The sequence below is a fragment of the Candidatus Hydrogenedens sp. genome (genome assembly GCA_035361075.1).
Classification (GTDB): domain Bacteria; phylum Hydrogenedentota; class Hydrogenedentia; order Hydrogenedentales; family Hydrogenedentaceae; genus Hydrogenedens.
Genome location: DAOSBX010000011.1, coordinates 1 through 57,671 on the forward strand (window position 1 = coordinate 1; position 57,671 = coordinate 57,671).

Genomic DNA, 57,671 nt, shown 5'->3' on the forward strand with positions numbered 1-57,671 from the left:
CTCCATTGACAAAATAGCCATTCGCGTCCAACCCTGTAACTTCTTTCGTCAATGTTACTAATGCTTGGACATTCATAGAGAGCATCATTACTGTCATAACACAAACAGCAAGATAAGTCCCTCTGATTACCGTTGCTTTACTCAAATTATTCATCGTACCTACCTCCATTGTTAGAGTTTTATTTTAAAATTTATATTTCCTTCCATAAAAAGAAAAAACATTCATTTCCTGTAATATTACACAATTTTATCTTAAATGTCAAATAAATTTTCTACCATCAAAATTTATATGATTTTTCCATAATATACAATTTGATTTTAAGAAGTCAAATAAAAAAATAATACATAAAAAAATTTAACTTTTTATAAAGGAGCACATCATGAATAAAGAAATACCTTCAAAAAATAAACCTTGTCGTCGCGATTTCATAAAGGTAATAACTACAACTGCTTTAACCTCATCAATTATGGCTAAAACGGTCTCAGCTCAGGATTCAACTCCCAAACAAGGTCGTATTAAGCAGTCTGTTTCGCGTTGGTGTTATGGGAAAATTCCCATGCCTGAATTTTGCAAAGCAGTAAAAGAGATGGGCTTGGTTGGTATTGATTTACTTGACCCGAACGAATGGGCAATTGTCAAAGAGCATGGGCTTATCTGCACTATGGCAAATGGTCCTGGGGGAATCGAAAAAGGCTGGAACGACCCCGCCAATCATAAACGCCTCATTGAAAATGCGGAGAAAAGACTCCATGAGGTAGCCTCTGCAGGTTTGACAAACATGATTGTTTTCTCCGGTAATCGCGGTAAAATTGATGACAAAGAAGGACTGGAAAACTGTGCTAAAGGTTTAAAAGAAATCATCCCATTAGCAGAACAATTAGGTGTCAATGTCATTATGGAACTGCTCAACAGCAAACGCGACCATAAAAATTATATGTGCGACCATACTATTTGGGGTGTGGAATTAGTTAAACGTATCGGTTCACCACGTTTTAAACTTCTTTACGACATTTACCACATGCAAATTATGGAAGGCGATATTATCCAAACAATCACAGATAATATCCAATATATTGGACATATCCATACCGGTGGTGTTCCGGGTAGAAACGACATTGATGAAACACAAGAATTAAATTACCGTAGAATTTGTGAGGTCCTGGCAGAACTTAATTACGATGGCTTCGTTGCTCACGAATTCGTCCCTAAAAATCCAGACCCACTTCAATCTCTAAAACGCGCCTTCGAAATCTGCAATGTATAAGGTCTGTTTTTAGTATATATTCATCTCAAAATTGATAATAAGAATACAGATGATTCTAAATTAACATCTGTCTGAATCTCTTAATCTTTCCCTTTATAATTGTACAGATGATATTTTTGCCATGTTAAATTCGTTAAAAAAATGACGTGAAATATAAATACAGGTTTATACAAATCTCTGTCTTTACACGTTGTATTATTTAGAGCCTGAATTATTTTTTCACCAAGCATAAAGAAAGGGACAGATATTAACTATCTGCCCCTTGATATTTAGACAACGTTTTAGAACCTATCCATAATTTCTTCGCTTTGTAAAACAGCCATTGTGCGGTTCACAGGCCATTTGTCAGGGAATCGAATAAATTCAACATGACCATCCATATATAGGAAGTTACAACCACCAGGCACATGGTTAAACTCTTGACCGACATCGGTACTAACCCAATCACCACATACAGGAATTTCACTCTGGGCTTTGGCACTTGCTGCAGGATTATTGATATCTGTTATCATGAACCTTTCAATTCCTTCTCTCAGACGATACATGGTAAGGTTCTGGGTGCCATCAAAGAATGAAAAATCTTCATCATTTTTCGTTGGGTCTCCCAAACGAGGGTAAAGCTCACCTAACATAATTACTACCTGCGGATTATTTGCTAACAACCAGTCTATCATTACATCTACATCAGGATTTTCCGGTGGGTCGGGTCGGTCAATAATTCCCGGGAACCATGTATTCCATGCCAAATACAAATAAGAACAACTACTATCATCTACTTCGCATGGATAAAATTCAGTATTAGGAACACCGGCTGTAGGAACTAAATTTCCGGCACGGTCACCAATAACCTGGGCTCGATTATCCGCCTTATTAAATACTTTCTCTGGGTCATTTCCTGTTGTTGCGGAAGGACATAATAACACAGCAGGGTCATTTAAGTATTCCGGATATACCGCCATACAGTCTATTACAAATTCACCACTTAATCCCGTGCAATTGTAAAGTTTTGAAGGTGGAAACCTTTCTCCCTTGGCTTCATTTGCATACATTTTACATGTAAGCCCAATTTGCTTTAGATTATTCTGGCAACTGGAACGACGTGCCGCTTCACGTGCACGAGCAAGTGCTGGCAAAAGTATTGCCGCAAGAATACCAATAATGGCAATAACGACAAGAAGTTCGATGAGAGTAAAACCTGACTTTTTCATACTGTTCTCCTCAATATTAAAAATTAATTTGATAAATATGATAATAAATATTATCCATACTTATTATTTTAATCCATTTTTTTTCAGAAGTCAAGATATTCTTAACAATATTAATAAAACACACGCCCTAACCTTAAAATGTTAGGGCGTGTTCTAATAATTTACCTTTTAATATTTATTTTGGCAATATCGCAGTTTTTAGTTTCGGTTCAAATGGAGAACCATCAGTTTTGCGGATACGTGCACAGAATTCCCATTGTCCACTACCTTGCCGTATTTTGGCAAGTATGTGGTTCCATCCTTGTTGTAAATGTATTGCAATGGTATCATCATCGGGGACACAAGGACGGTTTGTATTTTTCCCAAACACCTTCGTCCCATTAACCCAGATACGAGCACCATCATCGCTACCAATTAACAAATTTACATCCTGTTCTGCATCGCTCCATACATAAGTACTTAGGTAAGCGACACGGTTTTCTCCTCCTAATATTTTATGAAGTTCAACAACCATAGGCTTATTAGGATTTGAACCCGTAGAGACAGGCTTCCATAATACTTTCTCGGCTTCTTCCGGTTTTTCGGGGGCAAACACGAATTCATAAAGCATGTTAGGATTAATCTCATCGTTAACATAGGGACCCGAAACCATCCACGTAGTAATAAAATCCTCAAACTTGGGAATTATCTCCAGAGTTTTCTGTGCCTCTTGTTTAATGAGTTCCATCTGTCCTTGAGCAATAACTTTTTCGAGAGCAGGTACAACTGAATCAGGAGCAATACCGATAAGAGTTTTAGAAAGTTTTACAACAGCAACTTCTGCTTCATTTTTTACCTGTTCGTTATCAAGGTATTGTAAGACAATAGATAACGCTTCTGGATAAGATGTATTTTGTAACGCACCAATAACACCCTTTAAAACTTCTGGCTTTGTACTAATCGTAATAACGTCTTTGAAGAGTTGTGTTCGTTGTTCGGATGGCATATTCCAGATATTGTCCGACAATTGGATAACACCAGCAAGTGCTTGCCTACGAAGTGAGTCGTTCTCTGTTGTACGTGCAAGTTCTAATAAAGCATTCATAGGTTCCGCATTCCTCCAATTGGATAGAGAGCGAATCAACGTTTCTTTAACAGAATCCTCAGATTCATTAAGATATTTAAGTAGTAGTGGTAACGAACTGTCTACCTTTCGCTGGGCTATTTTCTCTAATGCGGTTTTCTTTATTGTTGCGGAAGGGTTCAATTCCAATATTGAAGCAATTCTTTGAACAACTTCTTCGTCAGAAGCTTTCGTTTTTTGTGCCAGATTTAAACATGTTTCGAGTAAAGTATCTCTCTGTGCAAAATCAGGATTGGCACGAGCAAACTCGAATAAGACTGAAACAGGTGTATCATCAGGCCATTCGTTCAGGGCTTGTATCACAACGCCTAATTTATCCGCTGGTGTATTCGGATTTATTAACGTACTTAGTTTTTCCCATCCTTTGGCATGACCAGACCTTGCAAGTACACGAAGTAAAGTGGTCTGTACAGGTAATGCAGGATTGGAATCTAACGACGTTGAAATTTTTACTAATTGCTTTTCCGTTTCGTCGGGATTAAGCAATACAATTTTTAAAATTAGTTCTTCAAATAGTCCTTGTTCTTCATTAGAATTGGCCCCTGGTAATATTTGCAGAACAGTGTCGAGCATCTCTACATTAGGTTGTTCAATCAGACTTTTTATGGCAGAAATTCTACATTCCGGATCAGCATCCCCAGCAGACTGGAGTATTACAGGTTCGCTACCGGGAACTTTTCGATTCGCAACTAACGGGAGAAGAAGTTTTTTTAGAACGGGGTCTATGTCAGGTTTCTTTAATATCTCCAACATACCTTTACCCACATCTTCTCTGGGCATAGAAGCAAGGCTTGCCTTGGCTAATTCTGCTTCATCCCCTTCACCGAGTGCTTTGGGTATAAGTAACTCTACTTCAGATTTACCCCCAATGACACCAAGTGCTTTTATGCTGGCTTCTCGGATAGCCGGGTTCTCACTACTAAGGCTGTTTACTACATAAGGAAGTATATCTTTCCTTTTTTGTGAGGCAAACAAATTAATAAACTGTACTTGATTGTCTGGTGATGAAAATGCCATCTCCTTACAAACAACATTTAATAAAATTTTTGTATTCTTTATTAAGGGTGTCGCACTTATTACCAGACGAACAAATTCTGCATCTGGATCACCCATTGCTTTTACTAACGCCTTTGCACCTTCTTCCTCAGAATATTTTACTAAACTTCGTAGCGACGCTATTCGCAGAGAAGGGGTAAGCGAATTGTCTGCTGACAAATTACGTATTATTGCAATAGCATCGGGTGATTTTTTCTTTGCTAAAATTTTATCGGCACAGGCAAATACATGTTGTGTTAATTTCAAACGGGCTGTTTCGGTGGCTTGTGAACGTGCAGTCCATAATGCGGAAAGAGCACTTTCTTCTTCCATCATGGATAGAGCAGAACCTGCAGAAATTACAGTATCAAGGTCGCTGTTGTTCAAAAATATTGCAATAGAGGGGATAGATTTAACATCTTTTCGCAAACCAAGAGAGGTAATAATCCCGATACGATTCTTACCTTCCGCCGTTTGTAGTGCATTTCTCAATGAGAGAGCCGAAGCTTCTCCAGGAATTTTTTCAAGGGCAAAACGTGCAGAGTCAAATAGTTCCGGAACCTGTAACAAATCAGCCAGTACTGGAACAGATTCTTGAGAGCCTAATTCCCCTAATTTTGAGCATACATATTTCTTGGCGTCCGTTGTCGCATCAGAGAGAAGAAATTTAATCATCTCTTTTTCTACATTTGCTAAAGACCTTTTATCAGAGGTCATAATGCGAAGATATTCATTAATTTGAGTTATCGTAGCACGACTATCTAACGCTTTAAATCCCTTTATTCGTTCTAATAATTCTGCAAATGGAATATACCTATTTTCTTCCCAAATACGTACTTCATAAGGACCCGGAAAATCTTCCGGTATAGGTTGAGTCACTTTGCCCGTGGCGCACCATTCCGCACCACGCAAAAATGTAGTAAGAAAGCCTGCACATTGTAATGCAACGGGTGTATCCTCCTGAGGGTGCCCTAAAGCGGTTTGAAAAACTCTTCCCTTTCCATATTGAATTGTAAAGAGAATGGGTTCATGCTCTCCAGTTCCTTTTTCATCAGGACTGGAATAAGCAGTTGCAAGAACGGTTAGATTTTCTGCAGGACCACGCAGACGGTCATACAACTCATCTTTTGCATGAAGCCATATCGGAGGAAGTCCCTTGGTAATGGGATGATTACGGTCACGGATAACCACCTGGAATGCATGTTGTGTCCCGTGGCTACCACCGGGTCCCGGTGTATTATCTTTTACTACCTTACCATCACGCCAACGGACATACGGACCCCAACGTTCATCTCTGTTCCCCCAACCACCAAGGCCAATAATTTTATTAAATTCTGGCCACTCAGGGAAAGCATTATTTGCAGCGTGATAAACAACAACACCGCCACCATTTTCCACATACGAGACAAAAGATTGCTTTACATTTTCAGGCCAAGGGTCACCATTATAATCCAATACAACTACTTGATAATTTTGGAACTCTGGCTGAAAAGATGAAAAATCACCACCTTGAGGAGGTGCTTGAAGCACATCCACTTGAAATAGACCTGTCTTTTCTAAAGCATCCTTTAAAATGGGTGAACTGATGTCCCAGCGGTGATTATTCTGTCCCGTAATTAGCAATGCTTTAATAGTTGGTTCTGCAAAAAGATTTGTGGGAAAACAGGCAAATATAATTGCAACAAAGGCTATTCCCAAAATCATTTGTTTTGTTCTGTAACTCATATTATTTCTCCTTTATAAACAAAGAGTTCATTAATCTTTATATATTAAGATGCCATGGCTCTCGCATCGGCCTACATAGCATACGATTTGCTTCTGTATCATTTAAGAACGTTTCTGTTTCGGGGTCAAACTTCAGCGGTCTCCCTAATTTCAAGGCAATGAGCCCTAAATGCCCAATCATAATGGAATGATGTGCGACTTCTGCAGGAGTAATCGTTTTTTTACGTGTACGGACACATTCTAAAAAGTTTCCAATATGATTTGAAGAACGGTATAAATGTAATTCGTGAGGCTTAATTTCTGTCTGAACTAAAGACCTCGGATAAGCATCAAACGCACCTCGGTCAACATGTATCCATCCTTCTGAACCTTTGAATAATACGCCGCCCTTTTGTCTCGCAGTTACTAACATGTCGAAGCCTTCTTTAAATTTGCACAGGAATTCATAATCTTCTACGGTATCAAAGAGTCCGTCTTCCGCTTTGGGCCAATGTCCACCTCTTGGGATAATTTCAACGGGTCCTGTGAGTTCAGTTCCCATTCCCCATTGGGCTATATCACAATGGTGTCCTGCCCAGTCAGTTAATTGTCCACCAGCATAATCACTAATCCAACGGAAATTCCAATGACAGCGTGCTTCACAATACGGTGCATACGGAGCTGGTCCTAACCACATATCATAGTCAAACCATGGAGGTGGGTCTGATGGTGTAGTACTACCCTTATTTATCGAATTCTTCGCTGGTAAACCTACAACAACATACTTCACTTCACCAATGTAGCCATTACGAACAAGTTCGCAGGCTTGGCGGAAATGTTCCTGTGACCTCTGCCAACTACCCGTCTGCCAAATCCTACCATATTGTTCCACTGCATCTACAATAGCTCTCCCTTCCTTAATAGAACCTGCTAATGGCTTCTCACCATAAACATCTTTCCCCGCTTTTATCGCCATGATTGCAGGGATTGCATGCCATTGGTCTGGGAGGGCTAATGATACTGCATCAATATCATCACGGGCAATCACTTCTCGAAAATCTTTATAGCCTGCACAATCCTGGTTGCCATAACGGTCATTCACCTTTTTCATTGCTGATTCAAGATGTTTTCCATCTACATCACATACCGCCACAACCTGTGCTGATGGCTGGTCAAGGAAACCTTCCATGTTGGACGTCCCCATACCACCAACTCCGATACAACCAATTGTAATCCGTTCGCTGGGAGGCACTACTCCATCAAGTCCCAATGCTCTACTGGGAATAATATACGGGAATGCAACTGTTGCTAACGAGGCAAGCCCCGTTCTTTTCAGGAATTCCCTTCGATTTAGGGATTCCTTTTTATGTTTTTTCCGTTTCATAATAAATTTACCTCCATAAATTGGGTTTCATTGCTTGAATAGAAAGATTTTTTTATCATATCAGACTATACAAATAAAAAACGAGTTTTGATTATAAAATAAAAAGTAATTGTCACACCTTTCCAATAGCATCCATTCTAATCCACTCTTTATTTGTTGACTACGGTTATATTGGACTTTCCTTTATTTCCTCCTCTCTTCTTATACACAAAGTTCAAAAATATTTTCTGATAGTAAGACATTTTCAAAATCTTTGTTATAATAGTGAGGTTTTATTTTGACTTATTTATCATTAAACTTTTTTATCAAAGACAACAGGATATGAAGACAATAGGTATTTTTGCTGGTTCGAGTGATTTATCCATTCCAAATTTCCGAAAAGATATAGAGCATCTGGCAGATTTGCTGGCTCAACACCGATATCGAATCGTATATGGAGCTGGACGAGTAGGTCTGATGGGCGTACTATCTAAAAGAATGTATAAACATGGCGGATTTTTAATTGGCGTGGTTCCTAAATATCTAAACCGACCTGAACTCGTGTTTGAGCAATGCACAGAACTAATTATTACTGAAGACCTTCATGAACGGAAAGAGGTTATGGAACGGCTCTCGGATGTTTTTATTGTCCTACCAGGCGGGATAGGCACAATAGATGAGTTCTTCAATGTGCTTGCTTCAAAACAGTTAAAATATCATAGAAAACCTATCTTCCTGTTCAATATTAATAATTATTTCAAACCTATTGATGATTTAATAAAAGAGATGTATAAATACCATTTTATTGGGGTTGAACACACTCAACTTTATCAAAGCATAAATACTGGCGATGAAATTGTGGAAAAGATAGAACGGCACTTTTTAAATATTGGATTATAGAATAACCTTTGCTTAAGGGTCGTATATGGAACCAAACAGGCGATTAGTCTTTATTTTCAGGTTATGCCTGTATCTTTGTTTTTTCCTGTCCGGTGGTAGTGCATTGATGTATCAGATAATCTGGACACGTAAATGTATGCTATTGCTTGGAACTACCACTTATGCAGTTAGCGCAGTATTAAGTATTTTTTTCTTAGGCCTTGGTGTGGGTAGTTTCATTGGCGGACGTATCGCTGAGCGAACATTAAACCCCATACGATGGTATGCGATGGTGGAATTATTAATTGGACTCTGGGCATGGGTAATTATCGAAATGGCAACGGATTGGAGCGGTTTTATTCTTTTCCTAATTAAATCAATGCCAGAAAACGCAACTGTTTTCTTTGTCTTACGGGTCATAATTGCTGTTGTTTGGTTTACCCTGCCATCTATCGGGATGGGTATGACATTCCCATTGCTATCTAAATACGACTATATGAGGGGAACATCGACTGAAAGACATATTTCCATGCTTTATCTCACAAACACATTTGGAGCTACAATAGGCGTTATACTTGCAGGATTTATATTAATTCCAAATGTTGGTTATATATATACAACTGGTTTGGCAGTTATAGTTAATATTGTCGCAGGCATTATTGCCTTAATAATCTCCAACAGTCCTATTTCTTTTATAAAGGCGGAGACAAACATAATTGAAGAAGAGTTCCCAAACAATGAAATAGGCATCGATAAAATAGATATTTTACTATTGGCGGGGGTTTTTATTTCAGGGTTAATTTGTCTTGCGTTAGAAGTGTTGTGGACAAGATTATTAATTATGGTTTTTTTAGGGACAACTTATGCATACACCTCTGTACTTGTCTCTGTATTGGTGGGTATAGCTTTAGGTGCTCTTATTAGCTCCGTTCTCATAAAAAAAATTAAAAACAAATCTGGAATTTTAGGGTTGGGTTATGGAATTACAGGAACAGGAATTTTATTAACATTGTTTTTTATTTCCAGACTACCAGAATGGATAAAACAATTTGACTTAGAAGTCACAACCAATTTTTATTATGGCATATTCGGAAAATTCTTTTTTGCCTTTCTAATCCTAATTCTTCCGATGATTGGTTTTGGATTTACATTTCCATTTGCATTGACCCTAATTCGTAGATTAAAAACGAACTCCTACTCTAAAGTGGGTCTTGCTTATGGTATAAACACAATTGGCGGAATTGTTGGTTCCATAGTTGGTGGTTTCTTCATAATTCCAGTAATGGGGTGTGAGAAAGGAATATATTATTTGGGATTGCTATTATTTGCTGTCGGTATCATCTTTGCCCTCATTGACAAACAATACCGTGCTATCAATGTTTCCATTATTTTTGCATCATTCGCACTATCTTATTCCATTTGTCCATCACTACTCATGGAAAAAATAAATCGTTTTTATCTTCCAGAAAAACATAAGATTTTATTTTTTAAAGAAGGCATAGAAGGTACCGTGGCCGTAAGTGCCCCAGAGAAAATAAATCCTAATGACGAAAGGGTTTTGTGGATTAATCGAGTACAGGCGACCACAGCGGTTGAGCGTGGTGTACGAATGAATCGTTTTCAAGGGATTATCCCCCGCATGTTTAATCGTGACCCGCAACAGGTTTTATTTATGTGTTTCGGCTCGGGTATTACATGTGGGACATTAGGAATCGGAGGTTTTAAAGAAATAGATGCAGTAGAAATCTCACCAGAGGTACTTCAGGCAAGCACGTTATTCGCTGATAAAAATTTTAATGTCCTTGATATGAATCATCTAAATATTCATATTGACGATGCAAGAAACTTCCTTATCCGTGCTGGAAAAGGATATGACTTTATTACAACGGAGCCTATGCCCTTAGCCCTTGCAGGTGTTTCTATGTTCTATACTCGAGAATTTTATCAGTTCTGTTTGCAACATCTTAATGATGGAGGTATGGTTTCCCAGTGGGTTCCATTTCACAGCTCCAGTGAAAAGATTGTTCAGTCGGTTGTGCATACATTTGCAAATGTTTTTCCATATTGTGCAGGATTGTTTGTAAATGCTGACCTATTCCTTGTTGGTTCAAATCAACCTCTATTATTAGACCCATCAAGGTTGGAAAAAATTTTAGAGCAAAACTTTGTATTGAAGGAGGCAATGATACAAGCGGGTTTCCCAGATATAGAAGAGATTATGGCATGTTTTGTAATGAATAAAGAAAGCCTTATTCACTTTTCCAAAGAAGGAATATTTATAACAGATACATTTCCATGGGTTGAATTTGACGCCCCAAAATATATATACAATCGCAAAAGTGTCCCTCAAAATTTAAACCGCTTAAAACAATGCTTTTCAAAGATAGAAAATAATTTAACGTATGAGGGTTTGTCTAAAGAAAAAAGAGAACAAATAATAAAAAGGCAACAATCACATCAACAAGATTTAGATGGATTAATCTTATATTATGATGGCCTCTTAGTAGGTGACGAGGTACGCCAACGTTTCATTAATTCATTAGGAATTGATAAAAATAATAAACAAGCCCAATATTATCTACGAACAATTGCTATGGCACAAATTGAACAATATATCCGCTGGGATGAAACAGACAAGGCATGGGCTGTAATTTCCGAGGTCTCACCATACCTCGAAAATGATGTAATATGGCAAGAATGGTTTCAAAATCTGAACCTAAAATAGTTGTAATATTAGTAATAATAAGATAATTCCGCATCTACCAAATTTATTTACTTTTCTTCTTCATCTTCTTCATGAGTTACAATATTCTTACTTTTAAAAACCCTGTAAAAACAATAGATATTCAATCCAGTAATAACAGCCCAAACAGTAAACATATATACATACGAATACCACGTCATCATAAGGCTAATCCCTCTTTCGAAGGTGATGGAATATTTTGAGGATTTGCTTCCTCATCATCTTCAAAGAATTTGGGGTGTGTCTGCCATGCATACCAGACACCCCACATAAGGAACGATGTCGTCATGATAATCATCACTCGAGCAAGCCAAATATAGGGGACATCTGCCTCTGGGACATTTTTCATGGTAATTTTTTCAAGTAATCCATCATAGCAGAACCATACTACAAGACCTACTGCAAAAACAGGGGTGATATATTTCATAATGTAGTAATAAATTCTTGGGATTCTTAATTCTGCTCCCAGGTGTAATTCCTCCCAGCCTTTATCAATACCAAATATCCATGAAAATACAACGGTTTCTATTGCAACGAATAAAACCAAGCCAAAGGTGCCCATCCAATAGTCTAACTCATCAAGAACCTTATGATGATTAAATAAAATAACAGGTTGCATCATCATAAACGCAAAAAATGCTACAAGTAGTACCCCAACTCGTCGGTCTATTTGCAATTCATCTTCTAAGAAAACAAGCAGTGGCGTAAACATTGCCATACTGGATGTAAGCCCAGCAAGGAAAAGTAAGAAAAACCACATGACACCAAACATTTCACCATAAGGAATCTGTTCAAATATAAGGGGCAGGGCATAAAAACCAATGGCAAACGTTCCATCTGTGGCTACAATTTCTCGGGCTCTTTCGACACCAAAGAAAATTACTGCCGCAGGGATAACTATCGAACCACCTAAAACGACTTCAACAAATTCGTTGGTCACACATGCAGTAAGTCCATTTAAAGTCAGGTCGTGTTTCTTTTTGAGGTAACTGGCATACGTGTGAACCATTCCTAAACCTACACTAAGAGTGAAGAATATTTGCCCTGTTGCCGCAATCCATATATGGGGACGCATTAAGGTTTGAAAATCCTGTGGACTTAATCGCCAGATTTGAGCCAATCCATGGCTCACGGTCTGATGTTCTCCTCGTGGTGGCAAAGTCAGAACACGAACCGCCAGTATCATCCCTAAGACTATTAAAACAGGCATGCAATACTTCGCAACAATCTCTATCCCCTTTGCAATTCCTCGTCCTAAAACAAAAATATTTATCAGAAATGCAATCAGGAAAAAGGTATATGAAACACTACTGAAACTAATTAAACCTGCATTTGTAGTCCCCACATACGATCCAAAAGACATTTTCATCTCTTCGTATGTATGCTTTCCACGAAGCATTCCAGTTGCCATCTGCCATGCGTAACCCAATGCCCATGATTCGATATAAATATAGTAAATCCCGACCATTGCTGGGAGAAGTATCCCAAAAATACCAAGATATTTAGAAATAGGATGTTTCCAGAGCCTATAAAACATCCCTGGCGTCGTCCCATGCTTATATGCACCACCTCTTCTACCTATACTCCATTCTATCCACGCTAATGGGATACCTATTAACAAAAGGGCCAGAAAATAGGGGACCATAAAAGCACCACCATAGGGTGCTGCTTGTCCTGGAAAACGGAGAAAATTGCCCAAACCCACAGCATTTCCCGCCATCGCCATAATTAAACCGAAACGACTACCCCAACCTAACTCTTTTACAGGACCACGACGCATTTTTAACTTCCCTAAGTGTGTTGTGTAATATGAATAATGAATTATACACTACTAAATAAATAACTTTGCAAAACTACTGTAAAAAAATAAAGTGTTATGAATAAAAAACATTCTATAGGTTTATTTATTTTCCGAAGGGATTTAAGAATAATAGACAATTCCGCATTCATATATGGGTCAAAGATATGCCAACAAATTATTCCTTGCTTCATCTTTGACCCACGCCAGATAGAAAACAATCCTTATCGAGGCGATTTTGCTGTCCGATTTATGGTGGAAAGTATCCAAGATTTACAGGAAAACTTAATAATCGAAGGAGCAACATTATATTTATTTTATGGAAAACCTGAGGAGGTATTGCTGAATATTTTTGAAACCGTTCGTTTTGATGCAGTATTTCTTAACAGAGATTATACCCCCTTTTCAAAAGAACGTGATAAGGATATAGGCACATTTTGCAAGAAACATAACATTACGTTGTATTCATTGGACGATGTCTTATTAGTCAAACCTGAAGACACCCTTAGCGACAATAATATACCAATAACTGTTTTCTCACGCTTCTATAAAAAGGTAATGACCATACCTGTTAGCAAACCACAGAAAGTAACTGATACTCAATATTATCAGAAACATATCTCAGGCGAAATTCAAGAACTTACTTCCTTACAGTTTTTACCCAATAAAAATGAAAAAGCCCGGTTAAAAGGGGGTCGAAATGAAGGGTTGAAGATACTGAAAAGAGCATGTATGTTACAGGATTATAGAAACCAGAAAGATATGTTAGAAAAAGAAATAAATACCTTTTTATCCCCGTATCTTAAATTTGGATGTTTATCTCCAAGGGAAGTATTTTATGCGATACAAAGCAACAATCCTGACCCAGAACCTATACTTTGTCAATTATACTGGAGAGACTTTTTTACTATAATCGCTTTTTATTTCCCCTATGTATTTGGGAAAGCTTTTAATAGTTCCTTTCAGGATGTATGGTGGAACAGAGATGAAAATGCCTTCACGTTGTGGACAGAAGGAATGACAGGATTTCCAATTGTAGATGCGGGGATGCGAGAATTAAAAACAACAGGTTGGCTTCATAATCGGGCTCGTCTAATTGTAGGTTCTTTTTTGACAAAAGATCTACATATTGACTGGTTATGGGGCGAGAAATATTTTGCAACAAAACTAATTGACTACGACCCATCTGTAAATAATGGGAATTGGCAATGGGTAGCAGGAACAGGCTGTGATGCTCAACCTTATTTCCGAATTTTCAACCCATGGCTACAGTCAAAAAAATTTGACCCTGACTCAAAATACATAAAAAAGTGGGTGCCCGAATTAATAAATGTTCCTTCTGACCATATCCATCAATGGCATATATTTTACAAGGATTATCCACGGATTGATTATCCTGCCCCAATAGTGAATCATCATGATGAAGCAGAACGGGCTAAGTTCTTGTTTAAAAGAACAACATATAAAACAAACAAATCCTGATACCGCTAAAAATAAAATCTACTTCCAGTTAAAGTAGGTGATTGTCAATTGTAAAATTGTGGCAAAACTCACCCATAGAAGATAGGGAATCTGAAAAAATGCAATCCACTTACTATAGGGATATATAAAAATGATTGTAGCAATTATAGTCATTAACACAAACAGAATATCTATACTGGCGAGTAAATTGTTCCTCAACCCAAACTGAATCGGTGTGAATAGGAAGTTAAATATTAGATTTAAAACAAAAGGAATCAACACATAGGCTGGGATTTTTTTAGTAATAACCATCCAAAATGTTATCCCATAGGAAAGAAATATTATCATGTACAACACAGACCACACAGGACCAAATACCCATGCAGGTGGCGACCACGAGGGCTTAATTAACTGCTGATAATATTCATTCATAACTTCACCTCTTACATTTGCAAATTTCTAACTTCCAATTAAACAAGTAATGTTTCGAACAAAATTCCTACAATTATCTATTTTATAAAATTAACAAATAAGCATGATGGGACAATCCCTTATACAATACAAAAGATAAACTAAAAAGTTGTTGGAATAAACAAGGGGTGTTAAATAGAAGGATAAATAAAACAATCAAAGTGTATGAGTGAGATACTGGGATAAGTACTCATATACATTATTAGAGATATTGACAATACTTTTTAGCCACAAATACCATGCCTGTTTTTAAAATTTTTTAATTTGTTCTAAACTTGCAATTTTATGGGTTGTATTTTAAAAAGTAGGGGCGGTTTATAACCGCCCCTACAAATTACTTGCAAAATCTTTTATAAATTATGCAGGTCCTCCCGAACCAGGACAATAGCCATCTTCTCCTCCTTCACATGGATAGTAACCATTCAGGTTGAAGAGCTGAATCAGTCTCAATAACTCAGGTAAGCTAATCGTCCAATCTTGCGGGTTATAGTCTGATGCGTGCGGTGTACATGTCTTGTCTCCGTCAAGTCCGGGGGCATAACCATCTTCACCCGATGGGTCGCAATGGTAACCACCCAAATTAAAGAATTGGATTACACGAAGCAATTCCGATAAGCTTATTTTCCAATCACCATCTTGGTCGGCACTATGCGGTGGAGTAGGAGGTTCACCTTCGACTACACCTTCAGGGGTGCCTTCCGGGGTCCCTTCTGGAGTACCTTCAACTACACCTTCGGGGGTCCCTTCGACTACTCCTTCAGGGGTGCCTTCCGGGGTCCCTTCTGGAGTACCTTCAACTACACCTTCGGGGGTCCCTTCGACTACTCCTTCAGGGGTGCCTTCCGGGGTCCCTTCGACTACACCTTCAGGAGCGCCTTCCGGTGTCCCTTCACCTTCAGGGGGCAATTCACCGGGTCTATCTTCAGTAATAAGAAGTTGATAACCATTCTTCAATGGAACAGGACCAACAAGGAATATTGTATATACACCACCAGGCAAGAATTGAACTTCTGACTGCATCGCAATCACCTCTTCAGGCAAACCCGCCTTAGATATAACGATATCTAATGTATCAGGAGCAGATATCCCATAATAAGGTGTTGAACTGAGTGCAGAAATATTGGAGAACAATGGTGTCAGTTCTGGTGGCCAACCTGCGAATATAAAGTCTACAGCATATCCATCTTTTACTGCATTTACAAATCGTATATTGGCAAATCCTGATGCGGGAGCACGGTTATCGTCTTCTAATGTGAACATTTCAAGGCTATCAACCCAACCTGTCGCAACTACAGTTATACTGCTATCGCCGAATATATCTAAATTAGTGGAAATAATTGGTGCATTTAAACAGGTGTCATAACCACCTGTGCCGGGGATTATTCTGAAATTGTATTCATTAGACAAAACTGGCCTATATGAAGTAGCAGATGGATATTCTACTAATACAAATGTTGGTATTCCATTCATGCATACATCTAAGGTTTGTGAATCAAAACTTGCATTTACAATTCTTACATTCCCTTCACAGTCCAGTTGTGCTCTTAATTCACCATCCGGATATCCACTACTTGTTAATAAAACATAAACATCTTTTCCGGCTATAAGCTGAGCCTCTTCAGGCGTTAATACTCTCACCACAGGTGATGCAGGACCACCTAAATCTAAAATTAGGTTTCCATTTTCTCCGATACCACCTTCATAAAGCCCGACAGAAATTGGCCCTGTATTTCCCTCAATATAGTTAACTGTAATTTTATACGAAATTTCCTGTGTATCGAGATATAAAATAGTATCCACATCAACAGTTCCGCTTGAAATAGGAGGAACAGGAGGAACTACTCTGTCATTTTTGAGTTCAATATGACAGCCACTTACCATAGTACAATACTGTGGCCTAAAATCAGAACTTAATGCAGCATCTACATAACGAATTACTTCTTTTTGCTTTAAACTTTTTGCTCCTGATGAGAATATCTGGGAACAATATTGTTTAAGGTCAGCACCAATTTCACCATGGTCAGTAATACCAGGTTGATTACTTGTGCAAATAATCAAATGTGGATTTTCCGCAGAAGGCATAGCTTCTAATTCTGCCTGTGTAATTCGATGTTTATATGGAGATGTATTAAAGGGTCCTGGAAAATCGTAAATTAATGGTGTTTCGTTATTCATACCATCAAAAATGCCAATTTGTGTTATTTTACTTAGTGTTACTGCGGGAGTAATTTCAACATCCATATAGACTTCTTCTGCCTCAGGGTCATGCCATAGTCTAAAAACGAAACTGCCCTTTTTCTTACTTAGACTTCCTGTATCAACGCCATCTTTTGTAATTACTTGACTCCCAGAACATTTAGCAACAAGTTCTCTGCAATACTCTTTATCAAACCATTCATACTCACAACGATTACTTGCACCATCACCGTCTGCATCTGCCTCAGGGAGCAAATCGTCTAACCCAATATAATTCTCTTTGTTTAAATAAGGATTATCAAATCCCATTTCTGTCCCAAATTGTTCAAGGGTAACTTTTCTTAATTGTTCGTCAAGAAGTGCAATCAATCCTGCAATAATACCGAAAGAACCTTCACCTTCTGCCAGAATGGAACGGGGTTCTAAATCACCAAGTCGAACGGCTATTTCACCATCTGGATATGCAATCGTTTTGGCTATGATATAGAAATTGTTCCAATAATCATCATTTGGGAATATTTTTGTTGTGTCTATCATAGCGAGTTGTTCTGGTGTTACTGTATATTCAATTGACAAGTCTGTTTTCCCAAAATCAATATACCACCAGGTCTCCGATGTTGCTACATTTACCGCAGTTATAGAAGTTATCCCTTCAATATTTGTAATGTCTATATTGAATGTAATTCCTGTGATATTTGTTTCACCCTCATCCAAAGTCTGAGTCATCTTTACAAAGCCTTTAGCAATAGATGGCGTCGGTGGATTAATTACACCGCCATTCATATAACCTTCAAACTGATTGGGAGTCGGTTGGGAATAAATGGTATAGTCCCCATCACCTAAGGTTAGGTATGCAAGAAAGATTTCCTGAATACCTGGAATTATACCGGGTAATATCGCTGAGAGGGTTGGTCCCATATCTGTCTGGAATTGAGTCAAATTATGCGTCCATGCATTATATACCTGTTCATGGGTCAGAATACCATTATCAAAAGTTTCATCATTAGCAATCCTCTGTATTAATCCAAATTCATTGGCAATGTCTAATATTCCATTTCCACTTAAATTACCAATAAACTCTACGGCAGAAATACTATCAATAGGTGTATTTTCTGGACCTTCCCCTGTGGATACACGAAGGCGAACATCACTCCCTGCAATCACGCGTTTATTTGCGGAGGGGTCTGTTCGAATAACTTGACCTGCCGGTACAGTAGGATGAGTTGTATAGAAAGTGGTCACGACATTAAAGCCCCATGCTTTTAAAACCGTGCGGGCTTGCTCTTCTGTTAAACCTGCCACATTTGGTATTGGTATTGTACGCAAATCTGCGTATATCTTACCGTTCAAATCCATACTGTTCGGCTGAAACATATCTAAGAAATATTGAAATTCCCCAAGGTCTACACCTTCCAGCAATGAATTTTCAAGCACCTTTTGAAGACTGTCACAGAAGTCCAAATTAAGGGATTCTGCTTTTGCGAGAGACGGGAACATAATTAGTCCCAAAACGACCACGACCGCTACAAATTTCATTTTTAACATATAACTATCCTCCAGTTAAAGTTCTGTTATTTAACTCTATTCAATTAGTATACCTTTATCAGCCCAAAAAAACAAATCAACCTTTTATTTATTTTATATTATCTTTTATAATAATACCACAAAATTTATCTAAAAATGTTAAATTTTTTTGTCGGTGAAAATATTTAGTTTTGGGAATCTGGAGGTTTTAGATATGATTAATCGCTACTTAACATACAAAAAAACATGTACTACATATCTTTTTACTATCTATTTATGTCTTCTTATGTTCATTTCTACAGATGCTTTTAGTATAGATTCGGGTATAAAATTACGATTTTCTATTCCAGAAGAGAGAGTGTGGCTCGGCCCATATTTTTGGGCAAATCGTTTACAAGATTGGCGGTCCACAAAAGATGGAATACAAAGCGTAACAAAAAGAATTAATTATGATTACAGAACTGTTCATATATTAAGTCATCGTATAGGTAATACAGAAGGTAGTTTTTTGTTTAAGGTTGACATCAAACCTCTTATTATTTCTTCCGATGGGCTTGACACTTTTGCAGGGTTTTTAATAGGGGCGGGCTCTGGTATAGAGTTTCGTGCATCTGCTTTGGTTCATCATAGTCCTGGTGCAAATGGTGGCATTATGGTAGGTATTGACGAACATGGCAGGGCAATTATTAAAGACTTTACGAAAAAAAATGCTCCTGTTATTGCCACTGGGAAAGTTCCAAATCGTTTTGCTTATTCCTATCGTGTTCAAGTTCAAGGAACTCAAAAAGGGGAGTGGATTACCTTATGGCTTTATATATTCGATACAGAAACAAATGAATTGTTATCTGATACGTCTATTGAAAAAATACCGGCACAACAAACAGAAGGAAACATTGCTTTTGTTTCTCATCCGGGGAAAGGTTCGGTTCCGGCTAATTTCTGTTTTCAAAATTTCGAGATGAAAGGGAGTAAACTTGAGGAGATAAGTTCCGAGGAGAAAGAAGTAGGACCTATTATTGGAGCACTTTACACCATTAGTAGAGGAAATCTATATTTATCAGCCCAATTATTCCCATTAGGAAAAGAAGAGGGTAAAGAGGCAAGTCTTGAGGTTCAAAAAAATATGAGATGGATTGAATTAGCAAAAGCAAATGTAGATAGGACTGCATGGGTTGCTCGATTTGAAATACCACATTGGGAACTTAATAAAGATATACCCTATCGTGTCGTGGTTCAAGCCAATGACTTAGAAGGGAACCTTCGTTCTTTTGCTTATTATGGAACTATTCGAAAAGAGCCGAAGGAATCAGACACCTTTGTATGTGCAGGATTCACAGGTTCGAGAATGGTAGGTGGCGATGGTGTAGATACAGGTTCGTATGAATGGACAACTGCAAAGGTGTGGTTTCCTCATGGAGACCTCGTAAGTAAGGTAAAATACCACAACCCAGACTTACTATTTTTCTCTGGTGACCAGATATATGAACATGCCAGTCCTACACGAAGAGAGGTGGATATATTGGATTATTTATATCGATGGTATATGTGGTATTGGTCTTTTCGTCATTTAACCAGAGAACGTCCTACTGTGTGTATCCCTGATGACCACGATGTATATCAAGGGAATCTTTGGGGAGCAGGTGGCAGACCAGCAAAAGTCCAAGATGATGGTGGTTATGTACACCCTCCGGATTTTGTAAATGCAATTCAAAAAACACAAACTGCCCATTTACCTCCACCCTTTGATCCGACTCCTATCGAACAAGGTATTACCGTTTACTATACAGACCTTGTCTACGCCGGGATTAGCATGGCTATTTTAGAGGACCGAAAATTTAAATCTTCACCCAAAGAATTTTTACCGGATAGCCAGTGTGAGAATGGCTGGTTCCAAAATCCAAAATTCGACCCTAAAAAAGAAGCAGATGCTCCGGGTGCTGTCCTATTAGGTGATAGACAAATGAAATTTTTAAATACATGGGTAGAGGACTGGTCGTATGGAGCACAATTCAAAGTAGTGTTATCTCAAACCTTATATGCGAGTGCAAGTACACTACCTGCAAACGAGACGAGGGACAATATTATTCCGAAACTGGAACTTTATCCACCTGAAGAATACCCAGAGTTTTATGCAATTAAAGCGGATGCTGATACTAATGGTTGGCCACCATCTGCAAGGAATGAAGCCCTCCGCCTTTGGAGAAAATGTTTTGCTGTGCACATCTGCGGAGACCAACACTTAGGGATAACACTTCAATATGGAGTGGAACACTGGAATGACTCGTCGTATGCATTTGCGGTTCCAGCTCTGGGGACTCGTTTTCCACGTCGCTGGTTTCCACCTATTCCTGGGAAAAACCGAAAAGAAGGGGCACCACGTTATACAGGCGAATATGAAGATGGTTTCGGTAACAAAATTACTGTGCATGCAGTTGCTAATCCTATGCTATATGGAATAGAACCACAAGAACTTTATAACCCTGCCACAGGCTACGGAATTGTTCGAATTAATAAAAACACACGAACTGTTACCTTTGAATGCTGGCCACGTTGGGAGTCTCCAGTCGTAGAAAATGCAAAACAATTCAACGGCTGGCCTATTACAATCAAACAAACTGATAACTACAACTCAGACATTAAAGGATATTTGCCTATAATAAAAATCAACGGCATAAAACAACCTGTTATCAAAGTTCGGCGAGCAAAAGATAATAGTCTTGTCTATTCATTAAGGCTTAATTCTAATCAATTCCAACCATTCGTTTTTGAAGAGGGCACATATCTTGTTGAAATTCTCGAACCTGAAACGGAAAAAATACAAATAATAAAAGACCTTGAAATTACTTCCGATTCTGAGAAGGACAAAATTATTGAAATAAAATTTTAAAAATACGTACAAAAACAATTTCGCCAACGGGATTACAGTTCTCAAAAATAGTGTTCTTATGCTACAATGATAAAATAATTATTTTAAAAAATAGTTCAACAATAAAGGGTTAACATATGCAGATAAAACAAAATAAATTATGTGCAGGATCTATTATCTTTGTGGGGTTTATCCTAATTTCTTTTTTTGGCTATTCGAAAGAGCAACGTGAAAATATTAAGGAGACACTCCAAACTGCAAAACAAATTGCGGTGTCTATCACGGTTGTTCCTGATGAATTTGTTATAGCAGTATCCCCTGTACGGCAAACATTACAAATCATCCATAGCACTGCACGATTAGCAGGAGCCCTAATATCCGAGGTGCAAAATGAAAACTATCGTAAAGATTTACAAAAAGCTATTGGTGAGATAAAAGTAACCGACTCATATCGAGATGCAATATTAAATGCTCTAAAAAATAAAGTTTCAGGGGAGATTATAGAAGTTCCACCATTAGGCTCAACGGCAAAATATAAGACTGACCGAGAAGCAGTGCAAGAGCGATTAAAACAACTGCGAGCCAAAAACTTTGATGTGTTAATTGATATGAAAATTACGTGTGGTATTTATGGTCCTGAAGGTGAAATGTTTTTCCGTTGGAATGGAAAACTCTATGACCTACACAATGAAAAATTACTCTGGCGAAATGAAATGGTATTTTCTCCAAGTGTCGATTTTCGGATAAATCAGGATTTTAAAACATACTTTAATCCGTTTAAATCAAACATGTTCTCACCTCGACTTACACTAAGCAAAAATGCTTTGAGTCGTTGGACAGATAACCACGGAGAAAACTTTAAAAACTCGAAAGAATATGGGATTCAACTTGCCGTTTCTTCACTTTTGGGCGAATTACAATTAGAGGATTCGAAAGAAGTTTACTTTGCAAAGGGTATTTCGGAACTATATCGCCGAAAATGGAAAAGAGCGGTACCCTTGTTTGAAAAGGGATGGCAACAGGAAAAAATAGATGCTATTGTTGGCAATGCTTTGTTAGTTGCTTTATATAAAGCGAAGCGAGTAGATGAAGCTATTAAAGTAGGGGAAGCACTGTCACAAAGTTCAGCAGTAAAACCGTATTCCCCACTTTTTTATAACTTAGCTATTATATATACTGAAAAGAAAAAGGATGCACAAAGAGCAAAGGAATATTACCAGAAATACATAGAGATATCAGGGACAACGGATTCAAAATTAGAAAAGAAAATCAACTCTCTAAAGAAGGGGAAATCATAAATAATACAAAGAGATATATGCCAGTTTCATTATTTACTAATCGTCGTTTCCTGACATTAATATGTGTATTTTTGCTTTTCGTTATTTGGGTGGTTTTCACGTATAGTAAATTTACTACTCACGGTTTATCCTTATCCCCAGACTCCTATATCTACTTAGATACTGCCCTAAATATTAGTGAAGGACGCGGTATTGTACATTCATTTGTAATGACAAACCAACTAAATATTTGGGACAATGAAAAACGTTACATCCCTATGAATTACTGGGCACCCGGATTCCCTTTGTTAATTGTTTTGGCACATAAACTTTTCGGGTACTCATCATTCCCCTCTGCCAGTGAAATATGTGTTTGGTTAGCTTTCATTGGAACTACATCAATCGTTTTTTTTCAAACAAGCCGTTTTTGGGGAGTTAATGCTGGGATTTGGTCGTTTATTCTAATATTGTTACTATACCCTATTTCTTATGTCTACTCATGGGTTTGGAGTGATGGAATTGTTATTCCTTTTACATTAGGCTCATTATGGCTTCTCACAGAACAAAAGAAATTTCATAAAGTAACGTCGATATTTTCAGGAATATTGGCAGGGTTAGCCTTTTCTATCCGTTATATTCATGGGTTATTACTTCCATTAGGATTCTTTATTATCTTAACTCAACAGATTTTTTTTGAATCAGAAGAAAACATGTCTAACCAAGGTAAATTCTTTCCAACAAAATACTATAAGGTATTAGCCACTTCTTTCCTATTTACAACAGGTTGGGCAATCTGTGCAATTCCTATCTTTGCGAGAAATTTAATAGTAACAGGGTCAATTTTTGGACTGCCACGACCTCAGAGCGATATATCCCTATGGCAAAACATAAAATTAACATTTTCAGCCCTATCCACAAATTGGATTTTCCCTAAGATTATACCTAATGAAATACAAGGCTCTTTACTGGTAGCACTTTTTTTCTTTATTATTTTAATAATAGTTGTACAAAGAAAATATAGCATATTAAAGGAGTATATAAAACACCATCTTGTATTCATCCATTTTATATGGGCTGTCAGTTACTTAATTGTTATCATTATTTATACTTCTTTTTATCAAATCGATGTTATAAGCCATCGATTACTTTTTCCCTTTACAATTTCAATAATAATACTTTTCTCTGGATTATTTGAAAGAGTTTTTCCCCTACCTTATTGGTTAATGGTTGTTTTTTCTTCCCTGTCTATTTTCCTTTTTACACTCATTTACCCAATTACAAGTGAAAACTATTTTACAACTGAAAATCTCTTAAATGACAATCCACGATTACAATGGGTTTGTTCTGAAACTCAACCTAATGATTGGATTATTGGTGATTCAACTTTTGATATAACCTTGGGGTGTGGACATCGTAGAAGCCTTTGCTTTATTCCAACTTCAGACAAAGAAGGGCCTCCAAATGAACAAACATTATTTTCGTTCTTAAACAGAATAAAATCAAAAGAGGCTCGAGTATTTATACTCTTACGAAAAGGGGTTCCCTTGGAAGAAGCCTTTTTCGACCAGTGGAAAAAATACTATGGAAATGTAATTGCACATCTCGTATTCGATAGTGAGTATAAATATATTAAAACAAAAAATCGTTGGGCAGAAAAGTCTTTTGTAGCATTAGAAATAGAATATAACCCGCTTTAAAATAGTTTTTTATTTTACAAAATATTGATTTTATAGGATAGATGCTTGTATAATTATATAAAATTTATGCACTGGCACTGCATAAAATTAAGGAGATTTATGCACTATGGATAAAAATATAATAAAGCAGGTAGTTATCGACCAGAGAGGTGAGTTAGAACATCTTTACAAAAGGAATAAAATTGTAGAGCGGAGTATTTTAAATCTATATCGAAAACAAATAGACTCCGATTTAATAAAGGTTATCATGGGGATACGACGCTGTGGAAAATCGATTTTTGCTTACCAGCTATTCAAAGACCGTCATTTTGCATATTTGAATTTTGATGATGAGCGATTATCTTCCTTGGACACAAGTGACCTAAACACTATTCTCGAAATATTCTATGAAGTTTATGGGGAGTTTCGGGAAATAATATTCGATGAAATCCAGAATATTCCTAAATGGGAATTATTTGTGAATAGGCTTCATCGCCAAAACTTTAATATCATCGTCACAGGGAGTAATGCGAAGCTTTTAGGACGCGAATTAGCCACACATCTTACGGGACGTCACTTGAGAGTAGAACTCTTTCCTTTTTCCTTTAAAGAATATTTAGCTTATTACGGTTTTCAAGAAAAAAAGTTATTGACAACAAAAGAAACCGCATTTATAAAGAAGAAACTAAATGAATATATACAAACAGGCGGGTTCCCTGAAACCTTAAAGGGAACTGTTGATACGAAACCATATCTTCAATCTTTATATTCAACGTTAATCACAAAAGACGTCGTTCTTCGACATCGTGTAAAATTTGTGAATAGTTTAATAGAAATCGCTAATTATCTTATCACCAATTATTCTGGTCTTATCAGCTTTAACAAAATAAAAAATATCTTCAAATTAAAAAGTATCCACACATCCTTAAACTACATATCTTATCTTGAGGAAGCTTATCTATTTTTCTTTGTTAAACGGCTTGCCTTCAAATATAAGGAAAGCGTCCTTGCTAATCGAAAATGTTATTGTATCGATACGGGACTCATCCATGCTTTAAGTTTTAAAACATCCGAGAACTTAGGGAAAGTATATGAAAATATTGTTGCATTGGAATTGCAACGGAAAAAATATTATGAAAATATCGAGTTTTATTACTGGCAAGATGTTTACAAAAATGAAGTGGATTTTGTAATTAAAGAAGGAATAAAAATAAAACAATTAATTCAGGTATGTCACAGATTAGATAACCATGAAACAAGAGAGCGAGAAATGAAAGCACTCATAAAATGTAGTAAAGAACTAAAATGTAATCAACTACTTATCATCACAGAGTACGAAGAAGGAGAAGAAATCATAGGAAAGAAGCGGATACAATATATACCTCTATGGAAATGGCTCCTTGAAAAGAGTCAAGGATAAAATGACAATATAATAAATCATAATTTTATGCACTGGCAGTGCATAAAATTTATAATATTTATGCACTGAAGGTAAACTGACTTTTACTTTTTTATTTGCCTTGTTTATGATACATTAATAACAAACTAACCTATCATAAAGGAGCAAATATGTCTACAGATGTAATCCCTCTAAATATCTCCATCCGCGAAAAATTAAATTTTGATGGGAAAATTGCACTGATAACAGGTGCCAGTCGGGGTATCGGCAAATCAATTGCTTTTGCACTTGCCGAATTAGGGGCACACGTGATTATTACTGCCCGCAACATAGAGCCTTTGGAAAAAACTGCAAATGAAATTAATTCTATAGGAGGCAAAGCCACACCAATAACATGTCATAGTGCCCGAAACACAGAGGTAAACAATTTATTTGAACGCATCCGTAATGAATTTGGACGATTAGATATTTTAGTTAATAATTCAGCGACAAATCCTTATTTCGGCCCTTTTCTTGAAGCGACAGAGGCTGTTTTTGATAAAACCTTTGAGGTAAATTGTAAAGGTTATTTTCTCATGGCACAACAAGCTGGCAAGATAATGGTATCCCAGCAAAAAGGTGTTATTATCAATATTGCCTCCATCGAGGGATTACATCCATCTCCATTCATGGGTATCTATTCCATGACAAAATCAGCGGTTATTATGCTCACTAAAGTACTTGCACGCGAATTAGGTCCCTGTGGAATTCGGTGTAACGCAGTATGTCCAGGACTTACTGAAACACGATTTGCCTCAGTGTTAGTTGAAACACAGGAAATCCGCGAACGATATGTGCAAGCCACACCCTTAGGACGTCATGCCCAGCCTGATGAAATAGCAGGTGCCGTAGTTTATTTAGCTTCCGACTCAGCAAGTTATACTAATGGAGCCATTCTTGTCTGCGACGGTGGAAAAACTGCTTAAATCTATCACATATAAATTGTCCCAAGGCAAATAATTTTCGGAATTTGATAAATGAGATAACACGTCTCTATACTTCTCATAGAATATTAATTCTTAGAAAAGAGGTTCAATATGTTGTTATACAAACAAATAGCACAGGAATGGGACAGGCTAAATCGACTTCCAAAAGATGAAGCAAGCCTGTTAGAAGAAACAATAGAAGATGGCGTGTTTCATGGATTTGGCCGTTTTACAGAACAATTAATGGATAAAATGTTAGAGGCTTATCCTGAGACCAATAATTTGATTCCTTATGAAATACAAAAAATGAAAGACGGGATAGCAAATGCCCTTTTCTCAGGTTACCTTATTTACATTGCATATCAAAACCTTTTGAATATAAAAAGACCACAAATGAGATTAGGTATCCAATATATACCAACTCTCATGGATGAATACAACTACATCGTTGCCCCCTATCAACCAAACACCAAAAGCCTGCTATTTAATCAATTACTCGACGAGGAACCTGCAATTGAACTTCTGTTTGAAAAAGTAGCCACTATTGAGATGAATATTATCAGAAAGAATTATCCACAAATCGATGACATTCCTTTTGGAATAGGGTATATGTTAAAAGATTTAATTAACAGGGGTGTATTTATTGGCTTTGGTCTCGGTTATTCCGAAAATAGTTTGAGAAGTTAGAAATAAAATAGATTTGATAAGTATTACTCATCATCATTATCCATTTCCCAGTCATATGGTTCCTGTGTAAGATGTTCCCATGGAACACTTCGAATACCTAATTGTTCCTCCTCTATTTCTTCTTCTTCCCACACTTGGAGTTGTTTACGGTTCCTTTGCCAAACCCATAAAAATACAAACACAGCAAGTATAGCAATCGGTGTAAAAATTGAGCCTGTGGCTATCGCCCCCATAATAGTAACAATCCAAAGTGATTTTCTGTAGCCATACCAAAACTCATCTAACGTTATTCCCCCAATATCATTTAAAGCTTTAACAAAACGTTCTCCCTTGCACGTATTCACCATTTTCCAAAAGGTCTCATCACCGAGAGTCTTCACTAAATATTGAACCATAGATAGTGATTGAATATAAGCACTATTTGTTTTGTCAGGCGAATTTGCTAACATTAATTCTCGATCTAAAAAGCGATATTCAATAAGTCTATTTGTCAATACTATCTGAGACATACGAAGTCCTGTGCTCCAATAATATTCATTAGCGACATACATCGATAGTCCCTCGTTAAACCATAATGGAAGCTGACTTTCCAGACCAGCCCGACTAATAAATACATGCATCAACTCATGTCGTAATGTCCCAGCAAAATCTTCACCCCAATTCCGCAACCTTGGTGATTTTACGATAATAACCCCTTTTCCTGAATGGGCTACACCTCCAAACAAAAAGGGAGAACGTCCACCAGACTTAACCTTAAAATCTTGTGATTCGCGAATAATCCATATCTGCACCGCTTCGTTATTCTCTATTTGTAAACGTCGTGAATATTCGCCCCATGCTTGCTCAATGACTTTCCCAGCATACTCAGCTTGTGCCCTATCCTCTGGCGAGTAAAACACAACACTATGGTCTGTTTCCAACTGCTGAAGCTCATTTTGCCCCAACGTAATATAAGCGATAATCAAAAAATGTATAGATATAACATGAAACATTTTTCACAACACATATAACATTATTTACCCCTATCATAACATAAAGTAGAATCCTAATATTGCCACATGGAAACTCTAAAAAAAGAATCAATGGAAAATTTATTTAAGAGGTTAAAGACAAAATCACTATTTATAAGATGGTATAAAACCATAATATTGACCGAGCCAATACCCTAAAAGGTAGTCATGTCCATTATACTCGACAGGAAAATCTTCCATAGGGTCTCCTGGAGAGAGGTATGGGTCCTGTACCCATGTGGACCATGTATTTTCTCGTCTATCAATAGGGATAGGTTTCCCTTTCTCGGGTTCGGGACTCTGTACATCCCAGATTAATCGGATACCATGTTGTTGTTCATACTTGGTAATGGTATTTTTATTCCATTTAATCGAAAAGGGAAACCATGTAAGTGTTTTGATAGCGTTTTCTACTTCTGAGGTATCGCCTATATATTTTGCTGACAAAAAGGAGTATAAAGGATTGGCTTCAGGTTTTAATCCCGGAAAGGGGGGAGAACCTTCCCAAGCGTGTTTGAAAGATTTGATATAGAATTCTCGTATTTGTGGTTCCTGTTCCAATCGCAACAGGGGTTCTATTCCTAAAAAGAAAAGGACATCATCGGAATGATTCACAAAGCCTCTTCGCGTAGGGTCAAGATTTCTTCTCGCCTGAATAGACCGCTCTGCATATTTCTTTTCAATAGCATATTCTTTATACAAATTTTCATATTTACTATCGCCGGAAACTTGATGGGCTATTTTTAAAGCCTGAAGCCATAACAAAGCATTTAAGGGTTCTATTATTGTGTACTGGGGGAAGTATTTTCCCCAGGTAGTAGGTTTTCCGTCTGCATCAACAATTTTTAAATCATTTTTTAATATATGATCTACAATTGCAGTTACATCTTTTGATATTTCTTTCCGTATAGAATCATCGCTAATCGTTTCATACGCCCATGAAAAACCAAACATAACGCCATCAACTTGATCACTACTCACATCGCCTCGCCATTTATATTTCCCATCGGGAGTAGGTCTCCATATACCATCGTCTTTCCATGTAGAATCGGCAGGTATTACAGCACGAGCCAGCAAACCGTCTACCCCACTGGCTCGGCATAGAAAATTCAGGGCTTTAATTGATTGTATTAGCTTCTCTTTGTCCCTATCATCCTTTGTTATCATGTATTTCATAGACAAGGTACCTACATATATCCCCGTCATGTAGGCATTGTCGGGCATGTTATAAGACAGTCCCCGCTCATTTTGTGGTAATACTAACTTACATAAAGCCTGCCCCTCCAGTAAAAAGCGTTCTTCCATGTCCTGCTGGAATATTTCTGCCTTTTTCCATAAGGGAGGAGGTCCTATTGTATTGGAAACATCGGCTTGTGTAAGTAAGCATAGTAAAGTGATAACTATGCCAATAAACATAGTTATCTTACGGGGCAAATGTTTTTTATACATAGTGTTTTATCCCAAATTTTCAAGGGGTGGATCAAAATTTCCACGGAAAACGCCATTGATAGGTTTCGTTGGTGCACACCATAAAACGCCATTATAAATAACTTTTAATATGTGTTCGTTATAATAAATCGGTAAAGTTTCATGCCCGGGGCTAAAGTAAAAGACCTTTCCCAATCCACGGTGCCAACAGCAACCACTGCGAAATACTTCCCCTCCTTGGTACCAACTCACAAAAACTAATTGATCCGGTTGGGGTATGTCAAAATGTTCACCGTACATTTCGGAGCGTTCTAATTCAATATATTCAGGTATTCCATCAGCTATAGGATGTGCGGGGTCAACCACCCAGACGCGTTCCCGTTCTCCTTCACCTTTCCATTCACGCCATTTCAGCATGCACCCTGTTCCCATAAGCCGACGAAACGGCTTGGACATGTGTCCAGAATGTAAAACAACTAATCCCATCCCATTTAAGACACGATTCTGCACTTTTTCCGCATTTTCTTCTGTTACCTTATCATGAGCCAGATGCCCCCACCAGGTCATTACATCCGTATTTTCTAAAATTTCATCAGATAATCCCTGGTCAGGGTCATCTAATCGCACAGAACGAACAGAAACAATACCCGGCTGTTTTTCTAAGTATTGGGCAATTTGCCCACCAATTGAATTTGGATATACCTTCTGTACTTTTTCACTGATTTTTTCATGGACACCTTCATTCCAAACTGTAACACGCAATCCTGACATGATTAATCCCTTTCATCGTTTAATATTAAATGAGTTAGAATTAATATTAAATATTGTTAAATAGTAAAAAAATATATAAAGGATTTATTTTACACGTTTATCAATCAAATTAACTAATCTCTCGTAAATAGAGTTCTTTTTCGATATAAAATATTGTCTTAATAATCTAAAAGTTTTCCCATCAGGAAATAATGTGCAAACAATTTCATTGTATATTTTATCGTCAGTAAGCAGACTTCTAAAAATGAGTGGTTTTAAATCTTTAATTTCATCAAAAGTGTTTTCATAGTCTATGTCAAAATTAATTTCTGGCATATCCGGTATTTCTTTCTTCCATTGGGAAAGGTAGTCAAGAATTTCGTTCCATACGCTGGGATATCCTAAAAATTTAAATATTTCTCCACCATAGAACAAATGTGTCTCTATATTATAGTCACTTTTCATTGCCTCTAATTCATTTTCATAATAACATTTATTTTTAACAAGTTCTGGGTCTAAGAAATAAAAAATACCAACAAGTTCTTTTTCTGAAAAATTTGATAGCATTATATTTAGTTTTTCCTCAAAATTTTTTATTTGCCCCCTTTTTTTGGAAGAATCATGGTCATCTCTAACCTTTTGTTCAAGGAAATATACTTTTTTTCCCTTCCTGAAACATTGGTCTATGCATAATATATTATTACTACCTTTGTTTTTGTCAACATATATCTTTTTTAGTATTTCAAATCCCATGTATCCTAAATATTTTTCTAAAACTTCCTCAAATGCATTTCCGAATCGAATTTCATGTGATTGTAATAAATTTTGGAGAATTTTACCTTTTGGTTTAGTAGGTCTAAAAAGTCCAATATATCTTGAAGGAGAATTTGCAATTTTTTCAAGCAAATCTGCCTTTGAGTGTTCAAATATATTTTTATTTAATATCATTTTAAACTCATTATATTCCATCATTTTCATATAAGAAGCTTTCATCCTTGACTGTTAGTGAAGATTCTTTTTCAAAGTCAAAAATATCATAATCAAAAGAATTAGTAAGATATTTTTTTTCATACTCATATCTTAATTGGTCAATGCTAATTAATTTACCTTCTCTTCTTAAATACCAGTAAGTCCATCCATTATTATTTTCTTTACCTAATACCTTTGCACTCACCTTATGGATAGATCCTACTATATCGTTATGGAGAATAGATGCATCTGCCAAAACACATGCTTTATATTTGCCATCTTTGGAATATAAAAACTCCCCAATCTTGATATATCCTTTTTCTATAAGATTACCAAATGAAACTCTTGGCTTTCTTTTTTCTACTTTATATTCTAAATAGTGGTTCTCTAACGGGATAATTCTTTTAATTCTATCCATTCCAATTTTCACATAATACTCTTCTTTATCAAATGCGATAAAATTTCTACCAAGTCGTTTTGCAACTGCTGCTGTTGTTCCACTGCCTGAAAAGGGGTCTAAAACAATATCACCAGGATTTGAAGTTGATATGATTATTCGATATAACAATTCCGCTGGCTTTTGTGTAGAGTGGGCTTTTTGCCCATTTATTCTAATCCTTTCATTTCCCTGACATATAGGGATTAACCAATCACTTCTCATTTGTAAATCATCGTTCATCACCTTCATTGAATGGTAATGAAAAGTATATTTAGATGATTTTGTTTTTGTTGACCAAATTAAAGTTTCGTGTGCATTATTAAATCTCGTGCCCTTAAAATTTGGCATGGGATTCGTTTTTACCCAGATTATGTCATTGAGAATCCAGAAGCCAATATTTTGAAGTATCGCTCCAACTCTAAAAATATTGTGATATGTTCCTATTACCCAGATACTTCCGTCGTTTTTCAAAACCCTGTGGCATTCTTTTAACCATTGGTATGTAAATTTATCATACTCTTCCATCGATTCAAATTTATCCCAATCATCATTTACAGCATCTACCTTTGTTTGATTAGGCCGGTATAATTCGCCATTTAATTGCAGATTATATGGAGGGTCTGCAAAAATTAAATCGACAGAGTTTTCTGGCAATTTCTTTAGTAGTTCTACACAATCCCCTTGATAGATTTTATTTAGTTCTAATTCACCTATCTTCATATTAATAACTCCAAAACCTTTTTTTATTATAATTTATACCAATAAATCGTTAAAAACATGGTTTCTCTTTTTTTCTATTCAAATATTAAAATTTTAGGAGTAAGAGGTTTCCCTTTTATAATCTCTTATATTAGGATAAAATATACTACTATCTATTCCTGTTTCAAAAAATTAGTAAATGGAGAACTTTTCTTATGTTGCAAGTGGTGTTAACTGTATCAGCTTGTAAACGGCTCATAGCGAGAGGAATCGTCCGACATACGGAAATACAGAGAGCGATAAATGCACACACGATAGTTATTGTTGCAGGCACGACAAATGGATACATTGCAGAGGAAATATTAAAGTATTTGGGGTATGAAGATCCTTTCCCTAAAAACCGATTTTTTAGAGGGATTACATTACCTCCCTTTTACTCACTCACAGATATGGGAAGATTGCCTGATGAGTCTTCTTTTATCGGGGATGTTGTAATTGTCAAAGGGAATTGGGAACGAGGTAAAAATCTTTTTGATGTGGTTCAACAATTAAGCCAAAATGATATTATTCTCAAAGGGGCGAATGCACTGGATATTAATAATTGGCGGGCTGGGATTTTTGTTGCTCATCCCCAAGGGGGAACTATTGGGGTTACAATACCTGCTGTGATAGGTCGTCGGGTAAAACTTATTATCCCTGTGGGGCTTGAAAAACGAATTTCTGGAAATCTTGACGCGATTGCAGTGAAAATAAATACCGCTCACGGAAATGGTCCTCGATTTTTCCCTGTTCCGGGTGACGTTTTTACAGAAATAGATGCTATAAAACTGCTAACAGGTGCTGATGCAGAATTGATAGGAGGAGGTGGCGTTAATGGTGCAGAAGGGGCTTTATGGTTTGCTATTACAGGTACAGAAGAACAAGAAAATCATGCCTACAATCTCATAAGTGAAATACAGAATGAACCACCATTTCAGATAAAATAAAACCCAATAAATAAGGAAATAAGGATATGCATCTTCTCTACAAAAGATACTCTTTACTGCTTATAATAACAAATATAATAATATTCATTTCTAACTCTGTCCCCTGTGAGGAGACAAATTCATCACCGTCGGAAAAAGAGGATTATGTTTGGGAAACAGTGTCACTTATTACTAATGGGGGCTTCGAACCTACTGAGACAAAAGACAGTACCGATTCCATTTTATCAGGATGGAAATATTCCCCAGAAGACGCAAATACTAAGATTCAACTGGACAATGAAACATATTTATCAGGCAAAAATGCACTACGCATAGACGGAAAAGGAACCATTAATATCCATACCGGACCTATTCCCATTCCTAACAATATCGTATCAATCACAGGAAGTATTTCATATCATGGCAATTTCCCCTCAAAGGCAATAATTCAATGGATGAAAGGCGAAGAGCAACTAACCACAACAGAATTTAAACTCATAGAAACACCAAATTCTGATTGGAAACGGTTTGTTCTTCCAGAGACACAACCCCCTTCTGAATCCAATGCACTTTATCTCCAACTTTCATCAGACCTAAATCCAACTGGCACCGTTTGGTGGGATGAAGTTGTACTAACCGCTATTGTAGAACAAACTCAGTCAGTGGAAATATTTGTTAACCAAGTAGGATACGACCTACTTTGTCCAAAATCATTCATCGTTGCGACAAATTTTGTTCCTGATGATATGGAAGCCTATATATTGGACAGTTCAGAAAATCAACTACAAAAAATTTCACTAAGCAATCCTTCACGAATAATTGGTGCATATAAATCCGACTGGGGAAAATGGTTTTACCGAGGGGATTTTACAGACTTTAATGACGAGGGCACTTACAAAATAGGTGTCTTCGTTAAAAATAAAAAATATTTAAGTCCCTCATTTATGATTGGAAAAGATCTCCTCTGGGAAAAAACCATTCCTATAGTTCTCGAAGGGATACGAATTCATCGATGTGGGATAGATGTCGAAGGCATTCATGAACCATGCCATACAGATGATTCATGGGAAGGTAAATCACTCATTGGAGGTTGGCATAATGGCGAAGACTACGGAAAACAAAAAACTGCCCTTTGTTTAAACTACCTTGCAGAAAGTTATAACATCTGCAAATGGCGACTTCTAAAAAATACAGAGTTAGAAAAACTATTCCGCGAAGAATTGGAGTGGGGTTCAAAATACATTATAAATCGAATACAGGAAGACGGAAGTTTACTGGGAAATATCATTTCAAAGCAAAAGAAAGAAGAAGATAATTCAACAATTCAAGAGGAACGAGTTGTCGAACCGCCACAGGACGAAGAAATCTGTGTCTCTGCTCTCTCTTATATCTCCTACGGATTAGCTTCCAATTCCAATAATAATATATACATAGAAAAAACGGAACGCATTGCAAATTCCATGTTAAACAGAGGAATAAAAATACCAGGATTATTCACAGCTCTCATTTACCTCAGTGAATTAAAAGGTCCCGATAAATATCTCCCCCAGATACAAGCACAAATTCCGAGTGACCTCTTATCTGTCTCAGAAGCCATACCTCGTTATGATACTTTCACTTATGAAAGCAAAACATATGAACTTATACAAGCTTTGAAAAACACATTACAACCTTATATAGAACAGGCAAATCAAAACCCCTTCGGTATATGTCCTATAAAATGGAGCCCAGAGGTAGATTTCTTTGGTATCACAACCCCTAAAGAGCAGGTATTAAAAGGAACAAATCTTTATCTATTGCATATTTCTCAATTAGCAGGAAAAGCATTCCGTTTCATGCCAGATGAATCAACAAAAAAATTATTTTTTGACCAAATTAACTGGATTTTAGGGGTTAACCCATTCGGCGTTTGTTTCATACAAGGTATAGGTGAAAAAAACCTGCCCTCAATCTCACATCCCTATGTAAAGGCAGGAGTAGCACCTTCAAAATTAGTAGGTATTATTCCGTATGGTATCCGTGCATCTTCAAGGAATCAGGATACACCTTACCTTGATATGTCAAACACTAAAGACGTAGACCCAAATTCAACAAGTGTATCATTAGAAGCAATGGCTTTATATATCAACGCATTAGCACATTATTACCGTGTCCATATCCATTCAGAGATGAATCTTCCTGTTCCCTCCAATACCACATTACAATAAACGAGTGAAAACAACTCACAAAAAATATGATATAATCATACAAAATCAATAGAAAAGATTTGGATTTTTTATAACAACAAAGTCGGAAGGGATTTATATATGATTATTGTAATGGCAAGCAGGAAACCAGAAGATGTTGCTTATGTTGTAAGTCGCGTCGAGGAATTAGGCCTTAAACCTCACGTCCTTGAAGGTGTCGAAAAAACAGTTATAGCAGTCATAGGCGATGAACGCATCCTACAAGGGGTATTAGCATTAGAAGCATTACCACATGTAGAAAAGGTAATGCCCGTCTTAAAACCTTACAAATTAGCAAGTCGAGAAGTCAAAAAAGAAGACACGAATATTCAGGTAGGTAAAATTCGAATAGGACCAAAATCCTTTTGTGTCATGGCAGGACCTTGTGCGGTAGAGTCCCGAGAACAGATTATGCAAACCGCAGAATTCGTAAAAAAATGTGGGGCACATATACTTCGTGGGGGCGCCTACAAACCACGCACATCCCCTTATAGTTTTCAAGGGATGGAATTGGAAGGCTTGCGATTGTTAAAAGAGGCTTCCGAAAAGTATGACCTACCTGTTGTTACAGAGGCTATGACCGTAGAACAAGTTCCTGTAGTTGCAGATTATGCAGATATTATCCAAATTGGTGCTCGCAACATGCAGAACTACGGACTGCTTCGTGCTGTAGGCAAATTAAACAAGCCGATATTATTAAAACGAGGAATGATGTCCACAATTAATGAATGGCTTATGTCCGCTGAATATATCATTGCGGAAGGGAATCCTAATGTTATTATGTGCGAACGTGGAATTCGAACCTTCGAAACAGAAACACGAAACACCTTGGATATTCAGGCAGTTCCCGTAGTCAAAAAATACTCCCATCTACCCGTAATTATCGACCCAAGCCATGCAAGCGGACGATGGGACTTAGTAATTCCTATGTCAAAAGCGGCAATTTCAGCAGGAGCTGATGGTATTATCGTAGAGGTTCATCCCAATCCTGCAGAAGCCTTGTCAGATGGTGCTCAATCCCTTAAATTAGAAAAGTTTGAACAACTCATGAAAGAAATCAACCCCTTAGTAAATATCGTGGGAAGAACAATGTGAAAAATCATTCAGGATACATAAACAATGACAGAAATAAAAGATGAAAATACTATCCCGATAGAGAATGTAACTTCATTAGAACCTCGAACAAATGAATTCATCGCAGAGGAAGAAGAATCCCTCTCATCGCTTGACCGTGAACAGACCAAGCAAGCAATTCATGCATTATTATTTGTAAGTGACAAGCCACTCAGCGCAAATCGGATAGCAGAAATCCTCGGTGATATTGACACCGAAGTTGTTATATCTCTATTAGAAGAAATAAAGATAGAAATAAACAACAATAATAACCTCCCATATATCTTAAAAGAGATAGCTGGTGGCTATCAGCTCCTTACCCGACCTTTATTTGCCCCATTTATTCGAAAATTTCTACAGATAAAACGCACACGACGAATGTCCCCAGCCTTATTAGAGACATTAGCAATCATTGCTTATAAACAACCCATAACACGAGTTGAAGTAGAAGCTATCCGCGGAGTTTCAGTTACACACGCTTTTGAACAATTATTAGAACAGAATCTTATAAAAGTGTGTGGAGTCTCAGAATTACCTGGAAGACCTAAACTCTACCGCACAACAGATGAATTTTTACTCATGTTTGGTTTAAACAGTTTACAAGATTTACCGAGTGTCGAAGACCTAAAGGAGTTTAAGTAGTCCCTTGATTCGGTTGCAAAAATACCTCGCCCAATGTGGAATTGGTTCAAGACGTGCCATTGAAAAACTTATTCAGGATGGTAGGATTACTGTTAACGGGAATCCTGTCCCATTAGGAATTAAAATAAATCCTGAAACTGACAAAATTTATATTGATAACAAACCAGTCTCTTCTCCAATCTCAGAAAAAGTATACATCCTTCTCAATAAGCCCAAAGGTGTTGTAACCACTGCCAGCGATGAATTAGGAAGACCTACCGTTATGGATTTGGTGAAAAAACTGAAAACACGTGTTTTTCCAGTTGGCAGGTTAGACCTCGATGTAGAAGGTGCGTTGTTATTAACAAATGATGGTGAATTAGCAAATAGTCTTCTTCACCCAAGTAATGAGGTACCAAAAACGTATATTGCTGTCGTTAAAGGATTTATCACAATCCAAGCTATTAAAAAACTGCAAAACGGCGTTCAACTTGACGATGGCAAAACTGCACCCGCAAAAGTAAAAATTTTACTCCAGTCTCTCTCCCATTCTCACATCCAATTAACCATTCATGAAGGTAAAAAACGGGAAATAAAACGGATGTGTTCTGCAGTCGGTTTCCCAGTAATTTCTCTAAAAAGAATCTCCTTTGCAGGCATCTCTTTACAAAACCTCCCTACAGGGCAATGGCGATACTTAACCCCTGAGGAAATTGCTATTCTCAAAAATATCTCCCAAAAATACCAACAAGCCCAAAACGGCAAATGCTAAAACCAAATTTAACCCAAAATCCAAATAATTACCATCCCCTATTGCTCCATCCGTCCATCTTTCGTATAAAAATATTGAGAAAAACTCTTCCAATGGATTTATATCTTGTTTATAGCACCCGACTAACTATAAAATTATGAAAGATTTTTACATCATCTGCTTTTTGCTCTGCTTTTGGAAACTTATACATGTTAAAACGCACATTAAAAATGAGCTTCTGGATTTGGTATGACTATATGGGGACATGGTTTATGATTAACCTATGTTTGCTTACCCCATGGATAATATTCATAGTCCCTTTATTTCTCCATATCAATACCTTTCCTCCTCTACTAATTGGTTTCTTACTTTTTGGCGCCTGCCTATATTTTTACATTGCTAACGTCTTCATATCAGCATTTACAGTTAGTATTCTGGAACACAAGGAGGGATTAAAAAATAAATTGGGATTTGCTATTAAAATTACTTTCATAAAATCACTACCCGTAGGTTTACTATTCCTCTTTTTATTTACAGTGCTCTTAATAAATATTTGGTTTTACCTTCATAAAAAATTTTCTGGTCTGCTATGGGTAAACTATATTTTTATAGGCTTATTTCTCTGGCTTATACTGTTTACTTTCTGTTCATTATTATGGAGCATACCAACATTATCATTTAAAAGATTAAACACCTTAAAAAATATTCTCTGGGGTTATATTATTCTAATCGCCAACCCGTATTTTAGTTTTCAATTACTTTTTTGTTATACTATTTCTACTTTACTAAATATTTTTCCTCTATATTTCTTTTTCATAGGTACAGTAATACCGCCAATTATTTTAACCTGTGCTTATGAAATATTATCCCGAAAATATGAAGCAATACAAAAACAACAAATAGAATTACCTGAATATATTGTTTTTAGAGATTATGAAGATGAGTTTCTCAACAGAAGTTGGGAGCATCTTTTTAAGCCATGGAAATTATAAATAAACTTAAATTCAAAGAGAAAGGGAATGACTATGACAAGAATTACAGCAGTTCAAGCACGTGAGATATTGGATTCGCGTGGAAATCCAACCATCGAGGTTGATGTCTACCTTGCCTCTGGAGCAGTTGGTAGGGCAGCAGTTCCATCTGGCGCATCTACCGGAGAGAATGAAGCAGTAGAACTTCGTGACGGCGATAAGAAACGCTATTTAGGCAGAGGAGTCACTAAGGCAGTAAAGAACGTAAATGACGTGATAGCAGAAGAAATTTTAGGCATGGACGCATTAGAACAAAGAGAAATAGACCAGATGCTTTGCGAATTAGACGGAACACCAAACAAAGGAAAATTAGGTGCTAACGCAATATTAGGCGTTTCTCTTGCAGTCGCTAAAGCGGCAGCAGAAACACTTGAAATGCCATTATATCGCTATATTGGCGGAGCCAATGCACATGTGCTCCCTGTACCAATGATGAATATCCTAAACGGCGGAAAGCATGCTGACAACAATGTTGACCTCCAAGAGTTTATGATTGTGCCTGCTGGTGCAAATTGTTTCCGTGAAGCATTACGAATGGGCACAGAAGTATTCCATGCCTTAAAAAAGGTACTAAAAAGCCAAAGATTAAATACTGCTGTTGGTGATGAAGGTGGTTTTGCTCCAGACCTAAAATCCAATCAAGAAGCCATTGAAGTGATATTAAAAGCCATTAAAGAAGCAGATTACAAACCAGAAAAGGATGTCTGGATTGCTCTTGACCCAGCTGCCAGTTCTTTCTTTAATGAAGGCAAGTACATTCTCCAATCAGAAGAACCAAAAGAAAAAACAACCAACGATATGATTGAATTTTGGGTAGAATGGGCAAAGAAATATCCTATTATCAGTTTAGAAGATGGCCTCGACGAAAACGACTGGGCAGGCTGGAAAAAGCTTACTGATAAACTTGGAAACAAGATTCAATTGGTTGGTGATGACATTTTCGTAACCAATCCCACGTACCTTGCTCGTGGAATTAAAGAAGGGGTTGGCAATTCTATTTTGATTAAACTCAATCAAATTGGAACATTAACCGAAACACTCGAAACCTGCCAGATGGCACATCGTGCAGGTTACACCACTGTAATTTCGCACAGAAGCGGTGAAACGGAAGATTCCACGATTGCTGACTTCGCAGTGGCTGTGAATGCAGGACAAATCAAGACTGGTTCCGCATCACGTAGCGACCGTATTGCAAAATATAACCAATTATTGCGTATCGAAGAAGAATTAGGAACACAATCAGAATTTTTAGGTGTCAAAGCGTTTGCACCATTGAAATAAATTAACATAAATTGCAGTTTTTGATTATAATTACTATTAGCAATATAATTTGATGTATAATATATAAGTAAAACAAAGGAGTTATTGACACAGGTTAATGCAACGAGTAAAACAAATATTTCGTTTTTTGCTTGTGTTAGTGATGGTGTGTTGTTTTGCTTATGGTTATTTTAAATATAGAGACCTCTCTAACCGTTATCAAGAAGTAAAAAAAGCTGAGGCAGAATTTCAACAATTCATCCAACAAATACGAGATTTGGCAGAACAAAAAAGACAATTGGAACAAGAAATCGAACGGTTGAAGGCTGACCAATTAAAGCAAGAGGAATATGTTCGTAAAAATAAAGGCTGGGTTTATCCTGGTGAAAAAGTATTAAGGTTGGAAGAACAATGATAAAGGAGGTTCAATTCAAACAAATTGGGTATGAGTAAATTCAAGTTAAAGAAGGATGCAGTCTCGACACACGAGATTGTTGTCAAGAATCATGATGAATTAATCAAACTGTTAGGGGTAAATGGGGAAATCCGAAGGCGAGTCTGTGATCAAACCCATGTCCAAGTCATTGACCGAGGCGGGAAAGTCTTGCTTATCGGCGAATATGAAGAAACCCAAAAAGTAAGTGATGTTCTGAACCATTTACTCTTTGCAGTTCGTAGGGGCTACACCCCGACACCTGCTGACTTTGACCTTGCTATGGAAGATTATCCAGAAATGAAAAACACTATTGCATTAGAGGAACAATCTGAAACATACACCACTAACCCAGCAATTTTGTTAAGACCCGAAATAAAAGTTCAACCTCGTTCCCAAGGGCAGATAGACTATTTAGAGACAGTTCGCCGATGTGAAATGACTTTTGTAATAGGTCCAGCAGGGACAGGAAAAACTTATCTGGCTATGGCATCGGCTGTCTCAGCCTTGTTAAATAAACAAGTACGCCGTTTAGTATTAACACGACCTGCCGTAGAAGCGGGAGAAAATTTAGGATACCTGCCCGGAGCCATTGAGGAAAAAGTACATCCCTATTTACGTCCTCTATATGATGCATTATACTCCATGGTGGATTTCGATAGAGTCCAACGATGGATAGAACAGGAACGAATAGAAGTTGCACCACTGGCTTTTATGAGAGGTCGTTCTCTTGACCATGCTTTTGTTATTTTAGATGAAGCACAAAATACAACAAGTGACCAGATGCTTATGTTCCTTACCCGATTAGGTGAAGGCTCACGGGCTATTATTACGGGAGATATAACCCAAATTGATTTGCCCAAAGGCAAAATATCCGGCTTGGTGGAAAGCCGAAGAATTTTGGAAGGGATTCCAGGCATTGGTATCGTACATTTAACCAAACGTGATGTCGTCCGACATCCATTGGTGCAACGAATTATCGATGCCTATGAGGCTCATGGACGTTTGGTTAATCATGAGCACACATCCCCCAAAAAAATAGATGAGAAACGGAGCGAGCATGAATTATGAGTGAAAAGTCAGGAACCCAGCGAAAAATTGGGTTCCCGTCATTAGATAAAATCTCACAGTGGCAGTTACGGCGGGATAAACACTTTCTCAGTCCACAAATCCTGATTGTTGGTATCTTGTCCGCTATCTTTTCTGCTTTCCTTATCACCTCAAATTTCCCTCAAGAAACATTAACCCCAGAAGAAGTTGACCGAGAAATTGTTGCAAAACAGGAATTGCGTGCAAATTTCAGTTTTCAAACTGAGGATGTCAAAGCAACACAAGAAGCACGTAACCAAGCACGTGAAAAAGTACTTCCTCACTATCGAATTGATAAGGAAAAAGTCCAGAAACAACTTCAGACTTTAAGAGAACGTATTAGCCAATTACAAACAATTCGTACAAAAATTTATGAAGATTGGAAAAAAATAGAAAAAAAACAAGAGATGGATGAATCATCTCAATTCATGTCTTACGCTCAACAGGTATTTAACGAAATTTACCCGACTATTAAATGGGCAGAAAATATCGAAGCGTCAAAACTCTTACTATGGATCTTGACTGATGTAAATTTAGAAAATCGGAATATGAATAATAACCCATTTAATATTCCGAATTTAGGAGAAAATCTCCAATTTTCTCTATCTGATGGCAAAGTACAACTTCCAGACATAATGGCTAAAGTTGCGGAAGAAAGTTTAAACTCCATTCTGAATGAAGGTATCTTTCCCGTACAAGACAAAGGAAATACAGAAATAAAAATAGCCATTATCCGTGATGTATCTGAAACAGAACAAAAGGTAACTCAAGAAATCTTACTCCGTGATGTCCCAGATATCAAACAGGCAATTGAGAATAAATTAAAACCAAAAATTCAAGAGGAAGCACGAAAAATCGCCAAACAATTTCCATCGTTGGATTGGCTAAAAGTTTATGAGGCTATCATGTCCATCACCTCAGATTTGGTAGTAGACACATTACAATACGATTCAGTCGCAACAGAGATTGTCCGCGAACGCTCTGCAGAATCAATTAACCCTGTAATGAAAGAGATTGCCGCAGGTGAAATTATTCAAGAACGTGGGAAACGATGGACATTAGAATCACGTTCCGACGCCAAAACTTACTTAAATCTACTCAATCAAAGTCAGGGTGAATCTCCACGCTGGCTATTCTCATTTATCGCTCATTTGATTATCGTTCTACTCGCTTATGTAAGTTTATACCGTGCTATCCGCCTATGGGAACACAAAGGAGAACCATCATCAGAAGCCATCTGGTATCTTGCTCTTCTCCTTATTAATGGAATCCTTCTATTAGGAAAAACAATGCAATTTTTTGATACCACAGGTTTTTCTGTCCCTGTAGCAATTACTGGAATTTTATTTGCCATTCTGGTACAGATGAGGCTATCTGCATTTCTATCTTTTATTACCTGTGTGCTCTTATCTATATTATTTCGCTATGACTGGCGACTTCTTATCTTCGACCTTGCAATGACCATGGGGGCTGTATTTACTATCTATCGTGTTCGCAAACGGAGAGATATTACCTCCGCTTCCCTAAGTGGTATCTTCATCGGATTCCTTACTTTATTAGCAATCACCCTCACCACAGACACCTTAATCGGAGAAATGACCGTACGACGATTTTTATTATTAGGTATTAATGGGAGTTTATGTATACTTTTAGTGCCAGGTATTTTGCCGTTTCTTGAACGTTTATTCGGAATCGTTACAGACTTCCAACTTTTAGAATATTCAGACCTTAATAACGAAATACTTAGGAAACTGGCAGTGCGTGCCCCTGCAACTTACTCACATAGCCTCATTTTAGGACAATTAGCAGAAAGAGCTGCGGATGCAATTGATGCAAATGGCTTACTTGCACGCGTTTGTGCATATTACCATGACATAGGCAAAATGCGTCATTCGGAATATTTCTATGAGAATCAGAATGGCAATAATATTCATGACACCCTCTCCCCACGTAACAGTGTCCGTATAATCATTAACCATGTTAATGAAGGTGTCAAATTAGCCCAAGAATATCACCTTCCAAAGCCCGTCACAGAAGCCATAGCTCAACATCATGGGACATATCTTGTCAGTTATTTCTATAAGTTAGCCATCGAACAACAAAAGTTTGGCGATGTAAATGAACAAGACTTCCGTTATCCAGGTCCAAAACCACAAAAACCGGAGTATGCAATTATTATGATTTGCGATGCGGCAGAATCAGCAGTACGCTCGCTGAAAAATCCAAACCCAGAACGAATTCGTCAATTAGTAGACCGCCTCGTAACAGAAAGGGCTAATGACGGTCAGTTTGATGAATGTGACCTCACACTTCGACAGTTAAACATTATTATTGAAGAAGTTTCTCTTGCCTTAAACTCATTACATCATTTAAGACCTTCTTATCCTGGAATCAATATTGAAGAAGAGCATGCAAACACATTATTAGCAAAAACAAATAACCATAATGCAAAGCCTGATGAAATCTTATTAGACAATAAAGAAGTTTTAGGGAAGTGAGATGCTCCATATAGCAATAAAAAATATTTCCTCTTATAAACAAATGTATAATTCACGACGGTTAAAAAAAATCGCAGAACACATCCTGATTGAAGAAGGGCATTCACAACAAAATTGTGAATTAAGCATCGTATTTTGTAATGATGATTTTATTCAAGGTCTAAACAAAGAATATCGCCATAAAAACACCCCTACAGATGTCCTATCTTTTCCAGTGCCCTCCAATTTCCCATCTGGGGATACAAAACCAATTGGAGAAATTATTATCTCATTACAGACTGTACTTACAAGGGCAGAAAACCCTGAAAAAGCAATACACGAAATTGATGTCTTGTTTTGTCATGGTTTGCTCCATTTATTAGGATATATCCACGATACACCACATCAACGTAGACAGATGATAGAAAAACAAGCAAAATATTTAGGGATACCGATAGAAGATGCATGGATAAAATATCCAAAACACACCAATAAAAAGAAATGTTAAACTTTTTCGGCATGTATGATACAATAGAAAAAGAAGGAAGTATAAATATTCGTAGACGAAAAGAGAACCAAAAAAATATTCAGATTAATCGACAACATCTATATCCAATTGCTTTCTGTTTTATACTTATCTTCCTAGCTATGTTTCAGGCAGAAAGTGTTAATGGGGGGACAATTTATAATAATCTCGACAAATTTTTCCCTTTCCATATCATTATTTTGTCATGTTGCTTATTAACCTCATCTGCATTCTTCTCAGCCACTGAGACCGCCTTCTTTTCTATTCGAACGACACAACTCAAAGCTATGAAAAATAGCCCGTCCTTCCGTGACAGAATGATAGCCCAATTAATGAAGTCTCCATCCGAACTATTAACAACAATACTTATGGGTAATGCCATCGTGAATATTGGTCTAAGTATTGCCTTTGGAAGTCGTCTGGAAGAATACATTATAAACCGAGTACTACCCTCATCTATTGCTTCATCATTTGTTTCTTATTCAATTGCCTGTCTGGCCTCAACTTTACTGCTTATTTTTGGAGGAGAGGTAACCCCAAAACTAATTGCCTCCAGATATGTCGAGCAATATGCTCGTTCCGTCGTTTTTTTAATCTATATCATTCATGCTTTATTCACACCTATACGTAGACTACTTCTCTTTTCTATCGGTATTACATTCCGAATCACACATTTCAGTTCTATACCACCTTCACCATGGGTCACTGATGACGAATTAAAACTACTCGTAAATGAGGAAGGACTTTCAAACGTCATTGCTGAAGATGAACGTAAAATGATACGTGGTATACTTGAGTTTCGTGATGAACCAGTAAAACGTATTTTAGTGCCAAGAACAGAAATCGTGGCTATACAGGATACAGCAACAGTAGCAGATGCATGGGAAGTTTTCTGTGAACATGAATACTCACGCATGCCTATTTATCACGAAAATTTGGACCATATTATTGGTATTCTCTATGCTAAAGACTTACTTGATTATACTGAAAGGGGACAATGGAAACAGCCTGTTAAACCTATTGGACGTAAAGCCAATTTTATTCCAGATACAATGTCAATATCAGAGTTAATTAAAACAGCACAAAAATTAAATACACATGTTGCTATTGTCGTTGATGAATATGGCGGAACAGCAGGACTTGTAACATTACACGATGCATTAAGTGCAATTGTCGGAGAAATTTCTGATGACGAAAACGTAGAAGAACCCCTCTTTGTCAAAATATCGGAAAATGAATATCTACTTCATGGTAAAATGCCAATATCTGAATTAGAAGAATTAATCCAATATTCTTTAGAAGACCCAGAACATAATACCATTGCTGGCTATCTACTAAAACAGCACGAGAATCTAACAAAGCAAGGGGATATTGTATCCGTAGGACCACTAAAATTCACGGTGGAAAAAATGGATGGAAAACGGATAACACAACTACGACTTAACATCGAACGAGAAGCCGATACTCAAGAAACAGAAGGAAATAATCTATGACCAATATTAACTGGCAATTATTTTCCGTTTTTATTGGTGGTGTTATTTCCTCCGCCTTTTTCGCTGGCTATGAAACTGGATTCATTTCGCTTAATCCGATACGTGTCAAACATCTCTCGGGAAAAACACATTCTCGACGTGCACAAATTCTTCTTAAATATCTGGATAATCCTGACCAACTTCTTATCGTATTATTGTTAGGTACAAATATTTCTATTGTTATAGCCTCAATAGCACTAACCCATTTGTTGGGAAACCCAATCTCATCTCTACTTGTAGCCACCGCAATCATACTCTTTTTTGGAGAAATTCTACCTAAAACTATTTTTCGGGTTCATCCTAATACGTTGTGTTATTTTTTCGTTCCCATAATTGTAATTTTTGATTTCTTTCTCAAGCCATTATCCATTCCAATTGTTTGGTTTTTCTCCAAAACGTTAGGGACAAATCAATGGTTCTCATCATTAAAATCATTAATGCGTTCGCCAGAAGATATGAAACGACTCGTAGAACAAGGAGCAGAACATGGAGGCATCCACGAGGAGGAGCGAGACCTTATCCACTCTGTTTTCGACCTTCAACAAAAAGTGGCAAAGGAGATTATGGTGCCTCGCATCGACATTTGTGCTGTATCCGTGCTGGCGAAACGGGACGATGTAGTACAGGTATTCAGAGAAAATCGATATACCCGTATTCCAGTATATGAAGAAAACATAGACCGAATCATAGGTATTATTAAGGCATTTGACCTGTTAAAAGATAAAACCAGAGAAAATCAAGATATACGACGCTTCATTCGCCCAGTAATGTTCATCACAGATGCAACCCCGTTAGATGAAATCCTTAAACAAATGCGTCAACAACATCAAACTATGGCTATTGTTGTTGATGAATATGGTGGCACTGCAGGATTGATCACATTAGAAGACATTTTAGAAGAGATATTTGGCGAAATCCGTGATGAACATGACCAGGAAGAACTCCCTGTTCGCCAAATGGGTCCTGGTGACTATATTGTCCGTGCACGAACAACACTTGAAGAGTTTAGAGAAACAACGAAGATAGAACTCTATGATGACGAGGTAGAAACAATAGGTGGCTGGCTGATAAAAATGGTTCAAAGAATACCACAGAAAGGAGAGGTTTTAATTGCAGGTCCCTTCCGCATCACTATTCTTGATGGAAAACCTAATTGTATAACCTTAATACGCATGGAGTTTCAAAAGACCAATTCTCATGACGTTCCAAAGAAATAAAATATGAGCCAACCTTTAGAAATCTAATTTGATTCTTCCTCTATACCTTTATAGTTAAAATCTCTTCTTGAATGTGAGAATTTTTGCATAATTCATGACTATAAAAGACTTAAGTGAGAGTCGCCTTTATTACTTTGAGACATCAATGATACTCTTAATTCACCCATTTGCCTCCAATAGTAATTCAAATATCCCATCCTGTTATTCATTCCGAAGAGATTTCGGAGGAGATAATACTTCCATCATGATAATCGCCCATTGAAGTTGCGGAATATTGCCAATATTTTCTCGTAGATTGATAACCCCATGTCCCGCAGGTTGCATCGACATACGTTGCATTGGTGCAGTTACTTCTGCTTTGCCCATACGAGCCATTGTAGAGACGGACTCACTTTTTGGTTTCGGTTTGATATCAATTTTTTTAGTTATGTATTTTCCTTGAACCTCCTTAAAAACAGGTTCCCTCTTTTCTGGAGTAGACTTTGTTTTTGGGCTTTCAACCTTTTGAGGAAGTTCTGTCTTTATAATAATAGGTTTTAATTTAGGTCCTTCTTCTTCCCACAATTCTTCATTCTGCTCTCCTTTTTTAGGTTTAGGCTCAAATAATGGAAGAGGTGGCGGTGGAGATTCGCTTTCCGTTCGGATAACTACTTTCCGTTTTGGAACAGTCTCCTTCGACTCTTCAAATTTCCTTTTTTCGTTGTATGGCTTGCTCTTGGGAATTGTCTGCTTACCTGGTGTATCTTTCTTCATTTCTTTCATTGCACGAAAGATTGAAGAAATAACTACAATTCCTAAGAACACAACTAAACCTAATAGGTCTTCAAAATTCATAATAAATCCCTTCTTTATCTCTTACGATGAAGGAGTCGGTTTGTCGGGTCCTTTGGGTTGAGATTGTGCTGGCGGTGATAACTTTGAAATAGCATCCCTCATTTCGGTATCCGCAAGAATATTTTTCATCCGATAATAATCCATAACTCCAAGGTTTCCATTTCGGAACGCCTCTGCAATGGCTTTCGGAATTTCTGCTTCTGCTTCAACCACTTTAGACCGCATTTCCATAACCAATGCTTGCATCTCCGCTTCACGTGCCAATGCCATAGCACGTCGTTCCTCAGCACGAGCTTGAGCAATCTGTTTATCTGCCTCTGCCTGAGCAATTTGCAACTGGGCACCAATATTTTCACCCACATCAACATCCGCAATGTCTATTGAAAGAATTTCAAATGCTGTCCCAGCATCCAACCCACGTGCAAGGACTGTCTTCGAAATAGAATCTGGATTTTCTAAAACCTTCTTATGTGTCGGTGCAGAACCAATCGTGGTAACGATACCTTCCCCTACTCGAGCTATAATGGTTTCTTCTGTTGCACCACCAACCAACCGTTCAATATTTGTACGAACAGTAACACGTGCCTTCGCTTTCAACTGGATTCCATCCATTGCGACAGCGGAAACAGTTGAAGGTCCCTTAGATGGGTCAGGACAATCTATAACTTTCGGACGGACAGAGGTCTTAACCGCATCAAGTACATCACGCCCAGCCAAGTCTATTGCTGTTGCCTTTTGAAACGTAAGCGGAATATTTGCTTTATTTGCTGCAATAAGGGCTTGTACAACACGAAGTACATTTCCACCCGCAAGATAGTGTGTTTCAAGTTCATCTGTGGTTACATTTAAACCTGCTTTCACCGCCATAATTCGGCTGTCGACAATAACTTGCGGATTGACCTTTCGCAAACTCATACCAATTAAATTCCAAATCGACACATGCGCCTTGGATAAAGCGGCACGTATCCATAAACGGAAAAAGGATATAACAATAGCCACAAAAATAAGGGCTACAACTAACACAATCAGCAAAAATACAGCGATAATCGGATTTATCATATAAATCTCCTTTTAGTTAATAGTTAAACTTCTTTATATCTATCTTATTATAACCTATATTTTCTCATTTTCAATATTTCTACATTCCTCAACAACTATGCGTGGACCCTGAATATCAATAATTTTTACCTCATGTCCCGCTTCTATAAACATTCCAGAAGAAACTGCATCTACCCTTTTTCCATCGACTTCTATTATCCCTGCAGGCCTAAGAGGAGAAATAACCTTCCCTGTTTTGCCAACCAACGAAGGGTCAAATTGAATACCAATATAGCCCTTATCCACTGTTTGACTTTCGCTGATAACTAATTTTTCACCAGCAGAGGTTTTTGTTAAAAGATAAAACCCCCCTGCAAGAGAACCAACAAACCCAAGAAACTCAACCACGATAATAAATATAAGATAATCAGGATAGTAATACCCCCCAATGGCTGTACTGCCTAACAACATAATAATCCCAAACGTGCCACAAATTCCGCCTGGCACAATAAATTCCGCCAATATGAGAATCACACCCCCTAAAAATAATAAAATAGCCCACCATATCATTTCTTGTTTTCCTCCTGTAATACTGTCTCTAATAAAGTTATTAATTGTGATGTTTCAACTCGTATACTCAATAACACCTTGCTCTTTTCGCTTGGGTCTTTCGGGTCTGCCTCCTGAAGAATTTCAAACGTATTAATAACCGAGGGAGACTGATTTTGAGAAAAAATACGTTGTGCCTCTTGAAGAAGTTTATTATATCGTTTTAAAAAAGGCACACAGGTATAATATCCAGAACCTTGTGAAGAGACAATTTCCATCTCTTTAAGAAGTTGTTTTAGCATTTGAACAATAATCTTAATCTCATTCATGTTTAGCCTCCTTATCTGTTTTTACAGGAACAACCACATAACGATTTCCCTGAACTTCTATTATTTGTATATGTGTTCCCATCTCTATGTATTCACCAGTTGCAACGACATCCAGCGACTGCCCCTTAAATCGACCTTTACCAGCAGGTCTTAACACTGTTTCCGCAATCCCTATTGCACCTATCCACTCCTGTTGTTGCTCCAACTCCTGAACTACATATCCCGCTTCTACATTTTCTGCATGCGAGAGCACAAACCGTTGAAATAAAGAAGTTCTGGGTAGATATTTCCAGACTAACCATACAAAAATTAAAAAGGAAACAAATGCAATTGTCAACGATTGCCCAGCATTCTCCAAACGTGCAAAGTCCCATGGATACTCTGGAATAGCAACCCGAGTTAGCGACAAATAAATGCCGATAATGATGCACGCCAAACCTGACACACCTGTTATGCCAAATCCCGGAATAATAAATATCTCAATTCCTAATAAAATCAGCCCTGTTAAAAGCAATAAAAGGTCTATCCAATTTGCAAGACCAATTACAAGATGAGAACCGAAAAATAAAGCGAGACACGTTATTCCAATAATACCTGGCAAACCAAATCCAGGTGTTTTTAATTCAAGATATAATCCACCAATCCCTAACAACAAAAGAATTCCCGCAACCATCGGATTTACTAAGAATTTAAAAACTCGTTCACCCCAAGTTGGCTCAATTTGAACAATTTCACAACTCTCTAACTGGTAATGTTTTAGCAAGTCTTCAACATTCTCTACAATCACTTCACTAAGCCCATATTCAAGAGCCTCTTTTGAAGTCAACGTTAGCAATTCTCCTTCTCTACAGATTTGTTTAACCCCTGTGATTGATGAATAAGTGGAAGTAGACTTGTTTTGTGGCACATCTTCATCAGCGAGAACAATCCTATGGTTATCCATAAAATTACAATATTGGTACCTATACGTTGATACTTGTGAGGGATAATTGTGCACTACATCATCAGAAGATTTAGGAGGCTGTTCTACTTCTGGTAGAATATTAGACTTCTTACCTGCATCTTCTGCCTCCTCTTTCGTGCGGTAAAACTCATATTTACCCTCTGAACTTTTCACACCCCAAACCTCAATTTTTGCATCTACCATTGCTTCGGCAAGCAATGGATTATGACCATTAACTTCTGCAAGTGTACGATAACGAGAACGCAAATATGATTTCGTTTTTTCGTTGAATTCTTCTGATGGCTGTGCTTCCCCTAATACAATTGGTGCTGAAGCACCGATATTCGACCCCGGCGCCATTGCAATATGCTTACAAGCATACGAAATTAACGCACCTGCGGAAATGGCACCCATCCCATGGATATATGCGATTGTCGGACACTTGGCTTCCATCAAAATGTTTGTAATATCTACCGCCGAATCCACAAGCCCTCCCGGAGTATCCACCTCCAAAATAAATGCCTTCGCCCCCTTATTTGCCTCTGCAATAGCCCGCTGAATAACGACCTTCATCCCGTCATCAACCATTCCTTTTGCAGGACACATAACAACATAAGAGTTGTTAACCTTCTCTGAAAATGTAATGAAAGTTATTGTCAATATAACTACACATAAAGAAATCCAGACTCGTGGAACATAAGTGACTCGTTCATGTTGTCTAAATGGATGGAAAATCATGAGTTTTGTGTCTTCCCTAATATAAATGTTAACTTCCATTATATTATAATTCATTAACAAACAAAAAAGTTATCATGTTTCATCAACAAAGAGGAATTATTTAGTGATTGAGTGTCTGTTTCGTTTCCTAAATATTTTATTATGGATTATCCTTTTCATTTTAGGCTCATCACCAGAAGACACCTTTAACTATCTACGGGTTATTAGTGGAGTAACAGTATGGAAAGCAATGGTGAATTCACCGTGGATAATTACCATCCTGCTCACAGGATATTATATGCATTTCATATACCACCGTTGTCGGGAAGTACCCTTATCAAACATTGAAAGCTGGATGAAATCATTACAAAGTGGGTTAATGGCATTCTTAGCGTTTCTACCGCTTCGTCCAGATTTCGACCTGTATAAAAATATCCCCCAACAAGAATACATAAAAATCATTTATGCCCTACTTGTAATGAAAGTCTTCTTTTGGATTTTCCTGTTAACTATTGTTGTTTTCTACTACTTCGATGGTAATAGTATATTCAAACGGCTCCCTGACCTTTTCATTGATTTCTATAACAGGAAAGATACCTTATCTACACCTATCCCGAATAACTCTACACAAGAAAAAGACACCTCATCTACCAACTAATTCTTACTGTGCCTGTCCGAATCCGTGTTTGACATGCCAAACGTTGATTCTCGCCTAAACCCATATCCTCTTCAAGATAATTTTTAGGTTCCAAATTCTCCATACCTTCTTCAACCGTGATTATACAGGTTCCACATTGCCCAGCCCGACAACCAAACGGTACCCCCAATTTCTCACATGCATGAATTATTGGTGAACCATCTGGTAATTCTTCTTCCTTTCCTTCTGTAACTATTTTCGCCATCCTTATCCTCCTCTAAAAATAAAAGAACTTTCTACTTATGAGAAACATACCGAATTATACCAGACAATCTCTTTGCACTTCACTCTAATAAATTAACAAAAAATATTTTTCTACTATGTTTTCCCTATGCTTCACGTAAACATACGTTTATGGTCGGGGCGACTGGATTTGAACCAGCGACCCCTTGACCCCCAGTCAAGTGCGCTAAACCGGACTGCGCCACGCCCCGACCTATAAAATCATTCTTTATCAAGGATGCTCTCAACTAATGACCGTACTTCATTTAATTCTACTCGAATTTGACGTATCAAATTCAATACACCAGCACGATCTAATATTGTATCACCAAGTCGTTCTATCTTCAATAATTCGGCATTAATTCCTTTTAACCGTATTTTACGATTTCGTAAAAGATATTTTATCTGCCGAATAATATTAATATCTTCTTCTGTATAATAACGCCAATTAGTCTTAGGATGCCGTTTCGGTTTTAATTTATGTATATGTTTTTCCCACTCACGTATCGTATAAATAGGAACTTCCGTAAGTTCTGATACCTCTTTTATCGTATAAACCTTTTTGGCATCCTTGAGCATTTTTATATTCTATCAAAAATCACCCAATAAATCAAATAAATTAATTTTTTCAGCTACAAAACTACTCCTCAAAATATCTACGCAATTCTTTCCTCAAAGACATATAGCGTGTATTTTTTGATTTGACAAAAGGGTATTGTTTATGATATTTTTATTATCACTCACAATAAGTGAGTGCTAACAAAAACCAAACGTTATACGTTAATAATTGTTGAGGATGTCTACTATATCCTCATCTAAGTTCTGCAATAAAGTTTCAACTTTAACTTTAATTTAACCTAAACCTTTAACCTCAAATGGAGGATGGTGCATTATGGCTACAAAGGTTCGTCCATTAGCAGATCGTATTCTTGTAAAACGTATTGAACCCGAAGAGACCGTGCGTGGTGGTATCATTATCCCCGACACGGCAAAAGAGAAACCTCAGGAAGCGCGTGTTATCGCAGTTGGTCCAGGCAGACTGGACGAGAATGGCAAGCGAATACCCATGGAATTAAAAAAGGGTGACCGTATCCTTATGGGTAAGTATTCTGGCACCGAAGTGAAGATTGACGGTGAAGAACACGTCATTCTTCGCGAGGAAGACGTCCTTGCAGTAATTGAAGATTAACCTTAAAATAAGGAGGGATGAGTTATGGCAGCAAAACAATTGGAATTCGGTGAAGATGCTCGACGGAGAGTTCTGGCGGGCGTTGTCAAACTGAGTAAAGCAGTAAAAGCCACATTGGGCCCCAAAGGACGCAACGTTGTCCTTGAAAAGAAATGGGGTGCCCCTACTGTAACAAAAGACGGTGTAAGTGTAGCAAAGGAAATTGAATTAGAAGATAAGTATGAAAACATGGGTGCCCAGATGGTAAAAGAGGTGGCATCCAAAACTTCCGATGTCGCTGGTGATGGAACGACAACCGCAACCATTCTTGCAGAAGCCATCTTCCGTGAAGGTATGCGGAATGTTGCCGCGGGTTCCAACCCAATGGCACTCAAACGTGGTATAGAGAAGGCAGTAGATGCTGTCGTTGACCGCTTAGCAAAAATGAGCAAGCAGGTTAAAAATGACCGCGATGTCTTACGCAATGTTGCCACAATTTCTGCCAACGGTGATACTGAAATCGGTAATATCATTGCTGAAGCCATGGAAAAAGTCGGCAATGATGGCACCATTACCGTTGAAGAAGCCAAAGGGATTGAGACCACTCTTGAAATCGTGGAAGGAATGCAGTTTGATAAAGGTTACTTGTCTCCATATTTTGTAACCAATACAGAGACAATGGAATGCGTCCTTGAAAACTGCTATATTCTTATTCACGAGAAGAAAATATCCAGTCTAAAAGATTTGCTACCTCTATTAGAACAAATTGCCAAGAGTGGTAAGCCTTTGCTAATCATCGCTGAGGATGTTGAAGGTGAGGCACTGGCAACATTGGTAGTAAACAAGATTCGTGGAACAATACAATGCTGTGCCGTAAAAGCCCCAGGATTTGGCGACCGTCGTAAAGCCATGTTAGAAGACATCGCTATTCTGACTGGCGGTTTGGCTATTACCGAAGACTTGGGTCGCTCTTTAGAGAATATTACATTGAGCGATTTGGGTTGTGCCAAACGCGTCGTGATTGATAAAGACACCACAACCATCGTTGAAGGTGCGGGCAAAAACTCTGACATTATGGGTAGAATTAACCTAATCCGTCGTCAAATTGAAGAAACCACCTCCGACTATGACCGTGAAAAATTACAAGAACGGTTAGCTAAATTAGCTGGTGGTGTTGCAGTTATTAATGTCGGTGCAGCCACAGAAATCGAGATGAAAGAAAAGAAAGCCCGTGTTGAAGATGCCCTTCACGCAACCCGCGCAGCGGTTGAAGAAGGTATCGTCCCAGGTGGTGGCGTAGCACTACTTCGTTGCCAGGAAGCCATTGACGAGTTGAAATTAGAGGGTGACGAACTTATCGGTGCCCAAATTGTAAAACGCGCACTGGAAGAGCCACTCCGTCAATTGGCAGCAAACGCCGGTGACGAAGGTGCCACCGTGGTACAAAATGTCAAGGCAAAGAAGGGAAGTATTGGCTACAATGCAGAAACTGGTGAATACGAAGATTTACTAAAATCTGGTATCATTGACCCCACTAAAGTAACCCGCTGTGCTTTACAAAACGCAGCAAGTATTGCCAGCCTACTGTTAACAACCGAAGTATTGGTTGCCGAACTACCGGAACCAGAAAAGAAGACACCGGGTCCTGGCGCTGGCGGTATGGAAGACATGTATTAACAAATTAGAAACCCAATACCCGAGATATAAACATAAAAGGGCAGAAATCAAAAAAGATTTCTGCCCTTTCTTTATCGTCTAACTTGTCTGACCTGTCCAACTGGTCGGACTTGCACCTTAAACAAAACCTCCCCGCTCATGGCGAATAATAATTCCACACTGTTTTCAACCTCCGATATAAAGGTTGCTTCCATAGACGTTGTTTCTTGGGATTAGGATTCTTCTCTTCATTCTGGTAAATATGCAATTGATTCCCAGCCAAAACAATAATTTCTTCTCGCCAGTCTCCTGCCACATCAGCAACATATAATCGGTCTGCTTTCTCAGGGAAACGAAATAGAAAACTTCCTGTGAGCGGGTCTATTATAGCCACATCACCCGATTCATGTCGTTCTTTAGCACAAAGATACTGCCGTTCTGTCCCATCCCAATAAATAGAATTTATCACCTCAATACCCTTGTTTGTCCAATCCGAAGGAGCAACATTTCGCATCTCATAATCCGCAATTATTTTTCCATTTGCATCAAATACCCATGGTTTTTGGTCCGTATCATATCTACTTCGACACCAGATTTCTAACCCGAGCAAGTCCAATGCAAACTCTCCAACCCCTGCATTCTGTGGTTCCTGATGTTTATTATCCGAAGTCCATATCATCCCCCCCATACCAAAGAGGAAAACTCGATTTGCCCCCTCTTCAAGCGTTACCACTTCCAACCCTGGAATATCAGGCCGAACATCTGCAATAAATACACTGTCTAAATGCCCTTGTAAATATGGTAGTCGAAAAACTTCCTTACCATCTGAAGCGATGATACACCCACTAATAATCTCATCACGTTTATCCCCATCTAAATCAGCCACTCGAAAACCATTATGGGCACATGCAAGAAAATCATCCTGTGACCACAAGGGTTCATACTCCCCTTTTTCTAACTTATTCAATGCAAAAGCGTATACATAACGTCCCATACGATACCCCTCTTTGTTCGTTGCTTGCAAAACAATATCACGGTCACCTTTACCCCTTAAATTTACTATTGCCAAATGTTCCCAGCGCTCAGCCCCTTTTGGCACGGCAGGTGCAGAAGCCCATTTTGCCTTGCCTGTCTTCCCTTCAACAACATGTAAAATACTATCATTTGTTAAAAATAAAACCTCCGTTTTACAATCCCCATCTATATCCCCTGCTTGTACTCCCGGACCATGATGCCCCGGCAAACCATAAGTTTCCGCAGAACCACCAACACGAATATCTACATTTAAAACCCACAATTTCTTCCCATCCCAACGATACCCTGCTACATATCCTGGCCGAGTT

General features: G+C 37.7%; 46 protein-coding genes and 1 tRNA gene (1 of these 47 running past the window's edge). 26 read left to right on the forward strand and 21 right to left on the reverse strand.

Features of this window, described 5'->3' with window-relative positions; all coding sequences use genetic code 11:
- The first annotated feature begins 380 nt into the window (after nt 1–380).
- Nucleotides 381–1,265 carry a TIM barrel protein gene (locus PLJ10_04980; protein HOK08998.1) on the forward strand — a complete coding sequence of 295 codons (885 nt, stop codon included), beginning with the start codon at nt 381–383 and terminating at the stop codon, nt 1,263–1,265.
- A 281-nt stretch (nt 1,266–1,546) separates the two neighbouring features.
- Here PLJ10_04980 and PLJ10_04985 read toward each other — a convergent pair whose 3' ends face one another.
- From PLJ10_04985 to PLJ10_04995, 3 genes are all read right to left on the reverse strand, one after another.
- On the reverse strand, nt 1,547–2,473 hold the full coding sequence (locus PLJ10_04985) for a DUF1559 domain-containing protein (GenBank protein HOK08999.1): 927 nt from the start codon (nt 2,471–2,473) through the stop codon (nt 1,547–1,549).
- A gap of 175 nt (nt 2,474–2,648) precedes the next feature.
- Complete coding sequence (locus PLJ10_04990) at nt 2,649–6,356, reverse strand: ThuA domain-containing protein (protein ID HOK09000.1); 3,708 nt, start codon at nt 6,354–6,356, stop codon at nt 2,649–2,651.
- A 37-nt stretch (nt 6,357–6,393) separates the two neighbouring features.
- Nucleotides 6,394–7,719, reverse strand: a complete 1,326-nt coding sequence (locus tag PLJ10_04995; protein ID HOK09001.1) for a Gfo/Idh/MocA family oxidoreductase — start codon at nt 7,717–7,719, stop codon at nt 6,394–6,396.
- 321 nt (nt 7,720–8,040) lie between these two features.
- On the opposite strand from PLJ10_04995, the gene PLJ10_05000 reads away from it, so the two are divergent.
- Together PLJ10_05000 and PLJ10_05005 are read left to right on the forward strand one after the other, a co-directional pair.
- On the forward strand, nt 8,041–8,598 hold the full coding sequence (locus PLJ10_05000; GenBank protein HOK09002.1) for a TIGR00730 family Rossman fold protein: 558 nt from the start codon (nt 8,041–8,043) through the stop codon (nt 8,596–8,598).
- A 25-nt stretch (nt 8,599–8,623) separates the two neighbouring features.
- On the forward strand, nt 8,624–11,302 hold the full coding sequence (locus PLJ10_05005) for a fused MFS/spermidine synthase (protein ID HOK09003.1): 2,679 nt from the start codon (nt 8,624–8,626) through the stop codon (nt 11,300–11,302).
- Between the two features lie 47 nt (nt 11,303–11,349).
- Here PLJ10_05005 and PLJ10_05010 read toward each other — a convergent pair whose 3' ends face one another.
- Nucleotides 11,350–11,484, reverse strand: a complete 135-nt coding sequence (locus PLJ10_05010; GenBank protein HOK09004.1) for a hypothetical protein — start codon at nt 11,482–11,484, stop codon at nt 11,350–11,352.
- Nucleotides 11,481–13,100: a sodium-dependent transporter gene (locus tag PLJ10_05015; GenBank protein ID HOK09005.1), complete on the reverse strand. Its 1,620-nt coding sequence runs from the start codon at nt 13,098–13,100 to the stop codon at nt 11,481–11,483. Before PLJ10_05015 ends, PLJ10_05010 begins: the two co-directional genes overlap by 4 nt.
- Before the next feature lie 96 nt (nt 13,101–13,196).
- Between PLJ10_05015 and PLJ10_05020 the strand changes: the two genes are divergently transcribed.
- A complete protein-coding gene (locus PLJ10_05020) occupies nt 13,197–14,600 on the forward strand; it encodes a deoxyribodipyrimidine photo-lyase (protein ID HOK09006.1) in 1,404 nt (467 codons plus the stop codon).
- 18 nt (nt 14,601–14,618) lie between these two features.
- Here PLJ10_05020 and PLJ10_05025 read toward each other — a convergent pair whose 3' ends face one another.
- Nucleotides 14,619–15,011 carry a tryptophan-rich sensory protein gene (locus PLJ10_05025; GenBank protein ID HOK09007.1) on the reverse strand — a complete coding sequence of 131 codons (393 nt, stop codon included), beginning with the start codon at nt 15,009–15,011 and terminating at the stop codon, nt 14,619–14,621.
- 396 nt (nt 15,012–15,407) lie between these two features.
- Nucleotides 15,408–18,791 carry a DUF4397 domain-containing protein gene (locus PLJ10_05030; protein HOK09008.1) on the reverse strand — a complete coding sequence of 1,128 codons (3,384 nt, stop codon included), beginning with the start codon at nt 18,789–18,791 and terminating at the stop codon, nt 15,408–15,410.
- Nucleotides 18,792–18,984: 193 nt separating this feature from the next.
- Here PLJ10_05030 and PLJ10_05035 point away from each other — a divergent pair, with 193 nt between their 5' ends.
- From PLJ10_05035 to PLJ10_05060, 6 genes are all read left to right on the forward strand, one after another.
- Nucleotides 18,985–21,657 carry an alkaline phosphatase D family protein gene (locus tag PLJ10_05035; GenBank protein HOK09009.1) on the forward strand — a complete coding sequence of 891 codons (2,673 nt, stop codon included), beginning with the start codon at nt 18,985–18,987 and terminating at the stop codon, nt 21,655–21,657.
- 116 nt (nt 21,658–21,773) lie between these two features.
- Nucleotides 21,774–22,934: a hypothetical protein gene (locus PLJ10_05040; protein HOK09010.1), complete on the forward strand. Its 1,161-nt coding sequence runs from the start codon at nt 21,774–21,776 to the stop codon at nt 22,932–22,934.
- A gap of 17 nt (nt 22,935–22,951) precedes the next feature.
- Nucleotides 22,952–24,610, forward strand: a complete 1,659-nt coding sequence (locus tag PLJ10_05045; GenBank protein ID HOK09011.1) for a hypothetical protein — start codon at nt 22,952–22,954, stop codon at nt 24,608–24,610.
- Nucleotides 24,611–24,716: 106 nt separating this feature from the next.
- Complete coding sequence (locus PLJ10_05050; protein ID HOK09012.1) at nt 24,717–26,009, forward strand: ATP-binding protein; 1,293 nt, start codon at nt 24,717–24,719, stop codon at nt 26,007–26,009.
- A gap of 149 nt (nt 26,010–26,158) precedes the next feature.
- Nucleotides 26,159–26,953: a glucose 1-dehydrogenase gene (locus tag PLJ10_05055; protein HOK09013.1), complete on the forward strand. Its 795-nt coding sequence runs from the start codon at nt 26,159–26,161 to the stop codon at nt 26,951–26,953.
- 111 nt (nt 26,954–27,064) lie between these two features.
- Nucleotides 27,065–27,640 carry a hypothetical protein gene (locus PLJ10_05060; protein HOK09014.1) on the forward strand — a complete coding sequence of 192 codons (576 nt, stop codon included), beginning with the start codon at nt 27,065–27,067 and terminating at the stop codon, nt 27,638–27,640.
- A 23-nt stretch (nt 27,641–27,663) separates the two neighbouring features.
- On the opposite strand, the gene PLJ10_05065 is transcribed toward PLJ10_05060, so the two are convergent.
- The 5 genes from PLJ10_05065 to PLJ10_05085 form a co-directional block, all read right to left on the reverse strand.
- Nucleotides 27,664–28,632 carry a peptidase MA family metallohydrolase gene (locus tag PLJ10_05065; protein ID HOK09015.1) on the reverse strand — a complete coding sequence of 323 codons (969 nt, stop codon included), beginning with the start codon at nt 28,630–28,632 and terminating at the stop codon, nt 27,664–27,666.
- Nucleotides 28,633–28,758: 126 nt separating this feature from the next.
- On the reverse strand, nt 28,759–30,099 hold the full coding sequence (locus PLJ10_05070) for a hypothetical protein (protein HOK09016.1): 1,341 nt from the start codon (nt 30,097–30,099) through the stop codon (nt 28,759–28,761).
- A 6-nt stretch (nt 30,100–30,105) separates the two neighbouring features.
- Nucleotides 30,106–30,849, reverse strand: coding sequence for a ThuA domain-containing protein (locus tag PLJ10_05075; GenBank protein ID HOK09017.1), 744 nt, complete (start codon nt 30,847–30,849; stop codon nt 30,106–30,108).
- 84 nt (nt 30,850–30,933) lie between these two features.
- Nucleotides 30,934–31,806 carry a restriction endonuclease gene (locus PLJ10_05080; protein HOK09018.1) on the reverse strand — a complete coding sequence of 291 codons (873 nt, stop codon included), beginning with the start codon at nt 31,804–31,806 and terminating at the stop codon, nt 30,934–30,936.
- On the reverse strand, nt 31,787–32,956 hold the full coding sequence (locus PLJ10_05085; protein HOK09019.1) for a DNA methyltransferase: 1,170 nt from the start codon (nt 32,954–32,956) through the stop codon (nt 31,787–31,789). Before PLJ10_05085 ends, PLJ10_05080 begins: the two co-directional genes overlap by 20 nt.
- 194 nt (nt 32,957–33,150) lie before the next feature.
- Here PLJ10_05085 and PLJ10_05090 point away from each other — a divergent pair, with 194 nt between their 5' ends.
- The 13 genes from PLJ10_05090 (at nt 33,151) to PLJ10_05150 (ending at nt 48,175) form a co-directional block, all read left to right on the forward strand.
- Nucleotides 33,151–33,921 carry a hypothetical protein gene (locus PLJ10_05090; GenBank protein ID HOK09020.1) on the forward strand — a complete coding sequence of 257 codons (771 nt, stop codon included), beginning with the start codon at nt 33,151–33,153 and terminating at the stop codon, nt 33,919–33,921.
- Between the two features lie 26 nt (nt 33,922–33,947).
- Nucleotides 33,948–36,107 carry a glycoside hydrolase family 9 protein gene (locus tag PLJ10_05095; protein HOK09021.1) on the forward strand — a complete coding sequence of 720 codons (2,160 nt, stop codon included), beginning with the start codon at nt 33,948–33,950 and terminating at the stop codon, nt 36,105–36,107.
- Nucleotides 36,108–36,206: 99 nt separating this feature from the next.
- On the forward strand, nt 36,207–37,220 hold the full coding sequence (aroF, locus tag PLJ10_05100; protein HOK09022.1) for a 3-deoxy-7-phosphoheptulonate synthase: 1,014 nt from the start codon (nt 36,207–36,209) through the stop codon (nt 37,218–37,220).
- A gap of 24 nt (nt 37,221–37,244) precedes the next feature.
- Nucleotides 37,245–37,880 (forward strand): SMC-Scp complex subunit ScpB, encoded by a 636-nt coding sequence (gene scpB, locus PLJ10_05105; GenBank protein ID HOK09023.1) that lies wholly within the window; start codon nt 37,245–37,247, stop codon nt 37,878–37,880.
- A gap of 4 nt (nt 37,881–37,884) precedes the next feature.
- Nucleotides 37,885–38,631 carry a pseudouridine synthase gene (locus tag PLJ10_05110; GenBank protein ID HOK09024.1) on the forward strand — a complete coding sequence of 249 codons (747 nt, stop codon included), beginning with the start codon at nt 37,885–37,887 and terminating at the stop codon, nt 38,629–38,631.
- A gap of 188 nt (nt 38,632–38,819) precedes the next feature.
- Nucleotides 38,820–39,602, forward strand: coding sequence for a hypothetical protein (locus PLJ10_05115; protein ID HOK09025.1), 783 nt, complete (start codon nt 38,820–38,822; stop codon nt 39,600–39,602).
- A 33-nt stretch (nt 39,603–39,635) separates the two neighbouring features.
- Nucleotides 39,636–40,922, forward strand: coding sequence for a phosphopyruvate hydratase (gene eno, locus PLJ10_05120; protein ID HOK09026.1), 1,287 nt, complete (start codon nt 39,636–39,638; stop codon nt 40,920–40,922).
- Between the two features lie 97 nt (nt 40,923–41,019).
- On the forward strand, nt 41,020–41,316 hold the full coding sequence (locus tag PLJ10_05125; GenBank protein HOK09027.1) for a hypothetical protein: 297 nt from the start codon (nt 41,020–41,022) through the stop codon (nt 41,314–41,316).
- Between the two features lie 30 nt (nt 41,317–41,346).
- Nucleotides 41,347–42,405, forward strand: coding sequence for a PhoH family protein (locus PLJ10_05130; protein ID HOK09028.1), 1,059 nt, complete (start codon nt 41,347–41,349; stop codon nt 42,403–42,405).
- On the forward strand, nt 42,402–44,921 hold the full coding sequence (locus PLJ10_05135) for an HDIG domain-containing protein (protein HOK09029.1): 2,520 nt from the start codon (nt 42,402–42,404) through the stop codon (nt 44,919–44,921). The genes PLJ10_05130 and PLJ10_05135 overlap by 4 nt, the downstream gene beginning before the upstream one ends.
- A gap of 1 nt (nt 44,922) precedes the next feature.
- Nucleotides 44,923–45,408 (forward strand): rRNA maturation RNase YbeY, encoded by a 486-nt coding sequence (gene ybeY / locus PLJ10_05140; protein ID HOK09030.1) that lies wholly within the window; start codon nt 44,923–44,925, stop codon nt 45,406–45,408.
- Nucleotides 45,402–46,919: a hemolysin family protein gene (locus tag PLJ10_05145; GenBank protein ID HOK09031.1), complete on the forward strand. Its 1,518-nt coding sequence runs from the start codon at nt 45,402–45,404 to the stop codon at nt 46,917–46,919. Before ybeY ends, PLJ10_05145 begins: the two co-directional genes overlap by 7 nt.
- Nucleotides 46,916–48,175 carry a hemolysin family protein gene (locus PLJ10_05150; GenBank protein HOK09032.1) on the forward strand — a complete coding sequence of 420 codons (1,260 nt, stop codon included), beginning with the start codon at nt 46,916–46,918 and terminating at the stop codon, nt 48,173–48,175. The genes PLJ10_05145 and PLJ10_05150 overlap by 4 nt, the downstream gene beginning before the upstream one ends.
- A gap of 201 nt (nt 48,176–48,376) precedes the next feature.
- Here the strand turns inward: PLJ10_05150 and PLJ10_05155 are convergent, their stop codons facing one another.
- Genes PLJ10_05155 through PLJ10_05175 form a run of 5 tightly spaced genes read right to left on the reverse strand, consistent with a single transcriptional unit; the run spans nt 48,377 to nt 52,606 of the window.
- On the reverse strand, nt 48,377–49,009 hold the full coding sequence (locus tag PLJ10_05155; protein ID HOK09033.1) for a hypothetical protein: 633 nt from the start codon (nt 49,007–49,009) through the stop codon (nt 48,377–48,379).
- Nucleotides 49,010–49,030: 21 nt separating this feature from the next.
- Complete coding sequence (gene floA, locus PLJ10_05160) at nt 49,031–50,068, reverse strand: flotillin-like protein FloA (GenBank protein ID HOK09034.1); 1,038 nt, start codon at nt 50,066–50,068, stop codon at nt 49,031–49,033.
- A gap of 54 nt (nt 50,069–50,122) precedes the next feature.
- Complete coding sequence (locus PLJ10_05165; protein ID HOK09035.1) at nt 50,123–50,617, reverse strand: NfeD family protein; 495 nt, start codon at nt 50,615–50,617, stop codon at nt 50,123–50,125.
- Entirely contained in the window at nt 50,614–50,925 is a 312-nt protein-coding gene (locus tag PLJ10_05170) for a hypothetical protein (protein HOK09036.1), read from the reverse strand. Before PLJ10_05170 ends, PLJ10_05165 begins: the two co-directional genes overlap by 4 nt.
- Complete coding sequence (locus PLJ10_05175) at nt 50,918–52,606, reverse strand: NfeD family protein (GenBank protein ID HOK09037.1); 1,689 nt, start codon at nt 52,604–52,606, stop codon at nt 50,918–50,920. The genes PLJ10_05170 and PLJ10_05175 overlap by 8 nt, the downstream gene beginning before the upstream one ends.
- 103 nt (nt 52,607–52,709) lie before the next feature.
- Between PLJ10_05175 and PLJ10_05180 the strand changes: the two genes are divergently transcribed.
- Nucleotides 52,710–53,243 (forward strand): hypothetical protein, encoded by a 534-nt coding sequence (locus PLJ10_05180; GenBank protein ID HOK09038.1) that lies wholly within the window; start codon nt 52,710–52,712, stop codon nt 53,241–53,243.
- On the opposite strand, the gene PLJ10_05185 is transcribed toward PLJ10_05180, so the two are convergent.
- The 3 genes from PLJ10_05185 to PLJ10_05195 form a co-directional block, all read right to left on the reverse strand.
- Nucleotides 53,233–53,487: a 2Fe-2S iron-sulfur cluster-binding protein gene (locus PLJ10_05185; protein HOK09039.1), complete on the reverse strand. Its 255-nt coding sequence runs from the start codon at nt 53,485–53,487 to the stop codon at nt 53,233–53,235. The genes PLJ10_05180 and PLJ10_05185 overlap by 11 nt on opposite strands.
- A 150-nt stretch (nt 53,488–53,637) precedes the next feature.
- Nucleotides 53,638–53,716 (reverse strand) — tRNA-Pro (locus tag PLJ10_05190).
- 10 nt (nt 53,717–53,726) lie between these two features.
- On the reverse strand, nt 53,727–54,083 hold the full coding sequence (locus tag PLJ10_05195; protein HOK09040.1) for a MerR family transcriptional regulator: 357 nt from the start codon (nt 54,081–54,083) through the stop codon (nt 53,727–53,729).
- 313 nt (nt 54,084–54,396) lie between these two features.
- Here PLJ10_05195 and groES point away from each other — a divergent pair, with 313 nt between their 5' ends.
- Nucleotides 54,397–54,693, forward strand: a complete 297-nt coding sequence (gene groES, locus PLJ10_05200) for a co-chaperone GroES (protein ID HOK09041.1) — start codon at nt 54,397–54,399, stop codon at nt 54,691–54,693.
- Nucleotides 54,694–54,717: 24 nt separating this feature from the next.
- A complete protein-coding gene (gene groL / locus PLJ10_05205; GenBank protein ID HOK09042.1) occupies nt 54,718–56,349 on the forward strand; it encodes a chaperonin GroEL in 1,632 nt (543 codons plus the stop codon).
- A 136-nt stretch (nt 56,350–56,485) separates the two neighbouring features.
- Here groL and PLJ10_05210 read toward each other — a convergent pair whose 3' ends face one another.
- Nucleotides 56,486–57,671, reverse strand: partial view of an FG-GAP-like repeat-containing protein gene (locus tag PLJ10_05210; protein HOK09043.1) — the 3' portion only. The gene runs 206 nt beyond the window's last position; the window shows 1,186 of its 1,392 coding nt (coding positions 207–1,392); its start codon lies beyond the right edge, outside the window; the stop codon is at nt 56,486–56,488.

What these genes read in the sequence shown, in the direction of transcription:
- groES (HOK09041.1), top strand. Translation starts at nt 54,397, where the DNA reads ATGGCTACAAAGGTTCGTCCATTAGCAGATCGTATTCTTGTAAAACGT.
- PLJ10_05010 (HOK09004.1), bottom strand. Translation starts at nt 11,484, where the DNA reads ATGATGACGTGGTATTCGTATGTATATATGTTTACTGTTTGGGCTGTT.
- PLJ10_05090 (HOK09020.1), top strand. Translation starts at nt 33,151, where the DNA reads ATGTTGCAAGTGGTGTTAACTGTATCAGCTTGTAAACGGCTCATAGCG.
- PLJ10_05080 (HOK09018.1), bottom strand. Translation starts at nt 31,806, where the DNA reads ATGAAAATGATGGAATATAATGAGTTTAAAATGATATTAAATAAAAAT.
- PLJ10_05150 (HOK09032.1), top strand. Translation starts at nt 46,916, where the DNA reads ATGACCAATATTAACTGGCAATTATTTTCCGTTTTTATTGGTGGTGTT.
- PLJ10_05135 (HOK09029.1), top strand. Translation starts at nt 42,402, where the DNA reads ATGAGTGAAAAGTCAGGAACCCAGCGAAAAATTGGGTTCCCGTCATTA.
- PLJ10_05115 (HOK09025.1), top strand. Translation starts at nt 38,820, where the DNA reads ATGTTAAAACGCACATTAAAAATGAGCTTCTGGATTTGGTATGACTAT.
- ybeY (HOK09030.1), top strand. Translation starts at nt 44,923, where the DNA reads ATGCTCCATATAGCAATAAAAAATATTTCCTCTTATAAACAAATGTAT.
- PLJ10_04990 (HOK09000.1), bottom strand. Translation starts at nt 6,356, where the DNA reads ATGAGTTACAGAACAAAACAAATGATTTTGGGAATAGCCTTTGTTGCA.
- PLJ10_05035 (HOK09009.1), top strand. Translation starts at nt 18,985, where the DNA reads ATGATTAATCGCTACTTAACATACAAAAAAACATGTACTACATATCTT.
- PLJ10_05055 (HOK09013.1), top strand. Translation starts at nt 26,159, where the DNA reads ATGTCTACAGATGTAATCCCTCTAAATATCTCCATCCGCGAAAAATTA.
- floA (HOK09034.1), bottom strand. Translation starts at nt 50,068, where the DNA reads ATGATAAATCCGATTATCGCTGTATTTTTGCTGATTGTGTTAGTTGTA.
- PLJ10_05145 (HOK09031.1), top strand. Translation starts at nt 45,402, where the DNA reads ATGTTAAACTTTTTCGGCATGTATGATACAATAGAAAAAGAAGGAAGT.
- PLJ10_05165 (HOK09035.1), bottom strand. Translation starts at nt 50,617, where the DNA reads ATGATATGGTGGGCTATTTTATTATTTTTAGGGGGTGTGATTCTCATA.
- PLJ10_05065 (HOK09015.1), bottom strand. Translation starts at nt 28,632, where the DNA reads ATGTTTCATGTTATATCTATACATTTTTTGATTATCGCTTATATTACG.
- PLJ10_04985 (HOK08999.1), bottom strand. Translation starts at nt 2,473, where the DNA reads ATGAAAAAGTCAGGTTTTACTCTCATCGAACTTCTTGTCGTTATTGCC.
- PLJ10_05155 (HOK09033.1), bottom strand. Translation starts at nt 49,009, where the DNA reads ATGAATTTTGAAGACCTATTAGGTTTAGTTGTGTTCTTAGGAATTGTA.
- PLJ10_05005 (HOK09003.1), top strand. Translation starts at nt 8,624, where the DNA reads ATGGAACCAAACAGGCGATTAGTCTTTATTTTCAGGTTATGCCTGTAT.
- PLJ10_05015 (HOK09005.1), bottom strand. Translation starts at nt 13,100, where the DNA reads ATGCGTCGTGGTCCTGTAAAAGAGTTAGGTTGGGGTAGTCGTTTCGGT.
- PLJ10_05020 (HOK09006.1), top strand. Translation starts at nt 13,197, where the DNA reads ATGAATAAAAAACATTCTATAGGTTTATTTATTTTCCGAAGGGATTTA.
- PLJ10_05130 (HOK09028.1), top strand. Translation starts at nt 41,347, where the DNA reads ATGAGTAAATTCAAGTTAAAGAAGGATGCAGTCTCGACACACGAGATT.
- PLJ10_05170 (HOK09036.1), bottom strand. Translation starts at nt 50,925, where the DNA reads ATGAATGAGATTAAGATTATTGTTCAAATGCTAAAACAACTTCTTAAA.
- PLJ10_05125 (HOK09027.1), top strand. Translation starts at nt 41,020, where the DNA reads ATGCAACGAGTAAAACAAATATTTCGTTTTTTGCTTGTGTTAGTGATG.
- aroF (HOK09022.1), top strand. Translation starts at nt 36,207, where the DNA reads ATGATTATTGTAATGGCAAGCAGGAAACCAGAAGATGTTGCTTATGTT.
- PLJ10_04995 (HOK09001.1), bottom strand. Translation starts at nt 7,719, where the DNA reads ATGAAACGGAAAAAACATAAAAAGGAATCCCTAAATCGAAGGGAATTC.
- PLJ10_05045 (HOK09011.1), top strand. Translation starts at nt 22,952, where the DNA reads ATGCCAGTTTCATTATTTACTAATCGTCGTTTCCTGACATTAATATGT.
- PLJ10_05085 (HOK09019.1), bottom strand. Translation starts at nt 32,956, where the DNA reads ATGAAGATAGGTGAATTAGAACTAAATAAAATCTATCAAGGGGATTGT.
- PLJ10_04980 (HOK08998.1), top strand. Translation starts at nt 381, where the DNA reads ATGAATAAAGAAATACCTTCAAAAAATAAACCTTGTCGTCGCGATTTC.
- PLJ10_05070 (HOK09016.1), bottom strand. Translation starts at nt 30,099, where the DNA reads ATGTATAAAAAACATTTGCCCCGTAAGATAACTATGTTTATTGGCATA.
- PLJ10_05175 (HOK09037.1), bottom strand. Translation starts at nt 52,606, where the DNA reads ATGATTTTCCATCCATTTAGACAACATGAACGAGTCACTTATGTTCCA.
- PLJ10_05000 (HOK09002.1), top strand. Translation starts at nt 8,041, where the DNA reads ATGAAGACAATAGGTATTTTTGCTGGTTCGAGTGATTTATCCATTCCA.
- PLJ10_05095 (HOK09021.1), top strand. Translation starts at nt 33,948, where the DNA reads ATGCATCTTCTCTACAAAAGATACTCTTTACTGCTTATAATAACAAAT.
- PLJ10_05060 (HOK09014.1), top strand. Translation starts at nt 27,065, where the DNA reads ATGTTGTTATACAAACAAATAGCACAGGAATGGGACAGGCTAAATCGA.
- PLJ10_05030 (HOK09008.1), bottom strand. Translation starts at nt 18,791, where the DNA reads ATGTTAAAAATGAAATTTGTAGCGGTCGTGGTCGTTTTGGGACTAATT.
- PLJ10_05195 (HOK09040.1), bottom strand. Translation starts at nt 54,083, where the DNA reads ATGCTCAAGGATGCCAAAAAGGTTTATACGATAAAAGAGGTATCAGAA.
- groL (HOK09042.1), top strand. Translation starts at nt 54,718, where the DNA reads ATGGCAGCAAAACAATTGGAATTCGGTGAAGATGCTCGACGGAGAGTT.
- PLJ10_05025 (HOK09007.1), bottom strand. Translation starts at nt 15,011, where the DNA reads ATGAATGAATATTATCAGCAGTTAATTAAGCCCTCGTGGTCGCCACCT.
- PLJ10_05185 (HOK09039.1), bottom strand. Translation starts at nt 53,487, where the DNA reads ATGGCGAAAATAGTTACAGAAGGAAAGGAAGAAGAATTACCAGATGGT.
- PLJ10_05040 (HOK09010.1), top strand. Translation starts at nt 21,774, where the DNA reads ATGCAGATAAAACAAAATAAATTATGTGCAGGATCTATTATCTTTGTG.
- PLJ10_05075 (HOK09017.1), bottom strand. Translation starts at nt 30,849, where the DNA reads ATGTCAGGATTGCGTGTTACAGTTTGGAATGAAGGTGTCCATGAAAAA.
- eno (HOK09026.1), top strand. Translation starts at nt 39,636, where the DNA reads ATGACAAGAATTACAGCAGTTCAAGCACGTGAGATATTGGATTCGCGT.
- scpB (HOK09023.1), top strand. Translation starts at nt 37,245, where the DNA reads ATGACAGAAATAAAAGATGAAAATACTATCCCGATAGAGAATGTAACT.
- PLJ10_05050 (HOK09012.1), top strand. Translation starts at nt 24,717, where the DNA reads ATGGATAAAAATATAATAAAGCAGGTAGTTATCGACCAGAGAGGTGAG.